This is a genomic window from Fulvimonas sp. R45 (assembly GCF_030504985.1).
Taxonomy (GTDB): domain Bacteria; phylum Pseudomonadota; class Gammaproteobacteria; order Xanthomonadales; family Rhodanobacteraceae; genus Rhodanobacter_A.
This window is the reverse complement of sequence record NZ_JASERU010000007.1, coordinates 165,926-206,520: the sequence shown is the minus strand read 5'-3', so window position 1 is coordinate 206,520 and position 40,595 is coordinate 165,926. Positions and strand designations below refer to the sequence as shown.

Genomic DNA, 40,595 nt, shown 5'->3' with positions numbered 1-40,595 from the left:
GCCTGCATCACAGGCCGGATATAAGACTGCTGCTCGCTGGCTTCCATCTCATCCAAGCGGCTCTTGCCAGGCCGGGAGGCGTCCATATAAGGCTCTCAGGCCGCGCGCACGTCGCGCAGCTGCCAATGCGTGCCGATCAGCCAGTTCAGGCGCTGCCGCAGCAGGTTCATCGGCAGGCTGGTGAGCACATCCACGTCGATGCGCAGGTCGGCCACGCGCGCGTTCGCCTGCGCCTGCGCGTCGGTGGCGCCCAGCGCGGGATCGACCTCGTCCGGTTCGGGCTGCAGCGCGCGCCAGCGTTCGAACAGCGCCGGGCTGCGCAGCGCTTCCTGCAGGGCCGCCGCGAAGTCGCCGGGGCCGGCGCCATCCCAGCTCAGCGCGGGCTCGCGGCCGCGCGCCTGTGCCAGGTCGTCGATGGAAAGGTAGTAATGGTTGCGGCTGGCCATGGCGTCTCCTTGCAGGTCGTCGCCAGCATGCGCACGCGGCGGCATGCCGGGCGTGAATGCGTTCAACCGGCCAGCGCGGCCAGGTCCAGCCCGGCGGCCGCCTGCGCCGGCGCCGTGCCGTGCGGCAGGATGCCGAGGCATGGCGCAGGCAGCAGTTCGCGCAGGGTGGCGATGTTCTCCTCCGCCGCGTCCATCGCCGGATCAATGCGGTTGCCGATCCAGCCGGCCAGCCGGCAACCGTCGGCGACGATCGCCTCGGCGGTGAGCAGCGCATGGCTGAGGCAGCCCAGCCGCAATCCCACCACCAGGATCACCGGCAGTTGCCACGCCCGGGGGATCTCCGACGCGAACAGTCCCGGCGCCAGCGGCACGCGCCAGCCGCCCACGCCTTCCACCACCACCGCGTCGTGGTCCACGCACAGCGCATCGAACGCGGCGCGCAGCGGCGGCAGCGCGATGGTCACGCCCTCGTGCGCCGCCGCCAGGTGCGGCGACAGCGGCTCGGCCAGCGCCACCGGGTTGATCCGCACGTAGGGCGGCACCGGCTCGCCGCCGGCGGCGAGCAGGGCCAGCGCGTCCTCGTTGCGGCGGCCGAGCGGGGTTTCCATGCAGCCGCTGGCCACCGGCTTCATGCCGCAGGCGGCGTGGCCGGCCGCGCGCAGCGCGTGCAGCAGGGTGCAGGAGGCGTGGGTCTTGCCGATGCCGGTGTCGGTGCCGGCGACGAAATACGTGCGCTTCATCCGTTCAGGATAGCGCGTCCATGCCATGCCGCCGCCGGAAGCGCGTGGTCAGCGGGCCGATCAGGAACATCAGCATGTACAGCCAGCCGGGCAGCGACCACAGCAGCGGCGGCGCGGATGCCGGCAAGGCCAGCGCCAGCAGCGCCGACAGCAGGCCGAGCACGGTCGGCACCAGCCAGGATTGCTGTTCCAGCCGCGCGTGCAGCGGCGAGCGCGCCTCGCGCTGCGCCACCCGCGCCGCATGCCGGAACAGCAACGCCAGCGTGCCCGCCATGCAGGTGAACGCCACGCCGTAGCAGACGTACAGCGCGCGCAGGTTGCCCATCTCGCTCAGCGCGAACCCGTCGGGCCGGCCGCCCAGGTCGATCGCGCCGAACAGGCTGGCGAACATCATGTGCAGCGGGTAGACGAAGATCAGCGCGAAGAACACCAGCAGCAGCGACAGGAACAGCCCGCCGCCGTCGGCGCGCAGGTTGTGCCTGCGCCAGCGCACGTGGCCGTGCCAGAACAACGCCATGATCGAGAAGCTGGCGGCGAAGGCGGGAATGCCGCCGAGCATGCGCAGCAGTTCCTGCGCGCTGGCCGGCACCGCGTCGCGACCGATCACCAGCAGGGTCAGCGTGAACGCGAAGGCGCCGTCCACGAACATGTCCAGCCGTCCCGCCTCGATGCCTTCGCGGTGTTCCACCAGGCTCATGCGCGTCCCTCCCTTCCCCGTGCGCGCATAATACGCAGCTTCGCCGCCGCGGGTACCGCCATGTTCGAACTGAAGTCCGCCACCTACGCCAGCAAGCGCGAGCACTACGAAGACCTGGCGCGCCAGGCGCGCGGCCTGCTCGCCGGCGAGCGCGACCTGGTCGCCAATGCGGCGAACTTCTCGGCGCTGGTGTTCCACAGCCTGCCCGAACTGAACTGGGCCGGCTTCTACCTGTACGACGGCAACGAGCTGGTGGTCGGCCCGTTCCAGGGCAAGCCGGCCTGCATCCGCATCGCGCTGGGCCGGGGCGTGTGTGGCACCGCGGCGCAGACGCGGCAGACCCAGCTGGTGCGCGACGTCAACGCCTTCGACGGCCACATCGCCTGCGACGCCGCCTCGCAGTCGGAGATCGTGGTGCCGCTGGTGAAGGCCGACGGCGGCCTGCTCGGCGTGTGGGACGTGGACAGCCCGGTAACCGCGCGCTTCGACGAGGACGACCGCGCCGGCATGGAGGCGCTGTGCGCGGTGTTCATGGCCGCGCTCGCCAGCTGAGCCCCGGAGCCGTCAGGCCCTTTACCCGCGCGGCGTGCGCAGCAACTCCGCCACGCGCGCGCGCGCCTCGTCCACGCCCGTGGCCGCCTGCGAGGAAAACACCTGCACGGTGGCGTGCAGGCCGTCGGCGAAGCTCTTGCGCACCGCCGCCAGCGCCTGCGCGGCCTGGTTGCGCGACAGCTTGTCGGCCTTGGTCAGCAGCAGGTGGCAGGGCAGCTGCGTGGCGAAGCAGAAGTCCAGCATCATCCGGTCGAACTCCTTCAGCGGATGGCGGATGTCGGCGATCAGCACCACGCCGCGCAGGCTCTGCCGGTGGTGCAGGTAGGCGTCGATCTCGCGCTTCCAGTGCTCGCGCAATTCCTCCGGCACCTTGGCGTAGCCGTAGCCGGGCAGGTCGATCAGCCGCACCGGTTCGCCGCCCTGCGGCGACGGCAGCGCGAACGCCACCATCTGCTGGGTGCGCCCGGGCGTCTTCGAGGTGCGCGCCAGGCCGCGCTGGCCGGTCAGCGCGTTCAGCGCACTGGACTTGCCCGCGTTGGAGCGCCCGGCGAACGCCACCTCGGCGCCTTGGTCGGCCGGAAGCTGGCTGATGCGGTGTGCGGCGAGCACGAATTGCGCGCCCTGGAGCGGGTTGGACATGGTTTGACCGGTTGCGGTGGCGTGGGGATAATCCGGGGATTCTGCCAGCCATGGGCGCGTACGCGCGCCACGCAGCCACAAGCAGTACTCCTGGAGACAAGTGTATGAGTTTTCGGCCTGCCGGTTCTCGACCTGTTGCAGTCAGTGCAGTCGCTTTCGTCCTTGCGCTGGCTGCCGGCGGGGTCCTGGCGCACGGCGCCACCGGCCAGGCCAAGGCTCCCGCCCCCGCCAGTTCCACCCCGCCGGCCGCGGCGGCCAGCGCCGCTCCCGCTGCAGCGGCGGCCAGCGCGATGCCGGTGGCGGACGCCCATGCCGAGGCCAAGCCGGGCGACGCCAAGGCCGGCCAGGGCAAGGCCGCCGCCTGCGGCGCCTGCCACGGCATGGACGGCAACTCCGCCGATCCGCAATACCCCAAGCTGGCCGGCCAGAGCGAGCAGTACATCGTGCGCCAGCTGGAAAGCTTCAAGAGCGGCCAGCGCCAGAACCCGATCATGCTCGGCATGGCCTCGCCGCTGTCGGTGCAGGACATGCACGACATCGGCGCCTACTTCGCCAGCCAGAAGCCGCTGCCCGGCGTGGCCGACCAGGCGCTGGTCGCCGAGGGCGAGAAGCTGTACCGCGAAGGCGACACCAAGCGCGGCATCCCCGCCTGCATGGCCTGCCACAGCATCGACGGCAGCGGCAACCCGGGCGCGATGTACCCGCACCTCGGCGGCCAGCACGCGCAGTACGTCGAGGCCCAGCTGAAGGCCTGGCACGACGGCGCCAGCTGGGGTACCGACGCACATGCGCAGATCATGCCCGCGATCGCGCAGAAGCTCGACGCCCACGACATCGCCGCGGTGGCCAGCTACATCGAAGGCCTGCACGCGGCCACGCCGGACGCCGCCTCCGCGGCCGCGCCGAAGTAAGCATCATCCCGCGCCGCGGGCCGACCGCGGCGGCATCGATCCCGAGGTCATCCATGTCCAAGCGTTTGCCGTTCCTGTGTGCCGCGCTGCTCGCGCTGGCCGCCTGCAGCAGCCACTCCGGCGACCAGGCCGCCGCCCCGGCGTCGCCCGCGCCGGCCGCCACCGCGCCCGCCATGGCGCCCGCCGCCAGCACCGCGCCGGCCCCGGCCGCCAGCACCGGCAACGCCACTCCCGCCGCCAGCGGCAGCACGGCCGCCGCCGCACCGACGCCCCCGCCCGCGCCCGCCGAGCCGTTCGTGGACGACGGCAAGTGGGTCGAGGGCAAGAACTACTTCCTGATCCAGCCCGCGCAGCCCACCGACCAGCCCGGCAAGATCGTGGTCACCGAGGTGTTCTCCTACGGCTGCCCGGCCTGCAACCACTTCCATCCGATCATGGACAAGCTGGTCGCCAGCATGCCCGCCAACGTGGTGGTGGAATACCTGCCCGCCTCGTGGCATCCGGAAGAGAACTGGCCGCTGTACCAGCGCGCCTACTACGCCGCCAAGGCGCTGGGCGTGGCCGACAAGACCTACGACGCGATGTTCGACGCGGTGTGGAAGACCGGCGAGCTGGCCACCTACGACCTCACCCTGGGCCAGCCCAAGCCGAAGTCGGCCTGGCCCACGCTGGACGACGTGGCCAAGTTCTATGCCAAGTACGGCGTCGACCCGAAGCAGTTCGTCGGCGTGGCCAACTCCTTTACCGTGAACACGCAGATGAAGCGCGCCGATGACCTGATCAAGGCGTTGGGCGCGGACTCGACGCCCACCATCGTGGTCGACGGCAAGTACCGCCTTTCCCCGATCAGCGCCGGCAAGAACTACGACGACACCATCGCCCTGACCAAGTGGCTGGTGGCGAAGGAAACGGCCGGCAAGTAAGCCTGCGGCGCGGCACCCCGCCGCCGCCATTCCGATGCACGCCGGCGGCACGCCGCCGGCCGTGGAGAACCCCCGATGTCGAAGCGATTCGCCTCCCTGCGCACGCTGGCCCTGCTCGGCGGCCTGCTGCTGACCGGCGCCTGCGGCGCCTCCAACTCCGGCAACGCGCCGGCGCCGTACACCGACGGCAAGGAGTACGTCACCCTGCCCGCCGCGCAACAGCAGCGGCTGGGCAAGGAAGGCAAGGTCGAGGTGGTGGAGGTGTTCTCCTACGGCTGCATCCACTGCGCGCAGTTCGCCCCCGACGCCGAGAAGCTGCGCAAGTCGCTGCCGGCCGGCGTGGCGTTCAAGCTGCTGCCGGCGCCGTTCAGCGACGAGTGGCTGCCCTACGCCCGCGCCTACTATGCGGCCGACAAGCTCGGCGTGGTGCCGCGCACCCACCTGAAGCTGTTCGTGGAGAAGTTCGCCCAGCACTACCCGCTGAACTCGCTGGACGACCTGGCCGATTTCTACGCGCGCGAAGGCGTCGACCGCGCCGAGTTCCTGCGCATCGCCAACTCGCCGCAGGCCACCGCCGCGCTGAAGGCCGATCTGGCGCTGATCCAGAAATGGGGCGTGGACGGCACCCCCACCATCGTGGTGAACGGCAAGTACCGCAGCAACCACATCGCCAGCTACGACCAGCTGGTGGCGATGACGCAGTGGCTGGTGCAGCGCGAACTGGCCGCGAAGGGCGGCAGGTAGTCCCGCCGCCGCGCGCGCGTTCACGCCGGGCACGACCGGCGCGAGGTACCGTGAGCCGATGAACCCGCCCGACCCCGCCCCTGCAGCCGCCGCCGGGCCGCGGCTGCGCCTGCTGAGCTGCAACATTCTCGCCGGCGCCAGCGTGCAGCGCTACAGCGAGTACGTCACGCGCAGCCTCAGCGCGGTGCTGCCCGGCCGCAGCAAGCTGGACAACCTCGACCGGCTGGCCGCGCTGCTGCAGCAGTTCGACGTGATCGGCCTGCAGGAAGCCGACGCCGGCAGCCTGCGCTCGGGCTTCCTCAACCAGACCCGCTACCTGGCCGAAGCCGCCGGCATGCCGTACTGGAGCCACCAGCCGAACCGGCCGATGGCGCGGCTGGCGCACTCCGCCAACGGCCTGATCAGCCGGCTGGAGCCGCGCGCGGTGATCGACTACCCGCTGCCCAGCCGCATCCCCGGCCGCGGCGCGCTGCTGGCGCGCTTCGGCGAGGGCGACGACGCGCTGGCGGTGATGATCGCCCACCTCTCGCTGAGCGCGCCGGCGCGCGCGCGCCAGCTCGCCTTCATCGCCGAGGTGCTGCAGGACCATCCGCGCGCCGTGCTGATGGGCGACCTCAACACCGACGCGCACAGCGCCGAGATGAACCACCTGTTCGCCCGCAGCAACCTGCGGCCGCCGGCGCAACCCACGCCCACCTTCCCCAGCTGGAAGCCACGCAAGGCGCTGGACCACATCCTGACCTCGCCCACCATCACGCTGGAAAAGGTATGGACCCTGCCGCAGGCTTTCTCCGACCACCTGCCGCTGGCCGCCGAGGTGAGCCTGGCCATGCCGGCGCAGGGGCGACGCGCATGAGCGCGCGCATGCTGGCGCGGCGCGCGCTGCCGTGGCTGCTGGTCGTCGTCGCGGGCCTGCTCGCGGCCTGGCTGCGCTATGGCCTGGTGCAGCCGCCCGCGCTGGCGCACCGCTGCGCCGCCGGCGGCCCGGCCTGGTGCCCGCTGCGCGAGCTGGCGGTACGCGGCTTCCTCAGTTACGCCTACGGCTGGGCCGCGCTGGCCGCGGCCGCGCTGGCGCTGCTGTGGCGGCGCGCCGCCGTGGCCTGGCTGGCCGCGGCGCTGGGCGCGTTCGCGCTGGTGATGTATTGCGCGGACGGCGGTGCGCCGGCGCTACTGGTCGGTTGCCTGGTGCTGCTGCGCTGCCAGTCGGCGGGCGCGACGCCCGTCGATCCAGACCGGCGCGGCGGCGCCCAGGCACAGCGCCAGCCATAGCCACGCCACCACGTTCTGGCAAAGTTCCTGCGCTACGATCACCGCGCCCAGCAGCGGCGCGACGACGGCCAGGAAGCGTTGCTCCAGCGACGGTGCCGACGCCTCGCGCCGCAGCAGCGCCAGCAGCGCGTAGCCCACGCAAGGCAGCGCGAACAGGCCCAGCGGGAAATCGCGGTAGCGGCCATCGAACACCTCCAGCAGGCCGTACAGCGCCAGCGCGAACAGCGTCGCCAGGCGCCAGCCCAGCCACGGCGCCGGCGCCACGGCGCCGGCGAAGCGCGCGGCGGCCGCGCGCGCCAGCCGCAGCGCGACGAACAACGCCAGCACGCAGGCGGCGATCGCCACCAGCCACTCCCAGCCGTTCGCGCAGGCGTACAGCATCTGCCGCACCTGCCACGCCAGCGCGGCGCCTGCGGCCGATCCGGCCAGCGCGAGCGCCGCCCAGCCGCGCGCGCCGCGCCAGTTCCGCCGGACCGCGCCCACCACGAGGAACAGCAGCGCGCCCGCCGCCGACGCCAGCCAGCCCAGCCACCAGCGCGCCACCTCGACCACCGGGCCGCGCATCGGGAACTTGGGCCGCGCCTGCACGTCGAAGATGCCCCAGTAGCCGCCCACCGTGCCCTCCTGCACGCGCTTCCACGGCTGGTCGAAGGCCTCGATCACGTTGTATGGCATCTTCACCGTGGCGGCGTAGGCGAGGAATTCGCGCAGGTAGCGCGCCTCGTTCACCACGCTGGGCACCGCGGCGCGGCGCGGGCGGCCCTCGCTGGGCCAGCCGGTCTCGCCGATCATCACCCGCTTGCCGGGAAACGCGCGCTGCATGCTCGCGTACACCTCGGCCACGTGGCGCACCGCGTGTTCCGGCGCCACCGGGTCGTCCTCCCAGTACGGCAGGATGTGGATGGTGAGGTAGTCCACCACGCCGGCCATCCGCGGGTAGCGCAGCCAGTTCTCCCACACGTCGGCGTAGCTCACCGGCACCTGGGCGGGGACCGCCGCGCGCACCCGGCGGATGTCGTCCGCCAGTGCGGCGGGCGACAACTCGGCGCGCAGCAGCACCTCGTTGCCCACGATCACCCCGCGCAACGCCTGCGGATGCGCGCGGGCGTTGGCGATGCCCAGCGCCATCTCGTGCGCGTTCGCCACCGGGTCCCGGCCCAGCCAGATGCCCATCAGCACCTGCATGCCGTAGCGCTGCGCGATCGCCGGCACCGCCGACAGGCCCTGGCCCTGCGAATAGGTGCGCACGCAGTCGAAGCGCTGCGACAGCACGCGCAGGTCGGCTTCGATGCGCGCGGGCGGAATGAAGGCGCGCGGGTCGTACGGCGTCTCGCCCGGCAGGCGGTACGGCGCGTACGACACGCAAGCGATGCGCGCCGACGGCGCGTCCGGCAACGCCACCGGGCGCCCCGCGCACCACCACCACGCGAGGCCCGCGCCGGCGGCCAGCACCAGCAGCAGCCAGGCCGGCCAGGCGTCGCGAAGCGTGGTGCTGGACGTGGGCGACATGCCGCTCCCTTGGCTCGACGAATGGCGCGCCAGCTTAGCAGGCGCACCCGCGCCGGCCCGGTACGGCGCATGAATTACACTCGGGCGGGAACACCTGCAGGAGCTCCCATGTTCGCCCCCGTCCCCGCCCCGCGCCGCATCCCCCGCCTGCTCGCGCTGCTCGCCGGCGCGCTGCTCGCCGGCAGCGCCGGCGCCCAGTCGACGAACGCCACCGACACGCAGCTCGCGCAGCAGCGCGCCGCCTTCCGCCAGGCCTGGGCCGCCGCCAGCCAGCAGGGCGGCGACGGCTGGCGCGCGCTGGCCGCCGGCCTGCATGACTACCCGCTCTATCCCTACCTGCCCGCCGCCGCGCTGGAACACGACCTCCGCACCACGCAGCGGCCCGCCGTGCAGGCCTACCTGCAGCAATACCCCGACCTGGTCCCCGCGCAGGACCTGCGCCGCGCGTTCCTGGAGGAACTGGCGCGGCGCAAGGACTGGACCGGCTTCATGGCGCTGTACCGGCCCGGCATCAACACCTCGCTCGCCTGCGACGCGCTGCAGGCGAAGCTGGCCGGCGGCGCGGCGCTGGATTTCCAGCGCGACCTGGCCGAGCTGTGGCAGCGCCCCAGCCTGCCGAACGCCTGCGATCCCGTGCTGGCGGCGGCGCACGACCAGGGCCTGCTGAGGCCGGCCCGGCTGTGGGCACGCATCGATCGCGCCGCCGACGCCGGCCAAGGCGGCACGGTGGCCGCGCTCGCCACCTGGCTGCCTGAAGGCGAAAGCGCCGAGGCACAGCGGCTGGCGCAGGCGCTGCGCGATCCCGCGGCCGCGACGAAGGCCGCCACGCACTGGCCCGATACCCGCCGCAGCCGCCAGGCCGTCGCGCTCGCGCTGCGCCAGCTGGCGCGCCGCGATACCGATGCCGCCGACAGCGCCTGGCAGGCGCTGCGCACGCGCTTCCGCTTCGACGCCGCCCAGCGCGATGCCGTGCGCTACGCCTTGGCGCTGTACCACGCCACCGATTTCGATCCCGGCTCGCTGGCCCGGCTGGCCGCGCTGCCGCCCGCCGTGCAGGACGACTCCACCCGCGAATGGCGCGTGCGCGTGGCGCTGGCGAAGCAGGACTGGCGCGCCGTGCTGGCCGCCATCGAGGCGATGCCCGCCAGCCAGCAGGACGACGAGGAATGGCGCTACTTTCGCGCCCGCGCGCTGGGCGAACTGGGCCGCGCCGCGCAGGCCCAGCCGCTGTACGAGGCGCTGGCGCGGCAGCCCAGCTACTTCGGCTTCCTCGCCGCCGACCGCATCGGCGCACCCTACGCGATCTGCCCGCTGGAACCCGCTTCCGACCCGCAGCGCGAACAGGACCTGCTGGCGACGCCCGGCCTGCGCCGCGCGTTCGAGCTGTACGCGGTGGACCTGCCGCGCTACGCCCGCCGCGAATGGACGCTCGCCCTGGCCGGCGCCGACGCCACCACCCTGCAGCTGGCCGCCGACCTCGCCACCCGCCGGGGCTGGTACGACCGCGCGGTGTTCACCTTCAACCACGGCGACATGCTGCGCTACTACGCCTGGCGCTTCCCGCTGGCGCGCCAGGACGGCATGGGCGCGCAGGCCGGGCAGGCCGGCATCGACCCGGCCTGGGCCTACGGCATCCTGCGCGCGGAAAGCGCGTGGATGAGCGACGCGCGCTCCGGCGCCGACGCGCGCGGCCTGATGCAGCTGGTGCCCGCCACCGGGGCGCTGGTGGCGCGCCGCAACGGCCTGGCCTGGAACGGCGGCGACAGCCTGTACGACCCCGCCACCAACATCGCGCTGGGCACGCGCTACCTGGCCCAGCTGGCCGCGCGCTTCGGCGGCGCGCCGTGGCTGGCCACCGCCGCCTACAACGCCGGGCCCGGCCGGGTCGACCGCTGGCTGGACGCGCGCGGCAGCCTCAACCCCGACCTGTTCGTGGCCACCATCCCGTTCAAGGAGACCCGCGAATACGTGGCCCGGGTGATGGCCTTCAGCGTGATCTACGACTGGCGCCTGCACGGCGACGCGCTGCCGGTGAGCGCGCGCATGCCGGCCTACACCGGCGCGACCGATCCGCAGCCGTCCAGCCGTCCGGACGTCCAGGCCTCGCGCAAGACCGTGGCCTGTCCTGCCGACGAAACCCCGGCCGCCGCGCGCAGCACCGCCGCGCCGGCCCGCGCCGCCAGCGCGCCGCGGCCATGACGGCGCGGCGCCTGGTCGTGCTCGGCGGCACCGGCTTCGTCGGTCGCCACCTGCTGCCGCGCCTGTCCGCCGACGGCCACCGGGTGCTGGTGCTGTCGCGCAACCGCGAGCGCCACCGCGCGCTCGGCGTGCTGCCCGGCGTGCACGTGCGCAGCGCCGACGTCTACGATGACGCGGCATTGCGCACGGCGCTGGGCGGCGCCGACGCGGCGATCAACCTGGTCGGCATCCTCAACCCGTCCGGCCCGCACAGCTTCCGCCGGGCGCACGTGGACCTGGCCCGCCGGCTGATCGCCGCCTGCGTCGATACCGGCGTGCCGCGCCTGCACCAGATGAGCGCGCTGAAGGCCGGCCAGGGCCTGTCGAACTACCTCAAGACGCGCGGCGAGGCCGAGGCGCTGGTGAAAGGCTCGCGGCTGGCGTGGACGATCTACCAGCCCAGCGTGATCTTCGGCGAGGGCGACGGCCTGGTGAACCGCTTCGCCACCCTGCTGCGGCGCCTGCCGGTGCTGCCGCTGGCGCGCGCCCGCGCGCGGCTGGCGCCGACCTGGGCCGGCGACGTGGCCGCGGCGATCGCCCGCTGTGTGCGCGAGGAACACGCCACGCGCGGCCGCAGCTACGAACTCTACGGCCCGGAAGTGCTCGCCCTGGGCGACATCGTGAAGGCGATCCGCGACACCGCCGGCCTGCGCACGCCGATCCTGCCGCTGCCCGACGGCCTGGGCCGCCTGCAGGCGCAGCTCGCCGGCCTGCTGCCCGGCACCCCGTTCTCGCTCGACAACTTCCGCACCCTGCGCACCGATTCGGTGGGCAAGGTCGACGGCTACGCCGCGCTCGGCCTCCGCCCGCAGCCGTTCACGCCGTGGCTGCCGGTGCTGCTGCACGGCCCCGCACGTCAGCGCCGGCTGGACGCGACGCGACGCGCGGTGCGCTGAGCGCCCACCACGGCTTCCATCCCATCCTGAACCATGCCCGCCACGCCCAGCCCCACGACACGTACGCACGGCACGCTGACGGCATGGAACGACGAGCGCGGCTTCGGCTTCATCACGCCAGTGCAAGGCTTGGAGAAAGTCTTCGTCCACGTCAGCGCCTTTCCGCGCGACGGTCGGCGCCCGAGTGTCGGTGAACCGGTATCCTTCGAGATCGATACCGACGCACAAGGACGCAAGCGTGCGTTGAGCATCACACGCCCGGGCCGGCACCCGCCACCCCGGGGACGCCCACGCACCCGCGACCGCCAGCCTCGCCGCAAGCACGACACCGTTTCGCTCACTGGCACTTTCGGCCTGCTCCTGGCTATCGCACTCGGAGGCTACGGCTACAACCGTTTCGGGCAGTACAAGCCTCCCGCCTCATCTCCTACCAACTCGACGCACGCGACGGCGTCGCTCCCGGACTTCAGTTGCGATGGCCGCACCCGTTGCTCGCAGATGCACTCCTGTGCCGAAGCCAAGTATTTCCTGAAATATTGCCCGGGCGCGCAAATGGATGGCGACGGTGACGGCGAGCCCTGCGAACAGCAGTGGTGCGGGGCGCCAGACGGCAATGATCCTTTCCACTGACGTCGTCCGGTCGGCGCGGCCGGCATGTCACAATCCGCGCATGCGCATCTATCTCGTCGGCGGCGCGGTCCGCGACAAGCTGCTGGGGCGGCCGGTGGTCGACCACGACCACGTGGTGACAGGCGCGCGTCCGGAGGATCTGCTGGCGCTGGGCTACCGGCCGGTGGGCAAGGACTTCCCGGTGTTCCTGCACCCCGACACCGGCGAGGAATACGCGCTGGCGCGCACCGAGCGCAAGAGCGGGCGCGGCTACCACGGCTTCGTGTTCCAGGCCGATCCCACGGTGACGCTGGAGCAGGACCTGGCGCGACGCGACCTCACCATCAACGCCATCGCCGAGGACGAGCACGGCGCGCTGGTCGATCCCCACGGCGGCGTGCGCGACCTCGAGGCGCGCGTGCTGCGCCACGTCTCGCCCGCCTTCGTGGAAGACCCGGTGCGGCTGCTGCGCGTGGCGCGCTTCGCCGCGCGCTTCGCGCCGCTGGGCTTCACCGTGGCGGACGAGACCATGGCGCTGCTGCGCCGGATGGTCGCCGACGGCGAGGTGGACCACCTGGTGCCGGAACGGGTGTGGGCGGAGACGCGCAAGGCGCTGGCCGAGCCGCGGCCATCCGCCTTCCTGCGCGTGCTGCGCGAGGCCGGCGCGCTGCGCGTGCTGTTCCCCGAGGTCGACGCGCTGTATGGCGTGCCGCAGCGCGCCGAATTCCACCCCGAGGTCGACACCGGTATCCACGTCGAGATGGTGCTGGACGCCGCCGCCGCGCTTGCGCCGGGCGACGACCTGGTGGGCTTCTGCGCGTTGGCGCACGACCTCGGCAAGGCGCTGACCCCGGTCGACGCATTGCCGCGCCACATCGGCCACGAGCAGCGCGGCGTGGCGCCGCTGCGTGCGCTGGCGGCGCGCCTGAAGGTGCCGACGGAACACGCGGCGCTGGCCGAGATCGTCTGTCGCGAGCATCTCAATGCACACCGTGCGCTGGAGCTGAAGCCGACCACCGTGCTGAAGCTGCTCGCCGCGCTGGACGCGCTGCGCCGCCCCGAGCGGCTGGAGGCCTTCCTCGCCGCCTGCCTGGCGGACAAGCGCGGCCGACTGGGCCACGCGCGCGACGACTACCCGCAGGCCGACCGGCTGCGCCGCGCACGCGACGCCGCCGCCGCGGTGACGGCCGCGCCGTTCGTGGCGAAGGGCCTGCAAGGGCCGGCCATCGGCGCGGCGATGGAACGTGCGCGCATCGCGGCCATCGCGGCGGCGTGACCGCGGCCGGTGCAGGCCGCCACGCAGGCTATCGCGCCAGCATGCGCTCCACGCCCGCCAGCACGTTGGCCAGCGGCGTCTTCAGCAGCAGCCATGCCAGCGCGATGCCGACCGCGTCGGCCAGCACGTCGAAGGCGTCGGCGTCACGCGGCGGGTCCAGCCATTGCGCGAACTCGATGAAGACGCCGAAGCCCAGGCACAGCAGGGCGCTGCCGATCCGGCCGCGGCGACCGTGGTGGACGTTGCCCCACCAGCCCATCAGGCAGGTGAAGGTGAAAGCGTGCAGCAGCTTGTCGCCCTGCGGGAAATCCAGCGCGATGCCGGGGTCGGGCGTCAGCGCCATCCACAGTGTCCACGCCATCAGCAGCACGCCCAGCACCGTCCATGCCACGTGCCAGCGCAGGCGCCGCGGCGCTTCGCTCACAGCCGCCCGCCCTGGTCGGCGGCGAGCAGTTCGGCGGGCAGCGGCAGCGCACCCAGGCCGCGCGCGAACAGCATCGCCTGGAAGCGCTCGCCCATCCGGTCCGGCAGGGTGAGCCGCTTCACTTCCTGCGCGAGGCGGTAGCGCGCGGTCTCGTCCGCGGCCTGCGCATGGGCGTCCTCGAAGGCCTGCTGCAGGCCGGCGCCGATCAGGAACTGCGCCTGCGGCAGGTAGGCGGCCACGCCGAAGCCCGCCTGGTTGCCGGCCTCGGCCAGTGCGGTGAAGTCCACCGAGGCGGTGAGGTCGTTGAGGCCCGGCAGCCACAGCGGGTCGCCATGGGCGTGGTGGCGGTAATGCGCCATCAGCGTGCCGTCGCGGCGCTCGGGCAGGTAGAACTCGCGGCGCACGTAGCCGTAGTCGACGAACAGCATCGCGCCCGCCTCCAGCGTGCCGGCGATCGCCTGCATCCAGTACGGCAGCTGCGGCAGGATCTCGGAGCGGTAGCCGTCGGGGAGGTCCGCGCCGAGGTCACGCTCGACGTGGCGCACCGCGCCGGCCACCAGCGCGTCGGCGGGGCGGTCGATGCGCGTGAGCGCGCCTTCGCCGTCCAGCACCACGTGCTCCTCGTACACCTCGCCGCCCTTCATCGCGAAACGCGTGGTGGGCAGCGCATCGATCACCTCGTTGGCGAACAGCACGCCGCGCCAGGGCTGTTCGGGCGGACGGTCCAGCCACTCGACGCGCGCCGCCAGTTCCGCCGGCAGTGCGGCGGCGAGGCGCTCGCGCTGGCGTTCGCGCAGGTCGGCGCTGGGCTCCAGGATCAGGTAGCGGCGCGGCAGCGGGCCCTCGGCGGCGAAGGCCTTCAGCGCCGCTTCCGCGAAGGCGCCGCTGCCGCCGCCCAGCTCCAGGAAATCCGCCCCGTCGCCCAGCATCGCCAGCACCGGCTGCAATGCGCTGGCCACGCAGCGCGCGAACAGCCCACCCAGCTCGGGCGCGGTGACGAAGTCGCCGGCTGCGCCGAACTTGGTGGTGCCGGCGCTGTAGTAGCCCAGCCCGGGCGCGTACAGGCAACGCTCCATGTACTGCGCGAACGACAGCGGGCCATGCGCGGCGATCAGCTCGCGCAGGTGCGCCAGCAGGCGGTCGGAGTGGGCGCGTTCGTCGGCGCCGGGTTCGGGGAGGCGGGAGGGCATGCGGGCGGCGGGTTCGGCAAAGGGGCAAGGATAGCCGATGCGCCGGGAGGGGCCGTCGTCTTCCCCTACGCCGTTCACCCTGAGCGTAGGCCCGCAAGGGCCGGAGTCGAAGGGCGTTTCGACTCCGCTCGCTGGCGCGAGCTACGTTCGACGCGAACGGTGAAACAGGTTTTCGCGAGGTTGGCCCCTCACCCCGGCCCTCTCCCCGGAGGGGAGAGGGAGCAAGGCAGGATCAGAAATCCTTCTGCAGGCTGAGGTACACGCCGCGGCGCGGGCCGAACTGCGGCGCGCCCACGCCGATGCCGCTGCCGTCGCGCAGCTCGTAGGTCCGGTCCAGCGCATTGATCAGCGCCAGCTGGGTATGCAGCTTGCCGGTGCCGGCGAAGCTGAAGTCGTGCGACAGGCTGAGGTTGAGCTGGAAGTAGGACGGCAGCGAGGCGCCGTTCGGCACGTCGCCGTCCTTGCGCAGGCCGCTGCCGAACAGGTAGTCCGCCCCGACGCGGGTGCCGTCGCCGAAGGCGTAGCTGACGCCGCCGGAGGAGGAGAACGCCTGGTCGTGGTCGAGGAAGATCCAGTGGTCGGCCACGTAGGCCAGGTCGTCGGGGTCGAAGTTGTACTGGCTGGTGATCACCCGCGTGCCCATCGCGCGGCTGGCGGCCAGGTTGAAGTAGGCGCTGAACGGGCCGTGGTCGTAGTTGACGGTGAATTCCGCGCCCTTGATGCGGCCCCTGGCGTAGTTGAAGGTGGAATACACCAGCGCGGCGCCGAACTGGCCCTCGTCCTGCAAGCGGCTCACCTTGCGGTAGTAGGTGTCCAGGCCGAGCGTGAGCGAGTCGCCGACGTGCTGCTGGATGCCGGCGTCGAAATAGTCGCTGCGCTCGGCCAGCGGCGTGTTGTTGCCGTTGTCGGGCAGCGCGTTGGTGGTGCCGTCGAACTTGGCGATGTTCGCCGTGGTGATCGCCTCGGTGGCCGGCGGCGTGAAGTAGCGCGCGTAGCCGGCGTGCAGCACGGTGCTGTCGCTGGCTTGGTAGACCAGCCCGAGGCGCGGGCTGAGCTGGCTTTCGGTGCGGAAGGCCTTGTACACGTCGCCGCGCAGGCCGTAGTTCACCGTCAGTTTGTCGCCGATGCTCCATTCGTCCTGCACGTAGGCCGACCAGGTCTTCGCGGTGATGCGGTTGCCGTCGAGGATGTTGACCGGCGTGGTGCTGGTCTGGCTGCCGTCGGCGTCGGCCGGGAACACCCAGGCGTCGTTGCGGCTGGGCGCGCTTTCGAAGCTGCCGTAGACGCCATAGCGCAGGGTGTGGCGGTCGCCCAGCGGGGTGGCGAAGTCGGCCTGCAGCGTGCTGGCGCGGTTGCTGCGCGCGATGGCGGAGGCCACGCCGTTGAACATCAGGTCGCCGACCAGGTCGGGCGTGAAGTCGAGGCTGGAATAGCGCTGGCCCAGCGAGACCTGGTAGTCGGTGGCGCCCAGCTTGCCCTGCAGCGAGAGCACGCCGAAGCGGGTCTGCTCGCGCTGGCGCTCGTCGAGGTCGGCCGAGTCGAAACCGGTCCGGTCGAGGTAGCCGAAGGCCGGCTCCTGGCCCGGGTTGTTCGGGATCTGGAAGCGGCTGTTGGCCATGCCGAACATGAAGCTGAGGCGGGTGTCGTCGTTGATCAGGTAGGAGAGGTCGCCGAACGCCTTCACCTGGTGGGTGTGGTCGTGGATCGGCTTGCGGCTGGACGTGGGATTCTCGACGCCCACGTCGCTCTCCAGGTAGTTCGCCGTGAGGAACCAGCTCCAGCGGTCGTCGCTGCCCCAGATCGAGGCGTTCGGGTTGAGCGTGCCGAACGAACCGCCGGTGACGCCCACGCTACCGCCGTTGCCGAGCTGGCGGCCGCCCTTGGTGGTGATGTCCACCACCGCGGCGGTGCGCAGGCCGTACTGCGCGGGCAGCGCGCCGTCGAGCAGCTTCACGCTCTGGATGGTGCGCGCGTCCAGGGTCTGGCCGAAGCCGGAGATCGACTCGGGCACGATCACGCCATCGATGCGGTACTGCAGGTTGGCGTGGTCCCCGCGCACGTGCAGGCCGCCGTAGGAATCCTGCACCACGCCCGGCGCCTGCAGGATCACCTGGTTGAGCGGCGTCGAGTCGCCCAGCGGCAGCTGCGCGATCGCCTTCTGGTCGATCACGTACTGGCTGGAGCCGGTGTCGGGCGACAGCGCGTTGCGCGCCTGGTCCAGCGCCGCAGAGACATCGACCGTGCCGAGCTGCTTCACCTGCGACGGCGGCATGGTGTCCGTGCCCGCGGCGGCGGTGGACGTGGCGTCGCCGGCCGCGGCAGGCGCGGTAGTGGCGGCCAGGACAAGGGCGAGGCTCAGGGCAAGCGGCTTGGGCTTCATGCGGGTTCCGGGAGACAGGGGACGAATGATGTAATGTTATAACGTTACCAACTTGCCGCCCACCCCTGCCTGTCCCGAAAGTCATGCTCCCGTTCCGTCGCTCTTCACGGCCGTCGCCCTAACATTGCCCCGTTGCCCTTCGCCCGAGGACCGCGATGACCAAGGCCATGCCGCCCGCCCGCGACCCGTTGCCCGCCGTGATCGGCCAGGACGAAGCCACCGGGCGGGTGACCCAGGCGATCCTCGACTTCGTCGCCCACGTTCCCGCCAGCCACGTCGCCGGCAGCGCCGCACCGGGCATCACCGCGCGCCGCCTCACCGAGCAGGCCGCGCGCCGCGCCGCGCTGACCGCGGGCTCGCTGGCGCTGCCGCCGGGACCGCTGGGCTGGCTTACCGTGCTGCCCGAGCTGCTGGCGATCTGGCGCATCCAGGCCCAACTGGTCAGCGACATCGCGGCCGCCTACGGCCGCCACGCCGAACTGGGACGCGAGCAGATGCTGTGGTGCCTGTTCCGCCACACCGCGGCGCAGGCGTTCCGCGACGTGGCGGTGCGCATGGGCGACCGGCTGCTGTTCCGCCGCCTGTCGCAGGGCATGCTGGAACGGCTGGCGCGGCAGATCGGGGTGAAGCTCAGCCGCCGCGCGCTGGGCGAGGGATTGTCGCGCTGGATGCCGGTGGTGGGCGCGCTGGGCGTGGGCGCCTACGCCTGGTACGACACCCGCCAGGTGGCGGCCAGCGCTATCGCGCTGATGGAAGACGGCTTCGGCATCGATGCGGAGGCTGCCGCCGCGCCGCCGCGCGGATGACGCCCCGTCCGCTTTGCGGCAAGCTGGCCGCCCGTTCCGCCGCCAGGAGTCCCGCATGAAGCCACGCCACGAGCGCCCGCTCGCCCTGGTCACCGGCGCCGGCAAGCGGGTGGGCGCGGTGATCGCGCGCCGCCTGCATGCGGCCGGCTACGACCTGGCGCTGCATTGCCGCCGCTCGGTGGCCGAGGCCGAGGCGCTGGCCGCCGAACTGGAACGCGCGCGCGCCGGCAGCACCCTCGTGCTGCAGGCCGACCTGGCCGATCCCGATGCACCCGCGGCGCTGATGGACACCCTGCTGGCGCAGGCCGGTCGGCTCGACGCGCTGGTCAACAACGCCTCGGCGTTCTATCCCACCCCGCTGGGCCAGGCCACCCAGGCGCAATGGGACGACCTGTTCGCCGCCAACGCGCGCGCCCCGTTCTTCCTCGCCCAGGCCGCCGCGCCGGCGCTGCGCGCGGCGCGCGGCGGCATCGTGAACCTGGTGGACATCTACGCCGCGCGCCCGCTCGCCGGCCATCCGGTCTACTGCATGGCCAAGGCCGCGCTGGCGGCGATGACGCGCGCGCTGGCGCTGGACCTGGCACCCGAGGTGCGCGTCAACGGCGTGGCCCCCGGCGCGGTGCTGTGGCCCGGCGACGGCAAGCCGTATGCCGACCAGGCCGCGCTGCTGGCGCGCACGCCGCTGCAACGCACCGGCTCGCCGGAGGATGTCGCCGGCGCGGTGTTGTGGCTGCTGCGCGACGCGCCGTTCGTCACCGGGCAGATCCTGCCGGTGGACGGGGGGCGCACGCTGTCGGTGTGACCCGCCCGCCATTCCGGCGCAGGCGCACTGCTGTCCGGAATAGGTGTTGATGCCGGTCAGGCGCTTGCACCGAAGATCGGCAAACAGGCGTGTGGACAAAGACTGCCGTCTGCCCCCGAAGGGGAAGCGAGGCAACTCCCTCCCCTGCACGCAGGGGGAGGAGCGCATCCAGCGGCAGGAAAGCAGTGGGCGCAGACCGAGGTTCGCTGACGAGCCGGGAAGCCGGTGCCTCCGCTGCCCTATCATGTACGCATGCTCACCGACGCCACCAAGGACGCCATCCGCGCCGCCTATGCGCGCCTGAAGGACGGCCTGCCCGGCTTCCGTCCGCGCGCGGCGCAGGGGAAGATGATCGCGGAAGTCGCCAAGGCGCTGGCGACCGAAGGCGGCGCGGCGGTGATCGAGGCGCCCACCGGCACCGGCAAGTCGATGGCCTACCTGATCGCCGGCCACGAGGTCGCCCGCGCGCAGAAGAAGAAGCTGCTGATCGCCACCGCCACCGTGGCGCTGCAGGAACAGCTGGTCGAACGCGACATCCCGCTCTACCTCAAGTTCAATGGCGTCGCCGCCAAGGTGGCGCTGGCCAAGGGCATGGGCCGCTACCTGTGCCTGCGCAACCTGCGCATGGCTGCCGGCAGCCTGGCCGAGCCGGCCCAGCTCGGCCTCGGCCTGGACAACGACCTGGCGCTGTGGGCCAAGCCCCCGGCCGAGCGCGACAAGCAGGCGCTGAACCGGCTCGTCGCCGCGTTCGACCGCAACGAGTGGGACGGCGACATGGACCGCGCGCCGGTGCCGGTGGGCGACCTGCTGCGACCGATGGTCACCACCACCTCCGGCGGTTGCACCGGCCGCCGCTGCGCGCACTTCATGGTCTGCCCGCTGTTCGCCGCGCGCCGCGCGATCGGCGACGCCGACATCGTGGTCGCCAACCAGGACCTGGTGCTGGCCGACCTCACCATGCCCAGCGGGCAGGATGGCTTCGGCGGCGTAATCCTGCCTAGGCCGGAGGACACGCTGTACGTGTTCGACGAGGGCCACCACGTGCCGGGCAAGGCGGTCGACCGCGGCGCCTCGGAGGTCTACATGACCGCCGCCGTGCGCCAGCTGAGCCGCCTCGGCCGGCAGGTGCACGCGGCGTACTCGCTCACCGACAAGGACGTGCTCGGCAAGCTCGCGCTCGACGCCGGCGACGCGAAACTCCAGGAACTCAGCGATGCGCTGGAGGAACTGGAAAAGGCCATCCGCCTCGCCTGGATGCCCGCGCCGGACGAGATCGAACCGGTCTACCGCGGCTCGCTCGGCCAGTTGCCGGACGCCTGGGTGGAACAGGCGCGCCTGCTCGAGCTGCTCACCGGCGAGGTGCAACGCTGGCTGGTCGCGGTGCGCCGCGCGGTGGTGGAGATGAGCGAGGGCGGTCCCACCCAGGAGGCGCTGTCGCGCGAGCTGGGCATGGGCCTGGAACGCATCGGCACCCAGCTCGCCACCTGGCGCGCATGGGCCCGCGAGGACGGTGAAGACGCGCCGCCGCTGGCGCGCTGGGTCACCCTGTCCGGCGACCGGCAACTGGTCTGCCACGCCTCGGCCGTATCCGCCGCCGGGCTGCTGCGCCAGGTGCTGTGGGGCAACGCCAGCGCCGTGGTGATGACCTCGGCCACGCTGAGCGCGGGCGGCAATTTCCGCGGCTTCGCCGACGCGGTGGGCCTGCCCGACGACGCGGTGACGCTGAGCCTGCCCTCGCCGTTCGACCTCGCCGCGCAGGCGCAACTGGAAGTGCCGCTGATGCGCGCGCTGCCCGACGCGCGCGAGGAGCACGCGCAGGAGATCAGCGACTGGCTCGCCGCGAACCTCGACTGGGACGGCGGCAACCTGGTGCTGTTCACCTCGCGCGCCAAGCTCGACCGCGTGCTGCAGCTGCTGCCCATCGACAAGGTGCGCCGGGTGCGGGCGCAGGGCTCGCTGGGCAAGGCGCAGCTGATCGCCGAGCACATCGCCGACGTCGAGGCCGGCAAGGGCGGCACGCTGTTCGGGCTGGCCTCGTTCGGCGAGGGCCTGGACCTGCCCGGCAAGCTGTGCGAGACGGTGGTGATCACCCAGCTCCCGTTCGCGGTGCCCACCGACCCGGTCGGCGCCACCTACGCCGAGTGGCTGGAATCGCGCGGGCGCAACCCGTTCATCGAGGTCAGCGTGCCCGAGGCCACGCGCCTGCTCACGCAGTACTGCGGCCGCCTGATCCGCAACGAGAACGACACCGGCCGCATCGTGCTGCTGGACCGCCGCGTGGTCACCAAGCGCTACGGCGCCGGCATGCTGCGCGCGCTGCCGCCGTTCCGGCGGGTGATCGAACGGGCGGCGTGAAGGCTCGTTGCATCGCTCCCTCCGTCCCGCAGGAGGAGGGGCGAACGAGAGCACCGCCCGGTTTTTCTCCCTCCCCTGCGTGCAGGGGAGGGCCGGGGAGGGGTAGGCAACCTCGCCGCGAGGTTGGACCCCCTCCCAACCTCCCCCTGCACGCAGGGGAAGGCGCAAACCATTCCACCGACCTGACCAGCCATGCCCATCCTCCGCCTCGACGACTGCCCGCCTCGCCCCTGGAAGAATGGCCTGGGCCACACCCGCGAATTGGCCGTCCATCCGCCCGGCGTCGGCATGGACGACTTCCTGTGGCGCGTCAGCATGGCCGAGGTGGACAGCGCCGCGCCGTTCTCCGCCTTCCCCGGCATCGACCGCAGCATCGTGCTGCTCGACGGCGCCGGCTTCACGATGACGCTGGACGGCGTTCGCACGCACGCGCTGACCGTGCCGTTCGCGCCGTTCGCGTTCCCCGGCGAGGCGCAGGTGGACGTCGCGCTGGCCGGCGGTCCCACCCGCGACTTCAACCTGATGCTGCGCCGGGGCCGCGTGCGCGGCGGTATCGAGGTATGGCGGGACGCCGGCCCGAGCGTGCCCGAGGCCGGCGTGGCGCTGGTGTACTGCGCGCGCAGCGCGATCGCCGTCGCCGGGGAGATGCTGCGGCCGGGCGATGCCTGGCGGCCGTCGCCCGGCGTGCCGTCCGCGCTGGAACTGCTGCCCGGTGCAGTGGCGCTGGCCGTCCGGATCGAAGACGCGACCTGACGATTGTCACTCCAGTGCGGCGACGGGGCAGCCTATACTCGGCGAGCCAACGCCAACGGGGTCCCTCGCGATGTCCGTGCTGATCCTCGGCCTGCTGGTCTTCCTGGGCCTGCACTCGCTGCGCATCTTCGCCTACGACTGGCGCAGCCGGCAGGTCGCGCGGCTGGGCGAGAAGCGCTGGAAGCTGCTGTATTCGCTGGGCGCGGTCGCCGGCCTGGTGCTGATCTGCTGGGGTTTCGGGCTGGCGCGCCGGCATCCCGTGCTGCTGTACGTGCCGCCGATGTGGCTGCGCCACCTCAATGCGCTGTTCACCCTGGTCGCGTTCGTGCTGCTGGCGGCGGCGCGGGTGCCGCGCAACCACCTCAAGGCGAAGCTGCACCACCCGCAGACGCTGGCGGTGAAGGTGTGGGCCTTCGGCCACCTGCTCGCCACCGGCATGCTGCACGACGTGGTGCTGTTCGGTGCGTTCCTGCTGTGGAGCGTGGTGCTGTTCGCCGCCGCGCGGCGGCGCGACCGCCGCGAGAGCACGGTGTACCCGGCGGGCACCGTCCGCGGCGATACGATCGCCTTGGTGGCAGGCGCGGTGTTGTGGGCGCTGTTCGCGTTCTGGCTGCACGTGCTGCTGATCGGGGTGAACCCGATGGCCTGACGGGCGCCGGATCAGACGTCGCCGATGATGGCCCGGCGCTGCCGCTCGTATTCCGATTCGGTCACCAGGCCGCGTGCCTTCAGCGCCGCCAGTTCGCGCAGGCGCGCTTCGCTGGAAGCGCCGCGGGAAGCCCGCCGCACCAAGCGCACCACCAGCGCGATAATGGCGACCGGCACAGCCAGGATGAGCCAGTGAAAGAGGCCGTCCATTCCCATTGCTCGTACTCCGTATTCAAGTGAACGTCCCGCGGCGCCCGGATTGGCGGCGCGGGGCGCGCAGCATAAACCGGACCCTGTCGGCTGTCAGTCGGCGCCGGCCTACATCGCCGGCTCATGTACGCGCCAGCGCCACTGCGCTAGAGTCCGCCGCATCCTTCCCTCCCCCGCGAGGTCGCGACATGGCCGCTTTCCTGCTCTGGATGTTGCTGCTGGTGTTCTGCTGGCCGCTGGCGCTGCTGGCGCTGGTGCTGTATCCGATCGTGTGGCTGCTGTGCCTGCCGCTGCGGCTGGTGGGGATCACGGTGGGCGCGGTGTTCGCCTTCCTCGGCGCCCTGCTGATGCTGCCCGCACGCGTGCTGCGCGGGCGGCCGGCCTGAAGCGGCCGGTGTCGGAGGCCGTCATCCAGCCCTTGCGCGCCGTCGACACGCTCACGCCCTGCCCCTGCGGCAACGGCGCCGGCTACGCGCGCTGCTGCGGCCCGCTGCACGACGGCGTGGCCGCGCCCGACGCCGAAGCGCTGATGCGCTCGCGCTACAGCGCCTACGTGCTGAAGCGCGAGGACTACCTGTTGGCCACCTGGCATCCGTCCACCCGGCCCGCGCACCTGAAGCTCGCCGCCCAGCAGCCCGTGCCGACCTGGCTGGGCCTGGACGTGAAGCGCCACGAGGCGGCGGGCGACCGTGCCACGGTGGAGTTCGTCGCACGCCTGCGCTACAGCGGCGGCAAGGCCCAGCGCATGCACGAGGTGAGCCGCTTCGTGCGCGAGGGCGGGCGCTGGTTCTACGTGGATGGGGAATTCCCGGAGGCCTGAGGGCTCAGTCCGGATCCCGTTCGAAATGCGCCACGCCTTCGGGCAGGCGCACCCAGGCATGCCGCCGGCATTCGTAGACGGAATCCTGCGGCGGCGGGAACGCCGGGTCGGCGAACGCGCCCACCGCCACCATCACGATGCTGTCGTCGCCTTCCTCGGTATGGAAGACCGTGCTGCCGCAGACCGGGCAGAAGCGGAAACGGAACGACGCGCCCCGGTCGCCGGTGCGCACGTATTCGGTCGCCGTGCCGGTCACCTTCCACGGCGCGGCATAGGCGGCCAGCGCGGCGAACACGCTGCCGGTGCGACGCTGGCAGGCCAGGCAATGGCAGATGCCGGCACCCAGGGTTTCGCCCCGCACCTCGATGCTCAACTGTCCGCAACAGCAGGAAGCGACCCGGTTCGTCATGGCGACCTCGCGTCGGCGATGGACTGGAAACCTACCCAACGCTGCCAAAGCGCAGCGCCGTCTCGCCCTCGAACCGCCCGCCCGGCCCGAAGCGCCGCTCCACGATCCGGCCATGGCCGTGGTGGCCGATCGCCACCACGGTGCTGGCGCGTGTGCCGTAGCGTTCGCCACGGATGAAGGCGCTGGAGAGCAAGCGCTCGCGCTCCAGCCCCACGCCGGTGTCGGGCAGCGCGTCGTCGGGCGCGGGGCGCTCGTCGGCCAGGGCATCGAACAGCGGCGCGAAGTCATCCTCGCCACCGGCTTCGACCCAGTCCTGCAGCCGCGCCATCAGCGCGCGCGTCTTCGGCCATGGCGTATTGAAATCCGCGTTGGACAGGCCGTGCACGCCCGGCGCCACCGCCTGCGCGCGCGACCCGGGGCGATTGCCGAGGTAGAACGCCGCCTGCGCATCGAAGGTGAGGAGGTTGAACGGGCGGTAGTCCGCGGCGCGTGCGCACAGCGCGGCGGCATGCGCGGTGGCATCCGCACCGCCGGCGAGGTAGTCCGTGGCCAGCAGGCCGCGCGAGGCGCCGAGCTGCGGATCGCGCGGGTCGCGCACGTTGGTGACCACGGCGCAGCGTCCCGCGTCGGTGACGCCCAGCCAGGTACCGCCGGCCTCCAGGTCGCGCCCGCCAACGATCGGCAGGTCCGCCCAGCGCGCCAGCGCGGCGCTGGGACGGGCATGGAACTCGTCGCGGTTGCCGGCCAGCAGCAGCCGCCAACGCGGGTGTGCGTGCCAGGCGAAGGCGATCAGGCACATGGCCTCAGGCCCGCCGCGCGGCGCGAAGGCCCGCCGCCTCGGCCCAGCGCGCGGCCACGCGGGGCGAGGTCATGCACACGGTCTCGTCGCTGCGCGTGGTCACCGCGCGTTCCAGCAGCTGGATGTCGGCCTCGTGCTGGCGCGCCACGTGCGGGTCCTCGAAGAAGATCGCGCGCTGGCAGCGGCGTTCCAGCACCAGGTCGGCGATCTGCGCATCGCCGCCCATCGGGCCGCTCCGGTAGCGGTCGACCCACGGCTGGCCCTCGGGCCAGCCGCGGCTCCACGCCAACTCGTTGAGGCGCTGGCCGGTGGTGCCAGTGGCCACGCGGCGGGCGAAGCGCGAGAGCAGGTCGAAGTGTTCGGCGGCGTAGGCCAGCATCTGCGGCTTCAGCGCGTCGTGGGCGATCAGCGCCAGCGTGCGCCGCTCCGGCGCGTACAGCTCGTCGGCGCCCGGGTCCGGCGGCAGGCCGGCGTGGATGCGCTCCATTTCCACCCAGTCGCGCGCCGAGGCCACGGTGGAGACGAACGGCTTGCCGTGGATCACGCACTGGCGCTTCAGCGCCGCCGCCTCGGGGAAGACCGAGGACGGGTCGACCGGGTCGATCAGGTAGATCGCGCCGTCCAGCGTGCGCGCGGCGTCCTCCAGCCCGACCACCTCGGCCACCAGCTTCATCAGGCCGCCCTCGCGTCCGTACGGATAGCGGCGCAGCGGGGGGTAGTCCTGCAACAGGCCGATGCGGCGGATCGCGTCGTGGGTGCGGCCCACCGCGTGCAGTTCCAGCCGCAGCTCGCGGATGCCCGCCTCGCAGGCGCGCAGCCAGCGGAACAGCGCGCCGTCGTCGTGGCTGTGGTGGCGCCGGTTGGCGGCCAGGCCCATGCGCATCGGGTTGCCTCCTCGTGTCTCCGCGGGTCGCGCCGCGTCCGTGGCGCGGCACGTCGCATTCTGGGCGACATCGCGCGCGGCGGCCAGCGTCCGCTCAGTCGCATCCGGCATAAAAAGCGGGCGCGCCGTCCGCCGGCGCGCCCGGTGCGTACGCGGCCCGTTCAGAACTTCAGCTTCACGCCCAGGTTGTAGAAGCGGCCGACCAAGCCCGCCTGCGACCAGGTGGGGTTGTAGTTGATGCCGGCGCCGGCGTAGTTGGCGGGGTCGAACGGCGGCTTGCGGTCGAACGCGTTCATCACCGAGGCGGTGAGGCTGAAGTGGTCGTTGAAGGCGTAGCTGCCGGTGAGGTCGAAGTCGTAGAACGCGCCGACATGGCAGCTCGACGGGAAGTTCAAGCCGTCCGGCGTGGTGCTGAGGCAGTCGCCGTCGTACAGCCCCAGCACGCCCACGTCCGCGGCGGTCTCCTTGTAGCCACTGGTGTAGTACAGCGTGCCGGTGACGGTGAGCGGCCCGGCCACCAGGGTGTTCGCCCACGAGGCGCGGCTGCGCGGCGTGCCGGCACCGGAGGACAGGTTGTACGGCCCCTGCGTGCCCACGTACGACTGCGTGCTGCCGTCGGCGAACTGGATCTTCCACTGGAAGATCTGCGTGCCGGTCAGTTCGCTGATGTACTGCCAGCTGTTGGCGAAGGTGAAGCGCGCCTGCACGTCCAGGTCCACGCCGGTGGTCTTCAGCTCGTTCGCGTTGAGGTAGGAGCCGATGATCTCGGCCGGGCGCGGCAGCGCGCCGGGGTGGTCCGGGTCGGGCAGGTCGGGGACCACCGTCACGCCCGGTGCCTGCGGCAGGCCGGCGTAGTAGTTGGCCAGCGCGGAGGACGTGTCGGCCGCCACGATGTTGTTGGACTTCTTGATGTTGTAGTAGTCGAGCGAGGCGCTCAGCCAGTCCGCCGGCTGCAGCACCACGCCGAAGGTCAGGCTGTTCGCCTTTTCCGGCTTGATGTTCTTGTTCGCCAGGGTGTACTCCGAGAGGGCGTAGGGCAGCACGTAGGCGTTGTTGCCGTGCGCCTTCTGGAAATCGGGCGGCGGCGTATAGGTCACGAAGCCCTGGGTGGAACTGGAGCCGTTCTCGGCGAACGATGGCGCGCGGAAGCCCTTGGAATAGGTGCCGCGCAGCGCCAGCCAGTCGGTGGGCTTGTACTTGATGCCGATCTTGGGCGAGAAGTTGTTGCCGACGTCGGTGTAGTGGTCGAAGCGGCCGGAGGCGTCGAGTTCCAGCGACTCCAGCAGCGGCATGTCCACTTCCGCGTAGACGCCGCTGATGTCGCGGCTGCCCTTGGTCTGCGCGTTGCCCAGGCCCTGGAACTCGAAGTTCGGGTTCAGCGTGGGATCGTTCTGCGCCTCGTGGCGGAACTGCGCGCCCAGGCCCAGGCCCATCGGGCCGCCCGGCAGGTCCCACAGCTCGCGGCTGGCGCTGAGGTCCAGCGTGTCCATGTCGGTGGTGGAGGTCTTGTCGTAGCCCGGCGCCAGCGAGGCGCGCACCGCCGCCGAGTTGGCCGCCGGGTTGGCGAAGTTGTAGGTGCCGCTGTTGATGGCGTCCATCAGGCCCTGGTAGCTGATGTAGCCGTACTGCTTGGTGTCCAGCCAGGCGTGGTTGATCACCAGCGCGGCATCGTAGTTCCAATCGCCTGCCGTGCCGGCCACGTCGCCCACCACGCGGGCGACGTGGTTGTCGTAGTTGAAGCCGTCGGGAATGTCGCCGAAGTTGTAGCTGATCAGTGCCGGCACCGCGAACGGATTGGACGGGTTGCCCACCGGCAGGGTGATGTTGTTGGTGTTGTTGGGCGTGCTGGTCTGGATCGCGCGCGGGCCGCGCGGCGCCCAGGTCCTGGCCTCGTTGTAGCTGGCCGACAGGTAGGCCTTGGTGGTGTCGTTGAGCTTGACGGTGAAGCGGCCGTAGATGCCGCCCTGCTCCATTTCCGGCTGCACCTGCCCGTACAGGTTGGCCGCGTCGTAGCGGCACCAGCTGCCGTTCTTGGGATCGGTGACCAGCGGCCCGGTGGTGCAGGCGCGCAGCGGCTGCCACAGGCCGCTGCCGTCGCTCGGCTTGATCGCGCCGTCCGTGCCCCCGGCCCGGCCGGGCGCGCCGCCCAGGCCGGGTCCGCCGATCGAGCTGAGGTCGGTGGTGTTGAACGGGAAGTCGCGGTCGCGGGCCCAGATCGCGTTGTCCTTCTCGTACTGCACACTCATGTAGGCGTTGTAGTGGTCGGTGTCCAGGTCGCCGCCGCCGGCCAGCAGGGTGGCCTTGCGAGTGAAGCCGCCGCCGTGCTGCGAGGTGCCCACGTCGGCGGTGGCCTCGACGCCCTTGAAGCCGGGCCGCAGGATCACGTTGACCACGCCGGCGATGGCGTCTGCGCCGTACAGCGAGGAGGCGCCGTCCTTCAGCACCTCGATCCGCTCCACCGCCGCCAGCGGGATGGTGTTGAGATCGACGAACGAACGCTGGCCGTCGTCGGACACCGGGTAGTTGGCGTTGCGGTGGCCGTCGATCAGCACCAGGGTAGAGTTCACCGTGAGGCCGCGCAGGGCCACGCCGGACGAGCCGGCGGCGAAGCCGTTGCTGAACGCGTTGGGGACCGAGCCGCTGTTGTCGGCCGAGACCGCGCGCACCACGTCGGACAGCGTGGTCAGGCCGCTGCGCTGGATCTGCTGCGCGGTGATCACGGTCACCGGCGAAGGCGTCTCCGCGTCGATGCGCGGCAGCGCCGAGCCGGTGACCGTGACGGTCTGCAACTGCTTGGCGTTCTGAGCGTTGTCCTGCTTCTGCGCCGGCGTGCCGGCGGGTGTCGAAGCGTCCTGCGCCAGGGCCGTGGCGGCAGGCGCGAGCAGCAGGGCTGCCAAGGCAAGGGAAAGCTTGTTGCGATTCATCGACATAACCTCCACCCCATTAGAAGGAGATACTGCGATCGCTCAAGTCTCGAATTGGAGTCATCCGGAAGGGGACCGGCATGGACAGACGAACGGAGAAGAGGGTGGGGACCCCTTCGCGACTGGATGGGCAGGGACCACGTGAGCGGGGGAATGGCCGCCTGCAGGCGCATTCGTAGCACTTTGCGCCTGGCCTCACAAGTCCATTACTTCCACGAAACCGCGAACTTACAAATCACGTCGCACTGCCGCCGGCCACCACGCCTCGCGGGCCTCTCCCGGCTCGGTGATAATCCCCGCATGCCGCCAGTCTTCCCGTTCCCGACGCCACGCACCCGCCTGCTGCTCTGCCTCCTGCTCGCCCTGCCGGTCGTGCCGGCGGCGGCGCACCAGGCCGACCAGGCCCGTTCCGAACAGGCGCAGGCCCAGCAGAAGCTGAGCCAGGTGCGCGAGAAGATGAAGGCGCTGGCGCACGAACAGGCGCAGACCGCGGCGCGCCGCGACAGCCTCGACGCCACCCTGGCGAAGCAGGCCGAGGCCCTGGCCGCGGCGGCGCGCGCCGTGCGCGAGACCGATGCGCAGATCGCCGCCAGGCAGCAGCAACTGGATGCACTGGAACGGCAACGCGCCGACCTGCAGCAGAAACTGCACGCACAGCGCGCCGCGATCGCCGACCTGCTGCGCGCGACCTACGCACTGGGCCGCGGCTCCGATCTGCGCGTGCTGCTGGACGGCGACGACGTGGCGCGGGTGGCCCGCGCGCTGGCCTACTCGAAGTATTTCCAGCAGGACCGCGCCCGCAAGGTGCGCGAGCTGATGGGCGACCTGGCGAAGCTGCAGGACCTGCAGGCCTCGATCGCCACCGAGCAGCAGGCGCTCGAGGCGCAGCGCGCGCAACGCCAGGCGCAGGAAAAGACCCTGCGCCAGCAGCGCGCCGTGCAGCAGAAGCTGGCCAGCCAGGCCGACGCGCAATACAGGGACCAGGCCCAGCGGCTGGCGGCGATGAAGCAGAACGAGCAGTCGCTGAACCAGTTGCTGGGCAAGCTGCAGAAGGCCATCGACGAGGCCGCCCGCGCCGCCGCCGCGGCGGCCCGCGCCCGGCACGCGCCACCGCCGCCGAAGGGCCGCGTGGCCGACATCCGCGGCGACCTGCCCTGGCCCGCCTCCGGCGCGGTGCACGACTACGGCAACGGCGTGCTGATCGCCGCGCCGGCCGGCAGCGAGGTGCACGCGGTGGCCGCCGGCCGGGTGGTCTACGCGCACTTCCTGCGCGGCTACGGCCTGCTGGTGATCGTCAACCACGGCGATGGCTGGATGAGCATGTACGGCAACAACGAGACCCTGCTGCACGACGTCGGCGACGCCGTGCAGGCCGGCACCGTGCTGGGCACCGCCCTGCCCAGCACCAGCAGCAGCACCGGCGTGTACTTCGAGCTGCGCCACGACCGCAAGCCGGTCGACCCGCGCAGCTGGCTGCGCCGGCAGCGTTGACGGCCCGGCCCGGCCATCGCAGGCTAGGCAGGCCCCCACCCGGTTGAATTCCGGCGCCTGCCGGTGGTCCAAGCGGGCGCCCGTTACACCTTTCGCGGAGTCCTCGCATGCGGTTTTCCACCCTCAGCCTGATCGCCCTGCTGCTGGCGGCGCCGCTGGCGCGCGCGCAGACCGCCCCGCAGGCAGGCGGCGACGAGGCCCCCGCCCCTGCGGCCAGCGCCGACGCGCCCGCCAGCGCCAGCTCCAGCGCGGCCGCGGACCAGACCGACCTGGACGACATCCGCCACTTCGCCCGGGTCTACCAGATCATCCACCAGGCCTACGTCGAACCGGTCAGCAACAAGACCCTGATGACCGCCGCGATCAAGGGCATGCTGGCCAACCTCGACCCGCACAGCGCCTACCTCGACAAGCAGGGCCTGCAGGACCTGGACGAGGACACCAGCGGCCAGTACAGCGGCCTGGGCATCGAGGTGCTGGAGGACAACGGCGTACTGCGCATCGTCACCCCGATCGACGACACGCCCGCCGCGCGCGCCGGCATCAAGCCCGGCGACGTCATCGTCAAGTTGAACGGCAAGCTGGTCGACGCCGACAACATCGACGACATGTTCCAGCAGTTGCGCGGCAAGCCGGGCAGCAAGATCACGCTGTCGATCCTGCACGAGAAGAGCGACAAGCCGGTGGACATCACCCTCACCCGCGAGCTGATCACGGTGAGCAGCGTGAAGGTGCGCGAGCTGGAGCCGGGCTACGCCTACATCCGCATCAGCCAGTTCCAGGAGGACACCGCGGCCGACCTGGAGAAGAAGCTGCGCGCGCTGATCGCCAAGCACGGCAGGCAGAAGGGCGCCGTGCTCGACCTGCGCAACAATCCCGGCGGCCTGCTGACCGCCGCGGTGGCGGTCAGCGACGACTTCCTCGACGCGGGCACCATCGTCAGCACGCGCGGCCGCCTGCGCGACGCCAACCTCAGCTTCTCCGCCCACCCGGGCGACCTGCTCGATGGCGCGCCGATGGTGGAGCTGGTGAACAACGGCACCGCCTCCGCCGCCGAGATCGTCTCCGGCGCGCTGAAAGACAACCACCGCGCGCTGCTCGTGGGTCAGCGCACCTTCGGCAAGGGCGTGGTGCAGACCGTGCTGCCGCTGGACGCCGACCACGCGGTGAAGATCACCACCGCGCGCTACTACACGCCCAACGGCACCTCGATCCAGGCCGAGGGCATCCGGCCCGACATCGCCCTGGGCGACCTCACCGCCAGCGTGGCCGACACGCCGCCCGAGCCGATCAGTTCCGAGGCCGACCTGCCGCACCACCTCGCCAACCAGAACACCGCCGCCGGCGTCGACGACGACGGCAGCGCACAGAGCGCCAAGCTGGCCACCGAGGACTATGCGCTGTCGCAGGCGTTGAACATCCTCAAGGGGCTGGCGCTGAACCGCGCTTCAGTCAAATAACGCGCTTCTTGCGTCCGCCCCTCTCTCCTGCGGGGTGAGAAGGCGAACGCGAGGAGCGCTTTTACTTGGTGGAAGCGGGCAGCAGCCAGCGCACCGCCAGCAGGCCCAGCTCGTACAGCAGGCACATCGGGATCGCCAGCATGATCATCGAGGTGACGTCCGGCGGCGTGATCACCGCGGCGATGGCGAACGCGCCCACGATGGCGTAGCGCCGCGCGCCGCGCAGCTTCGCCAGATCCACCACGCCCACCGCGGCGAGGATCACCACCGCCACCGGCACCTCGAAGCACAGGCCGAAGGCGAAGAACATCAGCATCACGAAGTCGAGGTAATGCGTGATGTCGGTCATCATCTCCACGCCCTGCGGCGTCACCGCCGTGAGGAAGCGGAACGCCGCCGGCAGCACCAGGAAATAGGCGAACGCGCAGCCCAGGTAGAACAGCACCAGCGCCGCCACCAGCAGCGGACGCGCCAGCCGCTTCTCGTGCCGGTACAGGCCCGGGCTGACGAAGGCCCACAGCTGGTACAGGATCACCGGCATGCCGACGAACAGCGCGACGTAGAAGGCCAACTTCAGGGGGGTGAGGAAGGGGCTGGCCACTTCGGTGGCGATCAGGTGCGCGCCCTGCGGCAACCGCGCCACCAGGGGCGCGGCCAGTTCGCTGTACAGGCGGTTGGCGAAGGGCACCAGCGCCAGCAGCACGACCACCACGGTGGCCACGCACTTCAGCAATCGCGAGCGCAGCTCCAGCAGGTGCGAGAACAGGCCCTGCTGCAGGTCGTCGCCGAGGTCGGACTCAGGCTCGCTCATGCGGCGACTCCTTCGTGCCGGCGGCCGGCCCGCCCAGCGGCAATTCCGGTTGCATCCCGTCGGCGGCGGGGTCCGGCGTGGCCGGCTCCGCCGCCGGCGCGTCGGCCGACTTCACCGTGGCGACGGCTTCCTCCATCGGCTCGCGCACCTGCCGCACGCCGGCCTCGACCTCCTTCTGCACGGTCTCGGCCTGCTTCGCCGCCTCGCGCGCGGCGCGGCGGATCTCCTCCACCTCCAGCTCGCGCTCCACCTCGGCGCGCACGCTGTCCCAGCCGTTGCGCACGCGGCGCAGCAGCGCGCCCGCGGTGCGTGCCGCGCCGGGTAGTTTCTCGGGGCCGAGCACGATCAGCGCGATCAGCGCCAGCAGCACCAGCTTGCCGAAGCTGATCTCGATCATCGACCGCCTCGCCGCACGCGCCTACTTCGACTCGGTGGAGTCGCGCTGTTCCTGCGTGGCCGACTGCGCCGACGCCGGCGGATCGGCCTTGAGCTGCTCGGCGGTCTTCGGCTTGGCGTCGTCGTCATCGCCGTGCATGGCCTTCTTGAAGCCGCGCACCGCGTTGCCGAGGTCCGGCCCCAGGTTGCGGATCTTCTTGGTGCCGAAGATCAGCAGCACCACGACCAGCAGGATGATCCAGTGCCAGAAGCTGTCAAAACCCATGATGTTCCTCGAGGCGCCCCGGGCGGAAACGGCTCCGCCCGCGGGAACGCCGATATTCGCACATGGCGGTCACCTGGAAGTGTACTCCTCCAGCGCGTCGCGGAAGTTCACCACCGCGGTGGGCACGTTGCTCACGCCGCCCTCGAAGATGCGCCGGGGGGTGATGCCGGCGCCGTACACGGCCGCGTTGGCGTCGTAGTCGATGCGCATCACGCCGCCGTCCAGCGCCACGCCGGCGAACAGGCCGCGCGAGCGCGAGTAGGAGTAGATCTCGGCCTTCAGGTGGCCGTCGGTGGATGCGCTGGCGTTGCGCCCCACCGGGCCGGCCGCGGCGGCGGCGTCCGCGCCGAGGGTGAACTTGCCGTTGACGATGGAATCCACCCCGCGCTGGGTGCGGAACACCAGCACCACGTCGGTGGACGACACGCCGGCCTGGAAGCCCACGCTGGCGCCGGTGAGGGTGATGAAGCTGGGGTTGGACCAGGTGCCGTCCGGCCGTTTCACCGAGATCAGCCCCTCGCCGCGGCGGCCGCCGAAGATGAAGCCGGCCTTCACCAGGTCCGGGATCACCGCGATCGCGTGGGCTTCCTTCAGCAGGTCGGTGGGGATGGACTTGTCCGGCGCCTGCTCGATGTCGTTGAGCACGCGCACCGCGTTCTGGGCGCGCACCAGCGGCGGGTCCTCGGCGTGCGCGGACATCGCCGGCAGCAGCAGGACCAGCGCGACGGGCAACAGGCGACGCAGCGACAGCTTGAACATGGAATGTCTCCTGGCAAGACGTTGGAAGATCGTGCGGCGGCGCATCGCGCCGGCCGCGAGGCGGGACGCTTGTGGCAGACTGCCACGGCTTGTCCCGTCGCCGCCGCCACGATGCCACGTCCCCGCACCGATATCGACCCTGCCACCGGCCATGACGGGCCGCCCGTTCAGACAGGCGTGCTGCTGGTGAACCTGGGCACCCCGGACGCGCCCACCGCACGGGCGCTGCGCCCGTACCTGGCCGAGTTCCTCGGCGACCGCCGGGTGATCGACTACCCGCGCTGGCGCTGGTGGCCGATCCTGCACGGGGTGATCCTGCGCATCCGCCCGCGCCGCTCGGCCCATGCCTACGCGCGCATCTGGACGCCGCAGGGCTCGCCGCTGCGGGTGTACAGCGAAGCGCTCGCCGCCGCGCTGCAGGCCGAGCTGGACCGCCGGCGCCCCGGCACCTTCCGCCTGGCCCTGGCGATGCGCTACGGCCAGCCGTCGGTGCGCGCGCAGATCGAACGGCTGCAGCGCGAAGGCGTGCGCCACCTGCTGGTACTGCCGCTGTACCCGCAATATTCCGCCACCTCCACCGGCTCGGTGATCGATGCCGTGGCCGACACGCTGAAGACGCTGCGCTGGCCGCCCGAGCTGCGCCTCGTCAACGACTACCACGACGACCCCGGCCACATCGAGGCGCTGGCCGCGCGCATCGAGCGCTGGTGGGCCGCGAACGGCCGCGGCGACAGGCTGCTGCTGTCCTTCCACGGCATCCCTGAGCGCTATGCGCGCGAGGGCGACCCCTACCCGGACCAATGCCACGCCACCGCGCGCCTGTTGCGCCGGCGGCTGGGCCTGGACGAAACGCAGCTGCTCACCAGCTTCCAGTCGCGCGTGGGGCGCGAGACCTGGCTGCAGCCGTACACCGACGCCACCGTGCGCCGCCTCGCCGGCGAGGGTGTGAGGCGGCTGGACGTGGCCTGCCCCGGCTTCGCGGTGGACTGCCTGGAGACGCTGGAGGAAATCGCCCTGCAGAACCGCGACTTCTTCCTCGCCGCCGGCGGCGAGGCGCTGCGCTACATCCCCGCGCTCAACGACGGTCCGGAACAGGTGGCCAGCCTCGCCGCCCTGGTATGGCGCCACACGCAAGGCTGGCCGTCGGCCGGCGGCGCATGAGCGCGCCGATCGAACGCCGCCTCGCGCTGCCGCGGCTCGGGCTGGCCGCCCTGGCCTGGGGCGACGGGACCCTGCCGCCGCTGCTCGCCCTGCACGGCTGGCTGGACAACGCCGCCAGCTTCGCGCGCCTGGCGCCGCTGCTGGCCGCGCACCGGCAGGTGATCGCGCTCGACCTGCCCGGCCACGGCCACAGCGACCACTTGCCGCCCGCCGCCGGCGGCTACGCGCTGCCCGACTACGTGCGCGCGGTGCTGGACGCGGCCGACGCGCTGGGCCTGCCGCGCTTCGCCCTGCTCGGCCATTCGCTCGGCGCCGGCATCGCCTCGCTGGTCGCCGCCGCCGCGCCGGCGCGGGTGGAGCGGCTGTGGCTGGTCGAGGGCCTGGGTCCGCTGGGCGACGACGGCGGCGACACGCTGCACCGCTTCCGCCAGGCGCTTGCGGCCACGTCCGCGAACGGGAAGACGCTGCGCCTGTTCCGCGACGTGGACCAGGCCGTCCGCACCCGCGCCGTGGCCGGCGGACTCGCCGCCGAACTGGCGCGCCCGATCGTCGAACGCGGCCTGCGCGAAACTGCCGGCGGCTGGCAATGGCGCAGCGACCCGCGGCTCACCCGTCCCAGCGCCGTACGGCTGGCGGAAACCCAGGTCCACGCCCTGCTCGCCGGCATCGAGGCGCCCACCGCCCTGCTACTGGCGCGCCCCGCCACGCCGTACCTGCCCGACGCCACCATGCGCGCCCGCGCCGCCTGCGTGCCGCGCATCACGGTCGAGCATATCGACGGCGGCCATCACCTGCACCTGGAGCACCCCGGGGCGGTGGCACTGTGGATGCAACGCCACGCCGGCGAAGGCCACGCGGCATCCTGATGATCGATCCGCCGCCCCGGCCGGCGCCAGGGCGGCGGGACCCACGTCACGCCGAGATCGCCAGCCGCTCGGAGCGGTACACCCAGGCGGTGGCCAGCACCGCCACCAGCGCCACCGCGAAGCCGCAAACCAGGCACAGGCCGATCTGCGATGCGCTCACCGCGCCGCCGCGCAGCAAGGCGGTGATGCCGATCTGCTGCGCCAGCACCGGCACCGCGTACATCCAGTCCGCGGTCTTCACCGGCGCGAAGGTGAGCAGCATCGAGGGCAGGATCGGCACGAACATCAGGATCTGCAGGTAGGTCTGCGCCTCGCGGTAGCTCTTGGCGAACGCCGCCACCAGCGTCTGCAGCGCGGCCAGCAACACCAGCAGCGGCAGCATCAGCAGCAGCACGCGGCCGCCGAAGGCAAAGCCGAGGTCCAGCGTCATGCCCAGCTTCTCGGTGGGCAGGAAGCGTCCGGCGACGGCGAACGCCACCACGGTGATCACCAGGCTGGCCAGCGAGAACGCGCAGATCGCGCCCAACTTGCCCAGCAGGATCTGCCAGCGCGGCAGCGGGTTGGCGAACAGCGGCTCCAGCGATTGCCGCTCGCGCTCGCCGGCGGTGAGGTCGATCGCCAGGTACATGCCGCCGAGGAACACGGTGAGCACGAAGAAGTACGGCAGCATGCCGAACATCAGGCCCGCCCGCGACTGCGGCGTGGACTGGTCGCGCCCCACCGCCACCACCGGCACCGCCAGCGTGGGCGGCAAGCCGCGCGCCACCAGCCGCATCAGGCCCTGCTGCTGCGCGTAGGCCTGCACCATCTCGCGCAGGCGGTGCTCCTGGGCGCTGGAATCGCGCCGCGAGGAGTCGTACACCAGTTCCACCTCGGCCGGTTCGCCGCGGCGCCAGGCCTGGCCGTAGCCGGCCGGGATGCGCAGCACCACGTCGGCGTCCTGCGCATGCACCACCGCCTCCGGATCGGCCACCGGCGGCTGCGGTACCAGGCCCTGCTGCTTCAGCGCGTCGAGCAGGTGCGGCGCGTACTGGGCGCCGACCACCGGCACCTTCAGCGGCTGCTCCGCCTTGTCCAGCTCGCGCGTGACCGAGGCGTTGAGGATCAGCACGAACAGGATCGGCCCGATCAGCGGCCCGTACAGCAGCGCGCTCATCACGGTGCGCTTGTCGCGCAGGTTTTCCTTCACTTCCTTGAGGAAGACGGTCAGCGCTTTCATGCGGCCAGGCCCTCCTCGCTGCCGATGATCTTCACGAACGCGTCCTCCAGGTTGTTCTCGCCGGTCTGCGCGCGCAGCGCATCGGGGGTCTCGTCGGCCACCACGCGGCCGTGCGCGATCACCACGATGCGGTCGCACAGCGCCGCCACCTCCTGCATGATGTGGCTGGAGAACAGCACGCAGCGGCCCTCCGCCTTCAGCGCCTGCATGAACTGGCGCAGGCCGCGGGTGGCCATCACGTCGAGGCCGTTGGTGGGCTCGTCGAGGATCACGTTGCGCGGGTCGTGGATCAGCGCGCGGGCGATCGCGGTCTTCACCCGCTGGCCCTGCGAGAAGCCCTCGGTGCGGCGGTCCAGGATGTCGCGCATCTCCAGCGCATCGACCAGCGCCTCGCGGCGCGCATGCAGCTGCGGCGTCTCCACCCCGTGCAGGCGCGCGAAGTACTCGATGTTCTCGCGCGCGGTCAGCCGCTTGTACAGGCCGCGCGCGTCCGGCAGCACGCCGAGGGTGCGGCGCACGGCCAGCGGGTCGGCGGCGGCGTCGACGCCGTCCACGCGCACCTCGCCGCCGTCCGGCTTCATCAGGGTGTAGAGCATGCGCAGCGTGGTGGTCTTGCCGGCGCCGTTGGGGCCGAGCAGGCCGGTGATCTCGCCGTCGCGGGCGCGGAAGCTGACGCCGTCCACCGCCTGCACCTTGCCGAACGCCTTGCGCAGGTTGCTTACCTCGATCATGGGGTGGCTCCGTTGAAGTCGACGAAGGCGGGCACCGGGCCCAGCCGGTCCAGGCAGCTGGCATCGAGCGCCTTCGGGTCCGGCCGCTCGATGAAGTTCGCCAGCAGCTTCGGCATGCAGCCGCGCATCAGGTTGCTGTGGCCCTGGCCCTTGAACAGCAGCTGGCGTCCGTCGGAAAGCCCGGCCAGGATGGTCTTGCCGTAGGCCGGCGGCGTCACCGGGTCGAGTTCGCCGTCGAGGATCAGGATCGGCTTGCCGCTCTTCAGCGGCGCATGGAAATCGTCCGGACGCGCGCCGTGCGGCCATACCGAGCATTGCGCCTTGAGCGCCTCGACGAAGTGGTTGCCGAGCAGGGTGTCGGCGTCTTCCGGGCGCGGCTGGATCAGGTCGGCGTCCTCGCTGCATACCACGCTCAGGAACATGCCGGGATTGATGTCCCCGTTCATGTCCTGGCTCATCAGGCGCTCCTGGCCCATCAGCGGCGCCACGTCGCCGTGGGCGGCGGCGTCGATGGTCAGCGGCAGCAGGGCCGCGGTTTCCGCGGTGTAGGCGAAGATGTGCACCAGGCCCACCAGCACCTGCGCATCGAGCGGGCGCGTCACCAGCTCCCAGCTGCGCGGGTCACGGAAGCTCACCTGATGCGGGTTGGCGCGCAGCGCGTCGCGCAGCTGGCGCAGGGTCTGCATGGGATCGCCGAAGCGCTTCCTGCACGCCGCGTCGGCGGTGCAGCGGGCGAAGTCCAGCTTCAGCACGCGGTCGAGGTTGGCGGCGAAGTCCTGGCCCACCAGCACCTGGTTCGGCACCGGGGAATCCAGCACCACGCTGCGCACCGCATCGGGGTGATGGCGCAGGTACTGCTGCGCCATGCGCGTGCCGTAGGACACGCCGACCAGGTCGAGCACGGGCGAACCCAGCGCCTTGCGCACGTCCTCCAGGTCCTGCACCGCGATGCTGGTGGTGTAGAAGCGCGGATCGGCGTGCGGCGTGATCTCGTCCAGGCAGGTCTTCGCCAGCGCCCGCAGCTTGTCCGGGTCGGCCTCGTCGAGGCTGCCGCCGTTGTCGTCCTGCGCCGCCTTGCAGACCAGCGCGTTGGAGCCACCGGTGCCGCGCTGATCGAGCAGCAGCACATTGTGCCGCTTCAGCACGCCGGCGAAGGCGCTCGCCTCGGTCTTCCACACCGCGGTGGCGGCCTCTCCGGGGCCGCCGGCCAGCAGCACCGCCAGGCTCTTGTCCGGCACGGCCGCTTCGCTGCGCACCACCGCCAGGTGCAACTTGATCCGCCGCCCGTGCGGATCGGCGCGGTTTTCCGGCACCGGGAAATCGGTGCACCAGGCCTGCGCCCGCACGCCGTCGCCGGGCCGCCCCAGCTCGCACGCGGTCAGCGTCAGCGAACCGAGTCGCCATGTCCGCGGCGCGGGCGGAGGCAGCGGCCGCGCCAGCGTGGTGGCGGCGACGGCAGGGGCCGCCTCCGTCGTCGTCGCGGCATCCGACGCCGCATGCTGCCGGTGCTGGTGCAGCCAGCTCCAGCCGAACCAGCCGACCGCACCCACGGCGATCGCGATGCGCAAACCGTTGCGCGCAGAAATGCCCATGCCTCGTCTACTCCCCGTCGGTCCAGCCCAGCAGCGCCGCCAGCGTGCGCCCCAGTCGTCGTTCCAGCGCGCACGCGGAAGGCGTGCCGCACACCAGCCTCACTTGCAGATCCACCACCCCCAGCGGCAACGCGGGCGTGACCAGCACCGTGGTCGTCTCCCGGTCGCTTGCCGGCAGCGCCCCCGCATGCCGCCCGGGCGCCAGCACCACCAGCACCACGGCGAGCGCCAGGCCCGCCCCCAGTTTGCGCATCGTCGATCCCATCGTCATCCCCCTGCCCTCACGGCGCCCAGTAGCGGTAGCGGAAGCGCACCAGCAACTGGGCGGCCAGGTAACAGCCGAACTGCACCAGCAGCGCCATGTCCGGCCTGGCCTGTACCAGCTTGAAGGCGTGCAGGAAGAACAGCGCCAGGATGATCCCCACCGAAGCGATGAAGGCCAGCATCATCGCCTCCATCTCCAGCCGGCGGCGCAGCTCGTCGCGACGCAGGATCTGCCGGTATTCGGTCCAGCCCAGCCACGCGTAGCTGGCCATCAGTGCCGCCACCAGCGCCAGGCGCACGCCCGGTCCCTGCCCGTGCCCGAAGGCGCGCAGGCACATCGCCAGGCCCACGGTCAGCACCGCCGGCGGCAGGATCGCCCGCGCGTACTGCTTCCACCACTTCTTGTCCATGACTCCCCTCCACCGGTTTCAGTCGACCGGTTCGAAAATCGCCTCGATCGCCAGCCCGAACAGCTTCGCCAGCTTGAAGGCGAGCGGCAGGCTGGGGTCGTACTTCCCCGTCTCGATGGCGTTGACGGTCTGCCGCGACACGTCGAGGTGTGCGGCCAGGTCCGCCTGCGACCAGCCGCGCTCGCCGCGCAGTTCGCGCACCCGGTTGTTCATGCGTAGCGCCGGCCCGCCCAGCGCCGCGCGAACACGTACAGCAGCGGCATGCCCACGAAGCCCAGCTGCGCTACCGGCACCGGCACGCCGGCGTGCTGCAGCAGC

45 protein-coding genes (1 of these 45 cut by a window edge) are annotated in these 40,595 nt (G+C 71.8%); 21 read left to right on the top strand and 24 right to left on the bottom strand.

The annotated features are described in order from the left end of the window. Positions 1-95: 95 nt before the first annotated feature. The 3 genes from QMK61_RS09255 to QMK61_RS09245 all read right to left on the bottom strand — a co-directional run bounded on the left by QMK61_RS09255 (position 96) and on the right by QMK61_RS09245 (position 1,883). The gene (locus tag QMK61_RS09255) at positions 96-446 is read right to left on the bottom strand and encodes a hypothetical protein (RefSeq protein ID WP_302071907.1); all 351 of its coding nucleotides are present in this window, start codon (positions 444-446) and stop codon (positions 96-98) included. Positions 447-508: 62 nt separating this feature from the next. Next, a complete protein-coding gene (bioD, locus tag QMK61_RS09250) occupies positions 509-1,186 on the bottom strand; it encodes a dethiobiotin synthase (RefSeq protein WP_302071915.1) in 678 nt (225 codons plus the stop codon). A 4-nt stretch (positions 1,187-1,190) separates the two neighbouring features. After that, on the bottom strand, positions 1,191-1,883 hold the full coding sequence (locus QMK61_RS09245; protein WP_302071906.1) for a TMEM175 family protein: 693 nt from the start codon (positions 1,881-1,883) through the stop codon (positions 1,191-1,193). Between the two features lie 60 nt (positions 1,884-1,943). Here QMK61_RS09245 and QMK61_RS09240 point away from each other — a divergent pair, with 60 nt between their 5' ends. After that, on the top strand, positions 1,944-2,435 hold the full coding sequence (locus QMK61_RS09240; RefSeq protein ID WP_302071905.1) for a GAF domain-containing protein: 492 nt from the start codon (positions 1,944-1,946) through the stop codon (positions 2,433-2,435). A 21-nt stretch (positions 2,436-2,456) separates the two neighbouring features. Here QMK61_RS09240 and yihA read toward each other — a convergent pair whose 3' ends face one another. Then, positions 2,457-3,074, bottom strand: coding sequence for a ribosome biogenesis GTP-binding protein YihA/YsxC (gene yihA / locus QMK61_RS09235; RefSeq protein WP_302071904.1), 618 nt, complete (start codon positions 3,072-3,074; stop codon positions 2,457-2,459). Between the two features lie 104 nt (positions 3,075-3,178). Here yihA and QMK61_RS09230 point away from each other — a divergent pair, with 104 nt between their 5' ends. The 5 genes from QMK61_RS09230 to QMK61_RS09210 all read left to right on the top strand — a co-directional run bounded on the left by QMK61_RS09230 (position 3,179) and on the right by QMK61_RS09210 (position 6,921). Continuing rightward, positions 3,179-3,985 carry a c-type cytochrome gene (locus tag QMK61_RS09230; RefSeq protein WP_302071903.1) on the top strand — a complete coding sequence of 269 codons (807 nt, stop codon included), beginning with the start codon at positions 3,179-3,181 and terminating at the stop codon, positions 3,983-3,985. Positions 3,986-4,038: 53 nt separating this feature from the next. Beyond that, positions 4,039-4,908 (top strand): thiol:disulfide interchange protein DsbA/DsbL, encoded by an 870-nt coding sequence (locus tag QMK61_RS09225; protein ID WP_302071902.1) that lies wholly within the window; start codon positions 4,039-4,041, stop codon positions 4,906-4,908. 75 nt (positions 4,909-4,983) lie between these two features. Further along, a complete protein-coding gene (locus QMK61_RS09220; RefSeq protein ID WP_302071901.1) occupies positions 4,984-5,652 on the top strand; it encodes a thiol:disulfide interchange protein DsbA/DsbL in 669 nt (222 codons plus the stop codon). A 58-nt stretch (positions 5,653-5,710) separates the two neighbouring features. Next, positions 5,711-6,508 (top strand): endonuclease/exonuclease/phosphatase family protein, encoded by a 798-nt coding sequence (locus QMK61_RS09215; protein WP_302071900.1) that lies wholly within the window; start codon positions 5,711-5,713, stop codon positions 6,506-6,508. After that, positions 6,505-6,921, top strand: a complete 417-nt coding sequence (locus tag QMK61_RS09210) for a hypothetical protein (protein ID WP_302071899.1) — start codon at positions 6,505-6,507, stop codon at positions 6,919-6,921. The genes QMK61_RS09215 and QMK61_RS09210 overlap by 4 nt, the downstream gene beginning before the upstream one ends. On the opposite strand, the gene QMK61_RS09205 is transcribed toward QMK61_RS09210, so the two are convergent. Further along, the gene (locus tag QMK61_RS09205) at positions 6,820-8,430 is read right to left on the bottom strand and encodes a glycoside hydrolase family 17 (RefSeq protein WP_302071898.1); all 1,611 of its coding nucleotides are present in this window, start codon (positions 8,428-8,430) and stop codon (positions 6,820-6,822) included. The genes QMK61_RS09210 and QMK61_RS09205 overlap by 102 nt on opposite strands. A 108-nt stretch (positions 8,431-8,538) precedes the next feature. Here QMK61_RS09205 and QMK61_RS09200 point away from each other — a divergent pair, with 108 nt between their 5' ends. From QMK61_RS09200 to QMK61_RS09185, 4 genes are read left to right on the top strand one after another with little or no spacing between them, the layout of a single operon-like run. Next, positions 8,539-10,629: a transglycosylase SLT domain-containing protein gene (locus tag QMK61_RS09200; RefSeq protein WP_302071897.1), complete on the top strand. Its 2,091-nt coding sequence runs from the start codon at positions 8,539-8,541 to the stop codon at positions 10,627-10,629. Further along, positions 10,626-11,564, top strand: coding sequence for a complex I NDUFA9 subunit family protein (locus QMK61_RS09195; RefSeq protein ID WP_302071896.1), 939 nt, complete (start codon positions 10,626-10,628; stop codon positions 11,562-11,564). The genes QMK61_RS09200 and QMK61_RS09195 overlap by 4 nt, the downstream gene beginning before the upstream one ends. Before the next feature lie 33 nt (positions 11,565-11,597). After that, on the top strand, positions 11,598-12,194 hold the full coding sequence (locus tag QMK61_RS09190; RefSeq protein ID WP_302071895.1) for a cold shock domain-containing protein: 597 nt from the start codon (positions 11,598-11,600) through the stop codon (positions 12,192-12,194). A gap of 40 nt (positions 12,195-12,234) precedes the next feature. Beyond that, positions 12,235-13,449, top strand: coding sequence for a multifunctional CCA addition/repair protein (locus QMK61_RS09185; RefSeq protein ID WP_302071894.1), 1,215 nt, complete (start codon positions 12,235-12,237; stop codon positions 13,447-13,449). 28 nt (positions 13,450-13,477) lie between these two features. Here QMK61_RS09185 and QMK61_RS09180 read toward each other — a convergent pair whose 3' ends face one another. From QMK61_RS09180 to QMK61_RS09170, 3 genes are all read right to left on the bottom strand, one after another. Continuing rightward, on the bottom strand, positions 13,478-13,873 hold the full coding sequence (locus QMK61_RS09180) for a VanZ family protein (RefSeq protein WP_302071893.1): 396 nt from the start codon (positions 13,871-13,873) through the stop codon (positions 13,478-13,480). Then, a complete protein-coding gene (locus QMK61_RS09175) occupies positions 13,870-15,063 on the bottom strand; it encodes an SAM-dependent methyltransferase (protein WP_302071892.1) in 1,194 nt (397 codons plus the stop codon). The genes QMK61_RS09180 and QMK61_RS09175 overlap by 4 nt, the downstream gene beginning before the upstream one ends. Before the next feature lie 232 nt (positions 15,064-15,295). Then, positions 15,296-17,443: a TonB-dependent receptor gene (locus QMK61_RS09170; RefSeq protein ID WP_302071891.1), complete on the bottom strand. Its 2,148-nt coding sequence runs from the start codon at positions 17,441-17,443 to the stop codon at positions 15,296-15,298. Between the two features lie 155 nt (positions 17,444-17,598). Here QMK61_RS09170 and QMK61_RS09165 point away from each other — a divergent pair, with 155 nt between their 5' ends. The 5 genes from QMK61_RS09165 to QMK61_RS09145 all read left to right on the top strand — a co-directional run bounded on the left by QMK61_RS09165 (position 17,599) and on the right by QMK61_RS09145 (position 22,808). Further along, on the top strand, positions 17,599-18,249 hold the full coding sequence (locus QMK61_RS09165) for a hypothetical protein (protein WP_302071890.1): 651 nt from the start codon (positions 17,599-17,601) through the stop codon (positions 18,247-18,249). Between the two features lie 55 nt (positions 18,250-18,304). Then, entirely contained in the window at positions 18,305-19,051 is a 747-nt protein-coding gene (locus QMK61_RS09160; RefSeq protein ID WP_302071889.1) for a pteridine reductase, read from the top strand. Positions 19,052-19,303: 252 nt separating this feature from the next. Continuing rightward, positions 19,304-21,406: an ATP-dependent DNA helicase DinG gene (gene dinG, locus QMK61_RS09155; RefSeq protein ID WP_302071888.1), complete on the top strand. Its 2,103-nt coding sequence runs from the start codon at positions 19,304-19,306 to the stop codon at positions 21,404-21,406. A gap of 192 nt (positions 21,407-21,598) precedes the next feature. Next, on the top strand, positions 21,599-22,159 hold the full coding sequence (locus QMK61_RS09150; RefSeq protein WP_302071887.1) for a HutD family protein: 561 nt from the start codon (positions 21,599-21,601) through the stop codon (positions 22,157-22,159). Between the two features lie 70 nt (positions 22,160-22,229). Further along, positions 22,230-22,808, top strand: a complete 579-nt coding sequence (locus QMK61_RS09145; RefSeq protein WP_302071886.1) for an NnrU family protein — start codon at positions 22,230-22,232, stop codon at positions 22,806-22,808. Between the two features lie 11 nt (positions 22,809-22,819). Here QMK61_RS09145 and QMK61_RS09140 read toward each other — a convergent pair whose 3' ends face one another. Further along, positions 22,820-23,017 carry an SHOCT domain-containing protein gene (locus tag QMK61_RS09140; protein WP_302071885.1) on the bottom strand — a complete coding sequence of 66 codons (198 nt, stop codon included), beginning with the start codon at positions 23,015-23,017 and terminating at the stop codon, positions 22,820-22,822. Between the two features lie 188 nt (positions 23,018-23,205). On the opposite strand from QMK61_RS09140, the gene QMK61_RS09135 reads away from it, so the two are divergent. Both QMK61_RS09135 and QMK61_RS09130 read left to right on the top strand, forming a co-directional pair. Then, complete coding sequence (locus tag QMK61_RS09135) at positions 23,206-23,403, top strand: hypothetical protein (protein WP_302071884.1); 198 nt, start codon at positions 23,206-23,208, stop codon at positions 23,401-23,403. Positions 23,404-23,435: 32 nt separating this feature from the next. Beyond that, positions 23,436-23,837: a YchJ family protein gene (locus QMK61_RS09130; RefSeq protein WP_302071914.1), complete on the top strand. Its 402-nt coding sequence runs from the start codon at positions 23,436-23,438 to the stop codon at positions 23,835-23,837. A gap of 4 nt (positions 23,838-23,841) precedes the next feature. On the opposite strand, the gene QMK61_RS09125 is transcribed toward QMK61_RS09130, so the two are convergent. The 4 genes from QMK61_RS09125 to QMK61_RS09110 all read right to left on the bottom strand — a co-directional run bounded on the left by QMK61_RS09125 (position 23,842) and on the right by QMK61_RS09110 (position 28,852). Next, positions 23,842-24,246 carry a GFA family protein gene (locus QMK61_RS09125; protein ID WP_302071883.1) on the bottom strand — a complete coding sequence of 135 codons (405 nt, stop codon included), beginning with the start codon at positions 24,244-24,246 and terminating at the stop codon, positions 23,842-23,844. 31 nt (positions 24,247-24,277) lie between these two features. Next, the gene (locus tag QMK61_RS09120) at positions 24,278-25,045 is read right to left on the bottom strand and encodes an NRDE family protein (protein WP_302071882.1); all 768 of its coding nucleotides are present in this window, start codon (positions 25,043-25,045) and stop codon (positions 24,278-24,280) included. Between the two features lie 4 nt (positions 25,046-25,049). Then, positions 25,050-25,928: a methylglyoxal synthase gene (locus QMK61_RS09115; protein WP_302071881.1), complete on the bottom strand. Its 879-nt coding sequence runs from the start codon at positions 25,926-25,928 to the stop codon at positions 25,050-25,052. A gap of 161 nt (positions 25,929-26,089) precedes the next feature. Next, on the bottom strand, positions 26,090-28,852 hold the full coding sequence (locus QMK61_RS09110) for a TonB-dependent receptor (protein WP_302071880.1): 2,763 nt from the start codon (positions 28,850-28,852) through the stop codon (positions 26,090-26,092). Between the two features lie 300 nt (positions 28,853-29,152). On the opposite strand from QMK61_RS09110, the gene QMK61_RS09105 reads away from it, so the two are divergent. Continuing rightward, entirely contained in the window at positions 29,153-30,343 is a 1,191-nt protein-coding gene (locus QMK61_RS09105) for a peptidoglycan DD-metalloendopeptidase family protein (protein WP_302071879.1), read from the top strand. Between the two features lie 107 nt (positions 30,344-30,450). Further along, positions 30,451-31,803, top strand: a complete 1,353-nt coding sequence (locus tag QMK61_RS09100; RefSeq protein WP_302071878.1) for a S41 family peptidase — start codon at positions 30,451-30,453, stop codon at positions 31,801-31,803. Positions 31,804-31,864: 61 nt separating this feature from the next. Here the strand turns inward: QMK61_RS09100 and tatC are convergent, their stop codons facing one another. The 4 genes from tatC to QMK61_RS09080 all read right to left on the bottom strand — a co-directional run bounded on the left by tatC (position 31,865) and on the right by QMK61_RS09080 (position 34,034). Next, complete coding sequence (gene tatC, locus QMK61_RS09095) at positions 31,865-32,614, bottom strand: twin-arginine translocase subunit TatC (protein WP_302071877.1); 750 nt, start codon at positions 32,612-32,614, stop codon at positions 31,865-31,867. Continuing rightward, positions 32,601-33,011, bottom strand: a complete 411-nt coding sequence (gene tatB / locus QMK61_RS09090) for a Sec-independent protein translocase protein TatB (protein ID WP_302071876.1) — start codon at positions 33,009-33,011, stop codon at positions 32,601-32,603. The genes tatC and tatB overlap by 14 nt, the downstream gene beginning before the upstream one ends. 21 nt (positions 33,012-33,032) lie before the next feature. Continuing rightward, positions 33,033-33,275: a Sec-independent protein translocase subunit TatA gene (gene tatA, locus QMK61_RS09085; protein WP_302071875.1), complete on the bottom strand. Its 243-nt coding sequence runs from the start codon at positions 33,273-33,275 to the stop codon at positions 33,033-33,035. A 69-nt stretch (positions 33,276-33,344) separates the two neighbouring features. Next, positions 33,345-34,034, bottom strand: a complete 690-nt coding sequence (locus tag QMK61_RS09080) for a lipid-binding SYLF domain-containing protein (RefSeq protein ID WP_302071874.1) — start codon at positions 34,032-34,034, stop codon at positions 33,345-33,347. A gap of 111 nt (positions 34,035-34,145) precedes the next feature. Here QMK61_RS09080 and hemH point away from each other — a divergent pair, with 111 nt between their 5' ends. Together hemH and QMK61_RS09070 are read left to right on the top strand one after the other, a co-directional pair. Continuing rightward, positions 34,146-35,195, top strand: a complete 1,050-nt coding sequence (hemH, locus tag QMK61_RS09075) for a ferrochelatase (protein WP_302071873.1) — start codon at positions 34,146-34,148, stop codon at positions 35,193-35,195. Continuing rightward, positions 35,192-36,061 carry an alpha/beta hydrolase gene (locus QMK61_RS09070; RefSeq protein ID WP_302071872.1) on the top strand — a complete coding sequence of 290 codons (870 nt, stop codon included), beginning with the start codon at positions 35,192-35,194 and terminating at the stop codon, positions 36,059-36,061. The genes hemH and QMK61_RS09070 overlap by 4 nt, the downstream gene beginning before the upstream one ends. A gap of 46 nt (positions 36,062-36,107) precedes the next feature. Here the strand turns inward: QMK61_RS09070 and QMK61_RS09065 are convergent, their stop codons facing one another. The 7 genes in view from QMK61_RS09065 to QMK61_RS09035 are tightly spaced (at most 18 nt apart) and all read right to left on the bottom strand, a layout consistent with a single transcriptional unit that may run on beyond the window. Beyond that, positions 36,108-37,280, bottom strand: a complete 1,173-nt coding sequence (locus QMK61_RS09065) for an ABC transporter permease (protein WP_302071871.1) — start codon at positions 37,278-37,280, stop codon at positions 36,108-36,110. Further along, positions 37,277-38,011: an ATP-binding cassette domain-containing protein gene (locus tag QMK61_RS09060; protein ID WP_302071870.1), complete on the bottom strand. Its 735-nt coding sequence runs from the start codon at positions 38,009-38,011 to the stop codon at positions 37,277-37,279. Before QMK61_RS09060 ends, QMK61_RS09065 begins: the two co-directional genes overlap by 4 nt. Next, the gene (locus tag QMK61_RS09055; RefSeq protein WP_302071869.1) at positions 38,008-39,603 is read right to left on the bottom strand and encodes an alpha/beta fold hydrolase; all 1,596 of its coding nucleotides are present in this window, start codon (positions 39,601-39,603) and stop codon (positions 38,008-38,010) included. Before QMK61_RS09055 ends, QMK61_RS09060 begins: the two co-directional genes overlap by 4 nt. 7 nt (positions 39,604-39,610) lie before the next feature. Continuing rightward, positions 39,611-39,868 (bottom strand): hypothetical protein, encoded by a 258-nt coding sequence (locus QMK61_RS09050; protein WP_302071868.1) that lies wholly within the window; start codon positions 39,866-39,868, stop codon positions 39,611-39,613. Positions 39,869-39,884: 16 nt separating this feature from the next. Further along, positions 39,885-40,277, bottom strand: a complete 393-nt coding sequence (locus tag QMK61_RS09045; RefSeq protein ID WP_302071867.1) for a hypothetical protein — start codon at positions 40,275-40,277, stop codon at positions 39,885-39,887. Between the two features lie 18 nt (positions 40,278-40,295). Beyond that, positions 40,296-40,490, bottom strand: coding sequence for a helix-turn-helix transcriptional regulator (locus QMK61_RS09040; protein WP_302071866.1), 195 nt, complete (start codon positions 40,488-40,490; stop codon positions 40,296-40,298). Continuing rightward, a protein-coding gene (locus QMK61_RS09035) for a hypothetical protein (protein WP_302071865.1) crosses the window boundary here: on the bottom strand, positions 40,487-40,595 show its 3' end. It continues 359 nt past the right edge of the window; the window shows 109 of its 468 coding nt (coding positions 360-468); its start codon lies beyond the right edge, outside the window — the gene reads right to left on this strand; it ends in the stop codon at positions 40,487-40,489. Before QMK61_RS09035 ends, QMK61_RS09040 begins: the two co-directional genes overlap by 4 nt.

What these genes read in the sequence shown, in the direction of transcription:
- QMK61_RS09255 (WP_302071907.1), bottom strand. Translation starts at nt 446, where the DNA reads ATGGCCAGCCGCAACCATTACTACCTTTCCATCGACGACCTGGCACAG.
- bioD (WP_302071915.1), bottom strand. Translation starts at nt 1,186, where the DNA reads ATGAAGCGCACGTATTTCGTCGCCGGCACCGACACCGGCATCGGCAAG.
- QMK61_RS09245 (WP_302071906.1), bottom strand. Translation starts at nt 1,883, where the DNA reads ATGAGCCTGGTGGAACACCGCGAAGGCATCGAGGCGGGACGGCTGGAC.
- QMK61_RS09240 (WP_302071905.1), top strand. Translation starts at nt 1,944, where the DNA reads ATGTTCGAACTGAAGTCCGCCACCTACGCCAGCAAGCGCGAGCACTAC.
- yihA (WP_302071904.1), bottom strand. Translation starts at nt 3,074, where the DNA reads ATGTCCAACCCGCTCCAGGGCGCGCAATTCGTGCTCGCCGCACACCGC.
- QMK61_RS09230 (WP_302071903.1), top strand. Translation starts at nt 3,179, where the DNA reads ATGAGTTTTCGGCCTGCCGGTTCTCGACCTGTTGCAGTCAGTGCAGTC.
- QMK61_RS09225 (WP_302071902.1), top strand. Translation starts at nt 4,039, where the DNA reads ATGTCCAAGCGTTTGCCGTTCCTGTGTGCCGCGCTGCTCGCGCTGGCC.
- QMK61_RS09220 (WP_302071901.1), top strand. Translation starts at nt 4,984, where the DNA reads ATGTCGAAGCGATTCGCCTCCCTGCGCACGCTGGCCCTGCTCGGCGGC.
- QMK61_RS09215 (WP_302071900.1), top strand. Translation starts at nt 5,711, where the DNA reads ATGAACCCGCCCGACCCCGCCCCTGCAGCCGCCGCCGGGCCGCGGCTG.
- QMK61_RS09210 (WP_302071899.1), top strand. Translation starts at nt 6,505, where the DNA reads ATGAGCGCGCGCATGCTGGCGCGGCGCGCGCTGCCGTGGCTGCTGGTC.
- QMK61_RS09205 (WP_302071898.1), bottom strand. Translation starts at nt 8,430, where the DNA reads ATGTCGCCCACGTCCAGCACCACGCTTCGCGACGCCTGGCCGGCCTGG.
- QMK61_RS09200 (WP_302071897.1), top strand. Translation starts at nt 8,539, where the DNA reads ATGTTCGCCCCCGTCCCCGCCCCGCGCCGCATCCCCCGCCTGCTCGCG.
- QMK61_RS09195 (WP_302071896.1), top strand. Translation starts at nt 10,626, where the DNA reads ATGACGGCGCGGCGCCTGGTCGTGCTCGGCGGCACCGGCTTCGTCGGT.
- QMK61_RS09190 (WP_302071895.1), top strand. Translation starts at nt 11,598, where the DNA reads ATGCCCGCCACGCCCAGCCCCACGACACGTACGCACGGCACGCTGACG.
- QMK61_RS09185 (WP_302071894.1), top strand. Translation starts at nt 12,235, where the DNA reads ATGCGCATCTATCTCGTCGGCGGCGCGGTCCGCGACAAGCTGCTGGGG.
- QMK61_RS09175 (WP_302071892.1), bottom strand. Translation starts at nt 15,063, where the DNA reads ATGCCCTCCCGCCTCCCCGAACCCGGCGCCGACGAACGCGCCCACTCC.
- QMK61_RS09170 (WP_302071891.1), bottom strand. Translation starts at nt 17,443, where the DNA reads ATGAAGCCCAAGCCGCTTGCCCTGAGCCTCGCCCTTGTCCTGGCCGCC.
- QMK61_RS09165 (WP_302071890.1), top strand. Translation starts at nt 17,599, where the DNA reads ATGACCAAGGCCATGCCGCCCGCCCGCGACCCGTTGCCCGCCGTGATC.
- QMK61_RS09160 (WP_302071889.1), top strand. Translation starts at nt 18,305, where the DNA reads ATGAAGCCACGCCACGAGCGCCCGCTCGCCCTGGTCACCGGCGCCGGC.
- dinG (WP_302071888.1), top strand. Translation starts at nt 19,304, where the DNA reads ATGCTCACCGACGCCACCAAGGACGCCATCCGCGCCGCCTATGCGCGC.
- QMK61_RS09150 (WP_302071887.1), top strand. Translation starts at nt 21,599, where the DNA reads ATGCCCATCCTCCGCCTCGACGACTGCCCGCCTCGCCCCTGGAAGAAT.
- QMK61_RS09145 (WP_302071886.1), top strand. Translation starts at nt 22,230, where the DNA reads ATGTCCGTGCTGATCCTCGGCCTGCTGGTCTTCCTGGGCCTGCACTCG.
- QMK61_RS09140 (WP_302071885.1), bottom strand. Translation starts at nt 23,017, where the DNA reads ATGGACGGCCTCTTTCACTGGCTCATCCTGGCTGTGCCGGTCGCCATT.
- QMK61_RS09135 (WP_302071884.1), top strand. Translation starts at nt 23,206, where the DNA reads ATGGCCGCTTTCCTGCTCTGGATGTTGCTGCTGGTGTTCTGCTGGCCG.
- QMK61_RS09125 (WP_302071883.1), bottom strand. Translation starts at nt 24,246, where the DNA reads ATGACGAACCGGGTCGCTTCCTGCTGTTGCGGACAGTTGAGCATCGAG.
- QMK61_RS09120 (WP_302071882.1), bottom strand. Translation starts at nt 25,045, where the DNA reads ATGTGCCTGATCGCCTTCGCCTGGCACGCACACCCGCGTTGGCGGCTG.
- QMK61_RS09115 (WP_302071881.1), bottom strand. Translation starts at nt 25,928, where the DNA reads ATGCGCATGGGCCTGGCCGCCAACCGGCGCCACCACAGCCACGACGAC.
- QMK61_RS09110 (WP_302071880.1), bottom strand. Translation starts at nt 28,852, where the DNA reads ATGAATCGCAACAAGCTTTCCCTTGCCTTGGCAGCCCTGCTGCTCGCG.
- QMK61_RS09105 (WP_302071879.1), top strand. Translation starts at nt 29,153, where the DNA reads ATGCCGCCAGTCTTCCCGTTCCCGACGCCACGCACCCGCCTGCTGCTC.
- QMK61_RS09100 (WP_302071878.1), top strand. Translation starts at nt 30,451, where the DNA reads ATGCGGTTTTCCACCCTCAGCCTGATCGCCCTGCTGCTGGCGGCGCCG.
- tatC (WP_302071877.1), bottom strand. Translation starts at nt 32,614, where the DNA reads ATGAGCGAGCCTGAGTCCGACCTCGGCGACGACCTGCAGCAGGGCCTG.
- tatB (WP_302071876.1), bottom strand. Translation starts at nt 33,011, where the DNA reads ATGATCGAGATCAGCTTCGGCAAGCTGGTGCTGCTGGCGCTGATCGCG.
- tatA (WP_302071875.1), bottom strand. Translation starts at nt 33,275, where the DNA reads ATGGGTTTTGACAGCTTCTGGCACTGGATCATCCTGCTGGTCGTGGTG.
- QMK61_RS09080 (WP_302071874.1), bottom strand. Translation starts at nt 34,034, where the DNA reads ATGTTCAAGCTGTCGCTGCGTCGCCTGTTGCCCGTCGCGCTGGTCCTG.
- hemH (WP_302071873.1), top strand. Translation starts at nt 34,146, where the DNA reads ATGCCACGTCCCCGCACCGATATCGACCCTGCCACCGGCCATGACGGG.
- QMK61_RS09070 (WP_302071872.1), top strand. Translation starts at nt 35,192, where the DNA reads ATGAGCGCGCCGATCGAACGCCGCCTCGCGCTGCCGCGGCTCGGGCTG.
- QMK61_RS09065 (WP_302071871.1), bottom strand. Translation starts at nt 37,280, where the DNA reads ATGAAAGCGCTGACCGTCTTCCTCAAGGAAGTGAAGGAAAACCTGCGC.
- QMK61_RS09060 (WP_302071870.1), bottom strand. Translation starts at nt 38,011, where the DNA reads ATGATCGAGGTAAGCAACCTGCGCAAGGCGTTCGGCAAGGTGCAGGCG.
- QMK61_RS09055 (WP_302071869.1), bottom strand. Translation starts at nt 39,603, where the DNA reads ATGGGCATTTCTGCGCGCAACGGTTTGCGCATCGCGATCGCCGTGGGT.
- QMK61_RS09050 (WP_302071868.1), bottom strand. Translation starts at nt 39,868, where the DNA reads ATGGGATCGACGATGCGCAAACTGGGGGCGGGCCTGGCGCTCGCCGTG.
- QMK61_RS09045 (WP_302071867.1), bottom strand. Translation starts at nt 40,277, where the DNA reads ATGGACAAGAAGTGGTGGAAGCAGTACGCGCGGGCGATCCTGCCGCCG.
- QMK61_RS09040 (WP_302071866.1), bottom strand. Translation starts at nt 40,490, where the DNA reads ATGAACAACCGGGTGCGCGAACTGCGCGGCGAGCGCGGCTGGTCGCAG.